This is a genomic window from Brevibacillus nigriterrae (assembly GCF_049846925.1).
GTDB lineage: Bacteria > Bacillota > Bacilli > Brevibacillales > Brevibacillaceae > Brevibacillus_H.
On sequence record NZ_JBNCMT010000019.1, the window covers coordinates 1 to 56,870 of the forward strand.

A 56,870-nucleotide genomic window follows, 5' to 3' on the forward strand; every position below is an offset into this window, starting at 1 on the left:
CGGTAACGCATGGAGCTGACGAATACTAATCGGTCGAGGACTTATCCACGTATATCTCTTAGCGAATTTACCTCTGCGTATCCAGTTTTGAAGGTGCAAGTCACCGAAAGAAAGTCTTGATATGTTACTCAGTCGAGTAGGATATCAAGGCTTTTTTTGTTACCCGCTCAATGAAAAATTACAAAAAGAGGAATTCACTTCGATAGAACATTCTCAGAACATATTGAGATACTAAAGGGAACAACTTCATCGGCAAAGGAGGAGGTTCTCTTTGAATAACAGAAATATAGGACATCTTCTAACATTATTGCTTCTTGTCATCATCGAGTGCATATTCAGTGAACAAAGTCAAAACCTGGTAATGACCACATCTGCACCCCAATTTGTAAACAAAGCCCCTACAGAGGATTGGAAAGAAGAAGAACACCTTGGTTCTCCAGAAAAAATAATGAGCATGAAGGTTCCGGTTAAGGCAAAGGGAATCTACGTGTCAGCAAGATCCGCAGGCGGTTCTCGATTTGCTGGTCTTTTGGATTTGATAAATAAAACTGAGTTGAATTCAATGGTCATTGATGTGAAGGAAGATGAAGGAAAAGTAACGTACCGATCGTTTATTCCTTTAGTGAACGAAGTAAAAGCAGACAACACCCAGTATATTTCCGATATTGATCAACTAATCCAAACACTGCACGATCATCATGTCTATCCGATTGCACGGATTGTATGCTTCAAAGATCCCTTTTTAGCGGGCAAAAAAGTACACTGGGCTATGCAAAAAAAGAGCGGAGGGATCTGGAGAGACAGTAAAGGAGTACTCTGGATCGATCCGTATCGCAAGGAAATATGGGATTACAATGTTCAATTAGCGAAAGAGGCAGCAAAAAAAGGTTTTAAAGAAATTCAGTTTGATTATGTAAGGTTTCCTTCGAGCGGAAAGAAGGTAGATCGGGAAGTAGCATTTTATAATCAAAACGGCAAGCCAAAGCAGCAAGTTATCGCAGACTTTTTGACATATGCCCGAAAAGAGCTGCAGCCATACCACGTTTATATCTCGGTGGATGTATTTGGTATGGTAACCTCTGTCAATGACGACATGGGCATCGGACAAAAGTGGGAGCTGGTCAGCACTCAAGTGGATTATATCTCACCCATGATGTACCCTTCCCATTACGGGAATGGACTGTATGGAATTCGAATTCCTGATACCAAACCATATGCGACAATTCGAGCAGGGTTACTTGACGCCAGGCAAAAAGATCAGCGAATCCGAAACCACAATTATCAAACGCCAGCCATCATTCGCCCATGGTATCAAGATTTCACTGCTAAATGGGTGAAAGGACATATTGTTTATGGTCCAAAACAAGTACTGGATCAAGTAAACGCAGGGAAGGACACCGGAATTGATCAGTATCTTCTCTGGGATGCAGGTAATTCCTACAGTGAAGCAGCGTGGAGAAAATAATAAGAGGTTGACTGCATACAGAGAATTTTTTCTGTAGGCTACATCTGCTCCATCAATGACCAAATACGTAAAGGAAATTCCTTTTCATGGGTACGCAGAAACTGTTCAATTAAAAACATCTCAGCATAGGAGTGAGACAAAACAAGGTCACCCCACCAGTTTGTATCGTAGCGGCAAACCATTCCCAGGAGATACAGCAACAGATAGTGGGTAGCCCACGCAGGAAGAGGAAAATCTTCCGATGAGTAATTCCAGAATAAAAATTGATTGGCATTTAGGGAAAAAAGCGGGTGATCTTCCAAAGATCGTGAAGAGTTTATCCGGTAATGAACTGATTTTTGCGGAATCTGTAATTCACTTGATAACTCAAACCGCAGCCCATCAGGTGATTGTCGATTCAGTATTTCAATAAAAGTATCGGGCGAAAAAAAGATGATACCTTCCTGTGCTTCAGGGAACCTTAATAATGTACCATCCGGATGATTACGGTCCACTTGAACTTCATACCAAAATCTCTGGTCAAGCGTACGGTGAAAATCACTACATAACTCTGGCAAATAGGAAAAAAGCTGATGAGCAGAATAACGATCATAGATAGGGGAAAGATTGAACTTCTCCGTGAGAACAGAGAACAACCCTTCTTTTTGTGGACGAACCTCATCTTCAAGAAAAACATAGGGGCTTTTCTTGATTTTACGAGTAGTGACACCATGCTGGAGCATTCGGCTGTTTTGTGGATAGTACGGGTCTTGTGCAATAAGCAGCGCCTTTAACAGGTTAATACAACCATAAAACAGCAACAGCGGTTTGATGAGTAAATCTGACCGAGAAGCGGCATGATAGTAGGCACGTGATTGCTTAAGTGTATATAAAAATCGGTTGCTCTGCTGAAATGCTTGTCTATCTGGATGATCAATGCCTCGTTGTGTGTATTTTGATGCTAAGTATTTTCGCGCAGTGGGTTCCGTTTCCAAGTAGCGCAAAGTCTCCCAACCGATATGCATGCAGGTACCACCCCGTGGACAGAATATTCGTAAAATATATTGATAACGCTTACTTTAAGTGGGAATTAACTTATTTTTCCCTGTATTTACGAACAATATAAGCATTCCTTGACAGTAAATTAAGTGATTTGCTAAACTGGATAAAACATTTTGGGGTCGAAAGGGGATAACAGAAGTGTGGCAGAATAAGTTTGTGAAGGAAGGACTGACGTTTGACGACGTCTTGCTAGTTCCGGCCAAGTCAGAAATTTTACCGCGAGATGTAGATGTAACCGTTCAACTAAGTGAGTCAGTAAAATTGAACATCCCATTAATCAGTGCGGGTATGGATACAGTAACGGAATCATCTTTGGCAATTGCAATGGCTCGTCAAGGTGGAATTGGAATTATTCATAAGAACATGACAATTGAGCAGCAAGCGAGCGAAGTTGATCGTGTGAAACGCTCTGAAAGCGGAGTAATTACCAATCCTTTTTCACTCTCTCCTGAACATAAAGTGGCTGACGCAGATGCACTCATGGGTAAATACAAAATTTCTGGGGTGCCGATTGTCGACCAACAAAACCATCTTATTGGAATCCTCACGAATCGTGACCTTCGTTTTGTTCATGATTTTTCTACTCCTATTTCCGATGTAATGACCAAAGAAAACCTGGTAACTGCAGCAGTAGGCACTACCTTGGAGCAAGCTGAATTAATCTTGCAGAAACATAAAATTGAAAAGCTTCCACTTGTAGACGAAAACAATGTCCTCAAAGGACTTATCACAATTAAAGATATTGAAAAAGCAATTCAGTACCCGAACGCTGCCAAAGATACACAGGGTCGTCTGTTGTGCGGAGCAGCAGTTGGGGTTTCAGCGGATACATTTGAACGTGCGGCAGCATTGGTTGAGTCAGGAATTGATTTGCTCGTAGTAGATACGGCACACGGACATTCCCGAGGGGTAATTGAAACCGTGAAAAAATTGCGCGGGCTTTATCCTACCCTCACAATCGTTGCTGGTAACGTCGCAACAGGTGAAGCAACACGTGATCTGATCGAAGCAGGTGCTTCCGTCATTAAAGTTGGTATTGGACCAGGTTCCATTTGTACTACTCGTGTAGTTGCAGGTATCGGGGTTCCGCAGATTACGGCTATTTATGATTGTGCTTCTGTAGCGAGAGAATACAATGTACCAATCATTGCAGACGGCGGTATCAAATACTCAGGAGATTTGCCAAAAGCAATCGGTTCCGGTGCATCCGTGATTATGATCGGAAGTCTGTTTGCTGGTACAGAAGAGAGCCCAGGTGAATTTGAGATTTTCCAAGGCAGACGCTTCAAGGTTTATCGTGGTATGGGTTCCATCGGTGCCATGAAAGCAGGCAGTAAAGATCGCTACTTCCAGGAAAACGAGCAAAAATTGGTTCCAGAAGGTATCGAAGGACGTGTTCCTTACAAAGGACCATTGGCAGATGTTGTTTATCAATTAATCGGTGGTTTACGTGCAGGTATGGGATACTGCGGTGCGAAGACAATCGCAGAATTGCAAAACAACTCTACCTTTGTTCGCATCACGGGTGCCGGATTGCGTGAGAGCCATCCACACGATGTTCAAATCACAAAAGAAGCTCCAAACTACTCAATCTCTTAATATACGAAAGCTCATCAAGCCCTTTTTCACGAGTTAAGTGAAAAGGGGCTTTTTATCTAGTAATTGGCATATTCAGTAACCGATTTCAGGACTCGAAAACCTCGGAAATCTAGCATCATTTATGGTAAACTAGTGATTGTGTTATTCACAATAAAAAGGGAGCGTGATTCAAGATGATGCAAAGATGGACAAAGCGACTTTCGATTCTTTTCTTTGCCGTCGCCATTCTTAGTTCATCGTTGCTAGGGGCGTCCGCAAAAGTAAGCGCAGCAGAGGTACAAGCTAATCTGAATTTAGCAGTCAAATCCGCGATTCTCCTAGAGGCTTCCACCGGGAAAATCCTTTATTCTAATAATCCTGACTTACCTCTACCAACAGCAAGTATGACTAAAATGATGACCGAGTATCTTGTGCAAGAAGCGATCAAACAGAAAAAAATCAGCTGGGATGAACAAGTACCAGTTAGCGAATATGCTTTTTATATCGCTAAAATCTCCGATACATCTGGTGTTTATCTGAATGCAGGCGAATCATTTACTGTCAGAGAACTATACAAGGCCATGGCAGTTGTCTCTGCAAACGATGCAACCGTTCTGTTGGCAGAGAAAGTGGCAGGTAGTGAGGCTAACTTTGTACAGTTGATGAATAAAAAGGCTGCTGAGTTGGGAATGAAAAACACCTCTTTCTTGACTTCCACCGGTTTGCCGGCAAATGAACTGGGACCATACTCTATCAAGGGTGAACAGGTTGAAAATCTGATGTCTGCCCGTGACTCGGCCATCCTTGCACGAGCATTGATACGTGATTTCCCAGAAGCGCTGGAAGTTTCCAAAATTCCACGTTTGAATTTCCGTGCCGGTACTCCAGAAGAGTTAAAAATGGCAAACAACAACTGGATGCTTACTGGCCTAAACAACTACTATCAAGGTGTTGACGGATTAAAAACGGGTTATACGCTGGCAGCAGGCTACTGCTTTACCGGTACGGCTACTAATGACAACATGAGATTGATCAGTGTTGTTATGGGTACAGAAAACAAATCAAAGCGCTTCGTCGAAACCAAAAAGTTGTTTGACTATGGATTTAGCACCTTCAAAATGGTTAAAAAGGACGCAAAAGGCGCACAACTAAAAGGCTACGAAACAGCAACAGTAAAAAAAGGTGTAGAATTGTCTGTGCCTGTTGAACTGGCAAGTGATTCTATGGTTCTTTCCAAAGTTGGGGAAGAAGGCAAATTCAAACCTACCGTGAAGCTTGATGAATTGACAGCACCGATTAAAAAAGGACAAGTAGTCGGCAAGGTTGTTTATGCTCTTGACGGCGCAACCGAGAATGATTACTTACAGCCAGAGGACTTCACAAAAGGCGGAATTGACCTGGTTGCTTCACAAGATGTAGAGGAAGCAAGCTGGATTCGTTTGTTCTTTAGAAGCATCATTCAATTTGTCAGCAATATTTTTAAAGGTGTTGTTGGATAATATCAAGAGATATATTTATTTTAAATACCGAGTGATTTGGTTGTCTTTTAGCCTTGGCTTGGTTTAAAATAGAAATGTTATAAACTTTGACACAATTCTAGAGTGAAGATGCGTAGGGGGCAATAATCATGGTAGAAGTTGGAACGTCTCGCGTTAAACGAGGAATGGCAGAAATGCAAAAAGGCGGCGTCATCATGGACGTTGTCAATGCAGAGCAAGCAAAAATCGCAGAAGCAGCAGGCGCTGTTGCGGTAATGGCACTTGAGCGTGTACCTTCTGATATTCGTGCGGCTGGCGGGGTAGCTCGTATGGCTGATCTCGGTATCGTTGAAGAAGTACTGAAAGCCGTTTCTATTCCTGTTATGGCAAAAGCTCGTATTGGTCACTTTGTAGAGGCGCGTGTTCTTGAGTCAATGGGTGTTGACTATCTGGACGAAAGCGAAGTTTTGACACCTGCAGATGACTTGTACCACATCAACAAAAAAGAGTTCACTGTTCCTTTCGTTTGTGGTGCTCGTGATTTGGGTGAAGCTCTTCGCCGTATTGGTGAAGGTGCATCCATGATCCGTACAAAAGGTGAACCTGGAACAGGAAATATCGTTGAGGCCGTTCGCCATATGCGTACCATGCAAGCACAAATTCGTCGCGTACAAAGCATGTCTTATGATGAATTGATGGCTGAGGCGAAAAACCTTGGTGCTCCATACGATTTAATGGAATACGTGCACAAAAACGGCAAACTCCCTGTTGTTAACTTTGCTGCTGGTGGCGTAGCAACTCCTTCTGATGCAGCTTTGATGATGCAATTGGGTTCTGACGGTGTATTTGTAGGATCTGGTATCTTCAAATCCGAAAATCCAGAGAAATTTGCTCGTGCCATCGTGGAAGCAACCACTCACTACACTGATTACGAATTGATTGCTCGTGTGTCCAAAGGTCTTGGTACTGCAATGCCAGGCATTGAGATTTCCAAGATTCGTGAACAAGATCGTATGCAAGAGCGTGGCTGGTAAGATGAACGAGGTAACGATTGGAGTATTAGGCTTGCAGGGTGCAGTTGCTGAACATGTTCATTTACTTGAGGCAGCAGGCGCTAAAGCTACTGTCGTTAAAAAACTGGAAGACCTCGAAGGAGTGGACGGGCTCGTCATTCCTGGGGGAGAAAGTACAACGATCAGTAAGCTCATGCACAAGTACGATTTCATGGATGCGATTCGCCGTTTCGCTGGAGAAGGCAAGCCAATCATGGGAACTTGTGCAGGTGCGATTCTCTTGGCAAATCGAATTAATGGACAAGACGATGCCCATCTGCAATTAATGGATATTAAAGTGGAGCGGAATGCATTCGGCAGACAAAAGGAGAGCTTTGAAGTAGCTATTCCGGTCGAGGGTGTTGGCTCCGATTACCCGGCTGTATTTATCCGAGCTCCTTACATTATGGAGGTTGGACCAAACGGACAAGTTCTGTCTGAATACGAAGGGAAAATCGTTGCTGCACGAGAAGGCCAGTTTGTCGCTTGCGCTTTCCATCCGGAACTAACGGATGATACACGTTTCCATCAATACTTTGTGAATATGGTAAAAGAGAGTAAAGATCGCTCATAACTATTTTTCACGTAAAAAGCACCCGTACTGGGTGCTTTTTGCTTTTTTCTTTACATGTGAATAGAATTTGTAGTAAATTTGAATAATAAAGGTATAAGATACCAAAGCGTTGATGAGAACAAGTACTCTGTATATGGCTGGACAAGAGAGTCGGTGGATGGTGCGAACCGAACCAGTAGACAGAAGAATCCATCTCGGAGCGGTGAGGGAAATAACTTCACCCGGTAGCACCCCGTTATGGTGCAGTCGAGTGGGCTTATGATGAATTGTTGATCATGGAGCCAATAAGGGTGGCAACGCGGATGATCAGACATTCGTCCCTTTTGGGGGATGAGTGTTTTTATTTTGCTTTTTTTCTGTTTTACGAGACAGGTTATGAAGTATTGGAGGATGAAAGGTTATGTTGGATGTTAAAGTTTTGCGCCAGGATCTTGAAGGAGTACGTCAAAAATTAGCACACCGCAACGAAGACATCTCTGCTCTCGATCAATTCGTGGAAGTCGATGAAAAACGTCGCCAAGTGATCCAAGAGGGAGATTCACTCAAAAATAAACGGAACACCGTATCCGAACAGGTAGCTGTTTTAAAACGAAATAAAGAAAATGCCGATCACCTCATTGCTGAAATGAAAGAAGTAAACGATCGGATCAAAGTTCTCGATGAAGAGCTTCGTCAATTGGATGAGCAATTGGATGAAATTTTGATGGGATTGCCTAACTTGCCACACGAATCTACACCTGTTGGAACGAGCGAGGACGACAATGTACTGGCAAGAACATGGGGCGAACCGAAGAAGTTCGAGTTTGAACCGAAGCCACACTGGGATCTTGCGCAAGAGTTAGGAATTATCGACTTCGAAACGGCTGCCAAAGTAACAGGAAGCCGCTTTGTATTCTATAAGGGGTTAGGTGCCCGTTTAGAGCGAGCGCTTATTAATTTCATGATGGATTTGCATGCAGACCAGCATGGCTATGAAGAAGTGTTGCCTCCATATATCGTAAATCGCGCGAGCATGACAGGGACGGGGCAATTGCCAAAATTCGAGGAGGATGCTTTCAAACTCGAAGGACCTGATTACTTCCTGATCCCTACCTCCGAGGTTCCCGTAACAAACATGCACCGTGACGAAATTCTCGATGGAGCAGCTTTGCCTCGCTATTATGCGGCGTTCAGTGCCTGTTTCCGTTCTGAAGCGGGTTCTGCCGGGCGAGATACCCGTGGTTTGATTCGTCAGCATCAGTTTAATAAAGTAGAACTGGTGAAATTCGTGAAGCCAGAAGATTCTTATCAGGAACTGGAGAGCTTGGTCGGAAATGCAGAGAAAGTCCTTCAGCTTCTAGGATTGCCTTACCGTGTGATGAGCATGTGTACAGGAGATCTTGGTTTCACGGCAGCGAAGAAATACGATATCGAAGTGTGGATTCCAAGCTATGAGACATATCGTGAAATTTCTTCTTGCTCCAACTTCGAGGATTTCCAGGCACGTCGAGCTAACATTCGTTTCCGTCGTGATACGAAGAGCAAGCCAGAGTTTGTACACACATTGAACGGCTCTGGATTGGCGATTGGCCGTACCGTTGCAGCCTTGCTTGAAAATTACCAGCAAGCGGATGGAACCATTGTGATCCCTGAGGTATTGCGACCATACATGGGTGGCTTGGAGACAATCGGGCCGAAGAAATAACAAAACAATTTAAGGGTAGCCTCTTCTTGTGAGAGGCTGCTTTTTATTATGTTTTGCCTCATTATCGACCATGTAGGGTTTGCTAAAATGGCATCATCTACATATAATAGATAAGGTAAGAAATGTTAAATAAACCATGTCCCCGTAGCTCAGCGGATAGAGCGACAGTTTCCTAAACTGTGCGTCGGAGGTTCAATTCCTCTCGGGGTCACCATACGTAAAAACACAAAAACGCAAGCCTCCCTTGAGAGAGCTTGCGTTTTTTCTTTCCCGATTTCTTTTTAACTAAGACTAGTCTTTACTCTACATTTTCTACAACAACTTTGACTGCCTGACCAATCGGTGGCAGGCTTTTGGTTGTCATTGGCCCGTAAAAACCGTAAATCTTTACGCCTTTTTTCAAAGCTTCTGCTGTTAATTCTGTTTGATCTTTGGCATCAATAATCGGAGTTTCCTTGTTGAGGTTCAGAACAATTTCCTCAAATGATTGATCGTTCAACTTTTCTCCTTTTATGTGAACCCTTGTGTTGCCGTCTTCGGATGTGGTAACTTCCATTACTTCACCCGCTGTACCTAACACGTCGGCGGTAAGATCCTTGTCGTTGATGACAATTTTCTTCGCACCGGTCATCGGAGGCATGCTCATCGTCATGATGTCATCATGTATAAATTCTACGGATGCCCCGAGTCGAAGATCGTTGATGGAAACTGGTTTGTTATCTTGATTTACCAAAACCGTATCGTCGCTGATATACAAGATCATCCCGTTTGCGTAACCATTGACCAGAACGGAACCCTTGATCTTATCTCCTTTGGCATCCAGGTTAATCTTTGCGATTGTCCCTTTTTTGGTCAGAGCATGCATGAGTTCATCGATCTTGATGATTCCATCTTTCTCGACGGTAACCTGAACTTTTAATACTTGTTCCGCAAAAGCCAAGGGAACGTAGGTGATTCCTTTGTGGTATTCAGGTGCTGTACCCAACGTAAGGGACATTTTCCCAAAGTTGTACTGATCCTTCCCGATCGTAACTGCTGTCCATTGTGCCCCTTTGGCGACTTCTATACTTTTCGTTTTTTGATTCCAAGTAACTTTGTAGTCCATTTTTTCTGCCATCGCTCGCAAAGGAACCATAGTAACACCTTGCTGATTTACATAGACAGGAGCTTCTTTTTCGGTAAGCCCTGTTCCGTTAATGACGAGTTGATGGGACAGGTTTGTATTTGTTTGGTGTACGGGACTGTTTTGAATATCAGAGACTGCAAAGGCAGAAACAGAACTTGTCATCACCATAGCCGCCATCAGAGCCGTACTAAGAATTCTTGTTGTTTTTTTCATTTTGCGTTCCTCCAATTTGTTTATGGTTTATATTTCTTTGACTGATGACAGGAAGGATTCGTTTCAGTAGAAGTGTAATTCTTATAATAGGTGGAAAATGTTTCTATAAAGGAGTTAAAAAACCATGAGTGAGTTTACATACGGAAATCTTATAGCTACAAAAAATCAGCACTTTATTCGTTCCTTCTATCCATCCGGAACAGCGATCTTGCCGTTAAGTGACAAGTGGACAGCCTTTTTTACAAATGATGACGGTGAAATGGACTCTCCAAAATATATAGAGAACATGTCAAATCAATGTCCCGTTTTATATTTTTTTCATCTTGAGGACCATGGTTGGGGTTATGAAATATGGAATGAGGGTCAAATGATTTCTTCGCTAGATTTTTCTTATGAAATGGAAAGCGTCCTTCTGTATAACATGGCATATGAGATAGACCCCGATATTGATAGATTTAGCGAAGAGGGCCGAGCCGTGTTTGAGGAACTCGAAAGCAAATTTCAAGATGATTTGTTTTTTGAACAGGCAGTAAGAAAGCATTTTGAAACGGTAAATGTGGATGCTTTTCAGTTGTTTGAACTGGATACGGGCGCAATAGATGGGTTAAGGGAAATCCTTCGTCCTGAAACATTCCTTAATAGAGAGGGGGATGCAGTAGAAAGGTTCAAGCAGTTGCTTGATATCGAGGATATGAGTTGGATTCGTTTTGATCGAACAGAAAATAGGGATGATATCGAGTTTATATAAAAATGTAACTGATTTATGGTGGGAGGGAACATCATGTTAGAAGTTATTCAAAAAGAAATAAAACAAATCGAGCAAGCACACAATGTCAAAATTTTGTTTGCTGTCGAGTCGGGCAGTCGAGCATGGGGATTTCCTTCGCAGGACAGTGACTACGATGTACGTTTTGTGTACATACAGCGCCCAGAATGGTACCTTTCTATCGATGATAAACGAGATGTAATTGAAGTACCGATTAATAATCTGCTAGATATCAACGGATGGGACATTCGGAAGGCGTTAAAGCTGTTTCGAAAATCGAATCCACCATTGCTGGAGTGGCTAATTTCAGACATCGTATACTATGAATCGTTTGGTTTCAAAGATGAATTATTAGAACTGAAACAACAAGTATTCTCTCCAAGAGCATCCGTACATCATTATCTGAGCATGGCGAAAGGAAACTACCGGGACTATTTGCAAGGGGAACAGGTGAAGATTAAAAAATATTTTTATGTTCTTCGCCCATTGCTTGCTTGTATGTGGATTGAAAAGTACAATGCAAATCCACCCATTCTTTTTCAAGAGTTAGTAAATGACTTAATTGTCGATTCCCATTTAAAGCGAGAAATTGAAGAGCTTCTTCGAAGAAAAATAGCAGGTGAAGAACTGCATCTAGAAAAACGCATCGATACGTTGAATCAGTTCATCGAAGAAAAATTTGCTCATCTTACGGAGTTTGCCGCTACCTGTCACAATGAGATGCAAGATCCTACCGATCAATTGGATGAATTGTATCGAAAGTATTTGAAAAAGGTATGGAATGAATAAGGAATAAATCAGTAACCTTGTTGAATGAACTGCAGGTGCCATTGGGTATCTGCTTTTTTTTATGTAATAAACACTCCTATTAGTCACTATTGCAGTAGTAACTATGATATCCTATATAAAAATTGTGACGATCAGTAACTGTGAGGAGTGGTTGGTATGCTTGAGGCAATGGTTGTTGTCTTCGGATTTATGGGACTTGGATATGTTACGCAGCGGAAGGAAGAACCAAATCAATCATTAGCGATTCTTTGCTTGTACTATCTGATTCCGATACTGATTTTTCAATCTTTCATCCATTCAGAAGTGTCGTTGCCTGCATTGGGGAGAATTATTGGTCATTTTATGTTAACCACGGGAATCGTTTACGTTTTGCTTACAGTCGTGATCGGCAAATTTCTCGGTTGGTCTACGCACGATCAGCAATTGAAGTGGAACAGTCTTGCAGCGACACTTGCGAATGTTGGGTATTTTGGATTAGCAGTGGTTCGTTATGTCCTGGGTGAGGAAGCGGTGCCGTATGCGGTTGCTGTGGCACTGTCCTTTAATGTCTATATGGCCTTGTTTGGGTTTGCCCAGGTTGGCAACGCATCGAACCTGAGATCCCGACTAAAGCGAACTGTATCCAATCCATATTTATTCTCGGTTGTCCTTGGCTTGCTGTGGAGAGAAACTGGTTTGCCTGTCCCGTATGCGATTGATCAACTGCTGGGATTGGCAGCAAGCGCAACATTACCGCTTACTTTATTGCTTACGGGAGCGGAATTGAAACGCAATTCTCTCTTGATTCGTCAAGTAAAAGAAGCGGCACTTGTCAGTATCCTCAAGTTAATTGTGCCTGTAGTCGTTGCCTATCCGCTTGCTGAATGGATTGCCGACAACCCGCTTGAGAAAACGGTCATGATTATTATGTTTGGCATGCCTACTTCGTTAAATCTGTTGCTCCTTGCCAAAGAACAGCAGCGTGATACGACTAATTTGGCTATGGTCGTTTTGTTGACAACTGTAGCTTGTCCCTTTACATTGGTCTTTTTATTTCATATCTTAGGAACTACATAGGGGGATGGGAGTATGAACGAGTGGTGGGAGTTGCTTCAAGGATTTGGCTTTACTCAATACGAGGCGAAAGCATATATTTCCCTGGTCGGTTTGGGAACGTCCAATGCCTATCAGATCAGCAAAGATTCGGGAATTCCGAGAGCAAGGGTGTATGATACCCTGATTTCCTTGGTTACCAGAGGGGCTGTGATGATTGAAGAGGAAGAAGACGGCTCCAAATTATATACTGCCGTTCCCGTAGATGCCTTTCTGGAAAAGGTAAAAAGAAAGTGGGAGACTAACTTTCAGACCATCGAACGGGAATTGAAGAAACTGGAGAATCATAACCCCAACAAGGAAACGTATGTAGCAACCATTCGTGGTGGAGATAATATTTTTTCCTTTTGCCGCATGCTGATTCGTCGGGCTACTACACAAATTACGCTGTCGATTTGGAATAACATGTACCAGGAGTTGTCGGAGGATCTTGCGAAACGGGAAAAGGAAGGTATTCGCATAAAAGGAATAACGTTTCAGGTAGAGAATCCTATTGAAGGGCTGTATCAGCATCGAATGAACGATTTTATGAGAGGGTTGGAAAAAGAAAACTGGTTCATTCTCTCAATTGATAGCAAGGAATTATTGTACGGACATTCAGCGGAACGGGATGGCAGTGCGTTTTATACGGATGATCCGGTTCACTTGTATTTACTGGAGGATTACATTTGGCATGATGTCCTTGTCAATCGGTTGGTTGCCGAAGGAGAACAAGAACAGCTCGATCAATGGATCATTCCAGAAATGAATGCGTTTTTCGGCAAAAACATGTAGTTAGATGAGGTGAGCATCCGTGAGTCCAACACATTTGCACTTTGACTCCGCATTGGGCAAACGCAAACCAGAGAGCATTCTTAATCGTGAAGCAGTGTGCCCTTTCTGTAATTTTGATGGACTGGAAGAGATCATCGACCAGCGGGACACGATGCTTCTGGTGAAAAATAAGTTTCAAGTGCTGCAGGGGTCATTTCAGACGGTGTTGATCGAAAGTGATCAATGTGACGCTGAACTCTCGACTTACGAGAAACCATATTTGCATCTGCTAATCAGTTTTGCTGTAGAAAAATGGCTGGAGATGGAGAAAAGCGGAGAATATCGTTCCGTCATGATGTTCAAAAACCACGGGCACTACTCCGGGGGGAGCATCCATCACCCGCATATGCAAATTATCGGGTTTCATGAGTTTAATTACCTTCAATACACGAGCAAAGAGCAGTTCGAGGGAGTGCTCATTGACCAAAGAGAAGGGGTAGAGTTGAATGTATCTACCAAGCCCCGAGCGGGATTTTTTGAATTTAACATTATCTTGCATGAAATCTTTCAATTGAATCAATTGGCCGATTATATTCAAGTGTTGGTTCATTACATATTGAATCATTTCAATCAAAGCTGTAAGAGCTACAATCTGTTTTTTTACAGGATGGACGAACAGATCTATGTGAAAGTGGTTCCACGTTTTGTCACTTCACCCCTGTTTATCGGGTATTCTATTCCGCAGGTTTCAACGAATTTGCACACGGTGATAGAAGACATTAAAAACAAATACTTTGCGATAAAAGTAGATAAAGACTAATAAAACCGACAGGACTACTCCATACAAACGGGGTAATGTACCTGTCGGTTTTTATTTTTTAGTCAGATGATTCGCTTTCATCCGATACTGGCTTTTGATTTACTGGTTGGTTGGATGGTAATCGGTTCGCTCGTCTTAACGCATCTCGCAAAATGTATTCAATGTGAGTGTTAACGCTTCGGAATTCATCAGAAGCCCAACGTTCAAGCTGGTCATAGAGCTTCGGATCGATTCGTAACAGAAACTTCTTTTTCTCTGACATGACAGTGGCCGCCTGCTAGTAAAGGCTTCCTGCATTGATAACCGGTTGAGAGGAACGTTCTGAAACGATGGCGACCATCAGGTTATTGATCATGGCAGCTTTCCGTTCTTCATCCAGTTTGACCGTGTTGTCTTGCTCGATACGTTCGATGGCAAGCTGAACCATTCCCACAGCGCCCTCTACGATAAGCTGACGAGCGGAGATGATGGCTGCTGCCTGTTGTCGTTGCAGCATGGCGCTTGCGATTTCAGTTGAATAGGCGAGATGAGTCAAGCGGGCTTCCATTACCTCAACCCCGGCAACAGCCAGGCGATCTTGCAATTCCTTGGCTAACTCATTGGCAATTTCCTCTGAGTTCGCACGCAGGGAATAGCCTGTTTGGTTAAATGAATCATAGGGATAGCGGCTTGCAACATGACGAAGCGCTGTTTCGCTTTGAATCTCAACGAATTGTTCATAATCATCCACATCAAACATGGCTTTCGCAGAGTCAATGACACGGAAAACAACTACAGCAGCAATCTCAATTGGATTCCCGTCAACATCGTTTACTTTCAGCGTCTTGCTGTTGAAGTTGCGTACACGCAAGGAAATTTTTTGACGCATGGAAAGCGGGATTGTCCACCAAAGCCCACTTTGTCGGATCGTGCCCATATATCTACCAAAAAAAGTTACTACTTGTGATTGATTTGGCTGGACGATCGTAATGCCGGTCAAAAAGATAAATCCAATTGCCAGCAAGAGAATGCCAATAGCCGATCCTTCCACCAGAAGACTAAACGCACCTGCTGCCAATAAGGCAAGAGAAACAATCAGCCCGACAAAACCATTCAGTGCCCATGCTTTCTTTTCGTTCATAGTCAAACCTCCTGTGGAGATAATTTAATATTATTTTGATATTAAAATGATATCACTTTTGTAAAATGATGTAAACCTGTACAATTTGCCAATAAAACAGTTCGCTGGCTATACTGAAAACAAGTGACTGTTACGAAAAGAAAGGACGAGCAGATTGACAGAGAGTATCCTTGATCATGAAATCTATATGAGAGAAGCCATTGAGGAAGCGAACAAAGCGTGGGCTTTGCGGGAAGTTCCGATTGGAGCGGTAATTGTAAAAGACGGAGTTATTGTCGGTCGGGGACATAACTTGCGAGAAACCAGGAAAGACCCCACCCTGCATGCAGAGATGATTGCGATCCGGGAAGCAAGTGAGCGGCTAGGGGGATGGCGGTTAATCGGCTGTACGTTATACGTCACATTAGAGCCCTGTCCGATGTGTGCTGGGGCTATTGTCCAAAGCAGAATCGAGCAAGTCGTCTATGGAGCACCTGATCCAAAAGCAGGGTGTGCAGGTACACTGATGAATCTTTTGGATGAGCAACGCTTTAACCATCAGGTTCCGGTTTTGCCCGGAGTGCTGGAAGAAGAATGCGGGAATTTGTTGCGGGATTTTTTCCGAAGTTTGCGTAAGAAGTGAAGTAACAATCGTCATAAAAAAGAAAAAGGATAGCCACCCGTGGGCTATCCTTTTGTTGCACCGTTACGCAAGCTTTCCAGCTCGTCTTCCGTTAATTCACGGTATTCGCCTAGTCCAAGTGATTCATCCAGATGAAGCGACCCCATACGAAGGCGTTTCAGATAGATTACTTCTAAATCATAGGCAGCAAACATGCGTTTTACCTGATGGAATTTGCCTTCCATGATGGTTACACGTATTTCCGAGATCGGGCCAGAAGAGAGAATCTCAAGGCGTGCTGGCAATGTCTTGTACTCATCATCCAAAACGACACCTTCAGCAAAATAACGAATGTGCTCTTCCGTCACAACCCCGTTAATCCGGGCGAAGTATTCTTTATCTACTTTTTTCTTGGGCGAAAGCAGACTGTGCGATAGCTGCCCATCGTTGGTGAGAAGGAGAAGACCTTCTGTATCGATATCGAGGCGCCCGACAGGATGTACTTTGATTGCCCATTCAGTCGGTAACAGATCGACAACTGTTTGATGTCTGGGATCTTCTGTTGCTGAGATGACACCAGGTGGTTTATTTAACATGACATAAACCCAGCGTTTGAAATTAAGTGGTTCACCATCGACAACAATGGTTTGTTCTTCAGGGATTACGTGCATTCCCGGGTCTGTTGCCACTTCACCGTCAACTTCAATAATTCGTAGTTTCACCAGTTGCTTTACTTCTTTACGAGTGCCCAGCCCCATACTGGCTAGGACTTTATCTAATCGTTCACGTTTCATTGATTCGATTTCCTCACTTTACCTGCATCATATGTTTAATATTGTCCTATTGGATGGTGAAATGCAAGGATGTGTTAGGAAGAAGCCTGATTTACTTTGCCTTGATTTTTCATTTTGCCCAATATCAGTACACCAGCTACAATGGCAATCGTTAATCCCCACTTGAGCAGAGGATTTTCTACGAAGAAACCTTTTAGGAACGGCTCGTCTACGATCATTTTGGTCGCTGTCCAAGCGAGAACGGCTGAACCAATATAGATAATCGAAGGGTAACGCTCCACCCATTTCAGGATTAACGTACTTCCCCAAACTACAATCGGCACACTGATTAAAAGTCCCAACACCACCAGCAAGAAGCTGCCATGTGCTGCGCCGGCAACAGCAAGCACATTATCCAATCCCATAACGGTGTCTGCAATAATAATCGTTTTAACGGCACCCCACAGATTTTGTCCCGCTTGCAAATTGCTGTGATCTTTTTCTTCAACGAGAAGCTTATAGGCAATCCAGATGAGCATCAAGCCTCCGAAGAGCAACAGACCGGGAATTTTCAATAACCATACGACGGCAAGAGTTAAAAGTGAACGAATGGCAATGGCTCCAAGAGTACCCCAAAAAATAACCTTTTTTTGCTGATCTTTCGGCAGGTTTCGTGCGGCTAGGCCGATTACGATGGCATTATCTCCAGCTAAAACCAGGTCAATGACAACGATAGCAAGCAATGCAGACCAGAAATCGGGTGTAAATAGGAAATCCATGAAGAACACTCCTTTGCTTTTCATATTCAATATTTGCGTAAAGCCCCTTCTTTATGAAAAAGAAGCTTTACAGTGGGTACATCAAGCAAAGGTCTTGCAAACAACCTGAGGTTGCCAATAAAACCGGGGAAGAATTCCCGTATTGACGGCTTTACTGTAGCTGCTACTCCCCTTTGTAAAAAAGAACGGAAGCGGATGGTTACGTCGTGATGAGTTGATACTTGTCTTTCAAGCTTTGTGGTGCTGTCTTAACGATTTGTTGCAGAATAAACGTGAGAACCATGACATCGTCCAGAATGCCAAAGAACATCAGGAAATCCGGGATGGCATCAAAGGGAAACAGGGCGTATCCGACAAGCAGCAAAACGGAAAACAGCTTCTTTGGCAAGGGTACCTCTCGAGATGAGAAGAAATCCAGCAGGAACGGAACAAATCGTCTAATGTTCAGAATGAATTTTACTCTTCGAAAAAATCGAACCATCCATGTCTCCTCCTTGCAATAAAAAATGACCCTTACCAGTGCGGTAAAGGTCATCATAAAAATAAATACCTCTACCAGTCTCTCGGTAAAGGTCTCGCTAACAACGTGTGTTGCCAACAAAGCCGAGGGGGACACCCTGGAATGACGACTTTGCTGTACAGCTACTCCCCTTTAGAAGGAAGATATTAAGATTTATTTATATGATAAGTGGGAATAATGCAGTTAGTCAATACCTAAATGTGTAAAAGAAAACTATAATTTTTCCTTCTTTGTATGCTATACTTGCCCTAATTGAAAAGCAACCTTCAGGGCAGGGTGAAATTCCTGACCGGCGGTGATGACGTAAGTCTAAGCCCGCGACTCACCACTCGGGATCAAAGTGTGGTGACTGACTTGGTGTGAATCCAAGGCCGACGGTATAGTCCGGATGGGAGAAGGTATTTGTAGCTGTTTTCCTTTTTTAAACGAAAAGGTGAAACAGCTTGTTCCCGTATGCCCTAATTCACATTAGGGCATTTTTCTTTTTCTGAAGAGAAGGTGCAATTCAATACAAGAACCACCATGTCATAAAGAAAGGAGGACGAATAGTTGAGAGATGCAGACTTTATGAGGACGGCAATCGAACTGGCGAAAAGCACAACGGGTCAAACTAGCCCCAATCCCATGGTAGGAGCAATTGTTGTAAAAGATGGCGCGATCGTTGGAGTGGGAGCTCATCTCAAAGCAGGAGAACCACATGCAGAAGTACACGCCTTACGTATGGCTGGAGAAAAGGCGCAAGGTGCTACGATTTATGTCACCCTTGAGCCATGCAGTCATCATGGGAGAACACCTCCATGCGTAGAAGCGATCATCCGTGCAGGGATATCCCAGGTGGTTGTGGCAACAGTTGATCCCAATCCGCAGGTGGCAGGACGGGGCGTAAAGATGCTGCAGGAGGCGGGTCTGGACGTGAGAGTAGGCGTGCTGGAGGCGGAGGCACACGAATTGAACGAGGTATTCTTTCACTACATCACGACGGGAAAGCCTTTCGTCACAGTGAAAACAGCGAGTACACTCGACGGGAAAATTGCAACGGGAAGCGGGAATAGCAAGTGGATTACCGGGGAACAGGCGAGAGAAGAAGTCCATCTCATGAGACACCGTCATGACGCCATTTTGGTCGGTGTAGGTACGGTGATTCAGGATAATCCTGCGCTTACAGCCAGAGTAAACGAGCAAGGAAGACAACCGGTTCGCGTCATCCTTGATACGCATCTGCGTATTCCGATGACAGCAAGGGTAATCACAAATAGTGAAGCTCCTACATGGATTATTACTTCAAAAAATGCTTCACCTGAACGAATCACGGCGCTAACTTCCGGGCACGTACATGTGATTGTACTGGACAGTGAGGCCGTAACGATTCAAGCGGTTCTACAAGTATTAGGGGAAAACGGCATTACTTCGCTTTTTGTAGAAGGTGGCAGTGCTGTAAATGGATCGTTTCTTCAAGAAAAGGCGATCAATAAAGTAATCAGCTATCTTTCCATGAAGCTAGTCGGTGGAGCACTTGCTCCTACAGCTTTTGGCGGGGAAGGCTATACAACGATGAATGAAGCGGTCAGGTTAAACAAGGTGACCGTTGAGCAGGTTAGTGAAATGGATTGGCGGGTTTCCGGGTACCCTGTTTGGGACAATGACGTGCTGTAATTGCGCAAGAGGAAGTGAAGGGTATGTTTACAGGAATTATCGAGGAAGTTGGCTGGATCGAAAGAGTCGAAGGAGGGTCACAGGCAGTCAAGCTTACCGTAAGGGGCAAGAAGGTGCTCGAAGGGGTTAGTCTCGGGGACAGTATTGCTGTTAACGGCGTTTGTTTGACTGTTACAAGGTTTACCGGGACATCGTTTGTTGTCGATGTAATGCCAGAGACACTTCGCAAAACCAGTTTGAGTCGGGTACGACCGGGAATACCTGTCAACCTGGAGCGGGCCATGGCTTTGGGAGATCGCTTTGGCGGGCATATCGTATCTGGGCACGTGGACGGAATTGGTACGATTTTTTCTCGCCAATCGTATGGCAATGCGATACTTTTCCGAATTACGGCTTTGCGAGAACAACTAAAATACATGGTCCCCAAAGGGTCGATCACAATTGATGGAATCAGCCTGACCATTATCGATGTAACAGAAGAAGATTTTACGATTTCCATTATCCCGCACACCCTTGAGCATACAAACTTACGGATTAAGCAGCCAGGGGATATTGTGAATCTTGAGAACGATATGTTAGCGAAATATGTTGAACGGTTACTCACGTGGCAGACGGATGACAGACAGCAGGCAGGGGACAAAGCGCATCTCGGCCTGGAATACCTAAAGGAACACGGGTTTGCCTAAAGGGTAGGAAGTTCAAAAAGGCCGGAGACTCCAGGAGGAAGCTGATGTTACATTCAATCGAAGAAGCACTAGCTGATTTGCGAAATGGGAAAGCAGTAATAGTTGTAGACGATGAAGATCGTGAAAATGAAGGGGATTTTGTCTGCATGGCAGAAGCGGCTACTCCCGAAATGATCAACTTCATGGTTACGCATGGGAGAGGTCTCGTGTGTGTGCCAATCTCAGAAGAGCGGGCAGAATCATTAGGGCTCAAACCAATGGTAGCCAATAACACGGATAAGCAAGGAACGGCATTTACCGAATCAATCGATGAAATATCTACACATACAGGTATCTCATCCTTTGAACGTTCACGCACGATTCTGGCGATGATTGACCTGGCGAAAGGAGCTTCTGACTTTCGAAGACCCGGTCACATTTTCCCGCTTGTTGCCAAAAAAGGCGGGGTATTGCGAAGAGCAGGTCACACGGAGGCAGCAGTTGACCTGGCACGATTGGCAGGAGGATTTCCGGCGGGAGTTATTTGTGAAATCTTGAATGAGGATGGGACGATGGCTCGATTGCCCCAGTTAGCTGAAATTGCCCAGCGCTTTGATCTCAAGCTGATTTCCATTGAGCAGTTAATCCAGTACCGAACCCAAAAAGAGAGTTTGGTTACAAGAGAAGTAGACGTCCAGTTGCCAACCGAGCATGGGGATTTCAGAATCGTCGCCTTCACCAATGAAGTGGACAACAAGGAACATGTTGCTCTGGTCAAGGGAGATATCACTACGGGTGAGCCTGTTCTGGTTCGGGTACATTCGGAATGTTTAACAGGAGATGTATTTGGATCATACCGTTGCGATTGTGGCCCGCAATTACATGCTGCGCTCAGGCAAATTGAGCAAGAGGGCAGAGGAATTCTGTTGTACATGCGCCAAGAGGGGCGTGGGATCGGGTTGATTAACAAGCTTCGGGCTTATCAATTGCAAGAACAAGGAATGGACACGGTCGAAGCCAATGAAAAACTGGGCTATCCGGCTGACTTGCGTGATTACGGGATAGGTGCGCAAATCCTTAAAAATTTGGGGGTAAGCCAAATCAGGCTAATGACGAACAATCCTCGCAAATTGAGAGGACTCAAAGGCTATGGATTAGAGGTAGTCGATCGAATTCCGATTGAAATAGCAGCACACCGTCACAATCAGCAATATTTACGCACGAAACACGAAAAACTGGGACATCTATTACAGATGATTAAGGAGTGAAGTATTCGATGAAAACATATGAGGGATATTTAGTCGGAACCGGATTGCGAATGGGGATTGTTGCTGGTCGATTCAATGAGTTCATTGTAAGCAAACTGGTAGGCGGGGCGACTGATGCGTTGAAACGGCACGGGGTTAACGAAGAAGATATCGAAATTGCCTGGGTACCGGGTGCATTCGAAATTCCGTTGATCGCACAAAAGATGGCAGAGTCAGGAAAATACGACGCTGTGATTACGCTTGGAGCGGTAATTCGAGGCTCTACTCCACATTTTGATTATGTCTGCAATGAGTGCGCAAAGGGTGTCGCATCGATTTCTTTGCGGACAGGCATCCCTACGATTTTCGGTGTTTTGACAACGGATAGCATCGAGCAGGCAATTGAACGGGCGGGAACCAAAGCTGGCAACAAAGGCTGGGAAGCGGCTACGGCGGCTATTGAAATGGCTTCTTTAAGTAAGCAATTCGCAAAGTAAGGATGTACCTCTAATCAGAACCATCTGGCAGGCAGTAAGCTTGTCAGGTGGTTTTGTCTATTTTGTGAACTTTATGAACTTAATTATGCTAATCGTCTTTATCCAACTTATGTTCGTAAACTATAAATTCTGAAAATTGGGTGATAAGATTCCTTCAAGAGAAAGTAAACGCTTTCAAAGGGGGAAGTTTCATGAAAAAGAATAAGTGGATTCTTGCATTAGCATCAGGTTTGTTAGCTGTAAGCTTGACTGCCTGTGGTGGCGGAGGAACGGCACCTGCAGGAGGGGGCAAAGATAGCGCTGCAAGTAAATATCCAGAGAAACCAATCATTGTAGTTGCACCATCTGGAGCAGGTGGCGGGTGGGATAAAACCGCACGTTCCTTTACCAAAGTTCTTTCAGAATCCAAAATTGTTGAGCAAACCATGACAGTCGAGAATAGACCGGGTGGCGGCGGAGCGGTATTCATGGCCGAATACGCAACACAGGACAAAAAGAATGATTACAAGCTTTTCGTAAGTTCTCCACCGATTCTGATCAATAATTTGAAGAAAGAAGGAAATAGCCCATACGGTTATCAAGATACGACTCCATTGGCACAGTTGACCAAAGATTACGGAGCAATCGTAGTAGCATCCGGTTCAAAATACGCTGATCTGAAGGCACTTATCGATGATTTGAAAGCTGATCCTACCAAAGTTACTTTTGCAGGTGGATCTGCACCGGGTTCCATGGACCATTTGGTTGCGGTACTGCCAGCATTTAAATCCGGAATCGACCCAAAATCCGTGAAGTATGTGTCTTATGATGGTGGTGGAGAGGCGATTGCTGCATTGCTCGGCGGCAACGCAGACGTAATCGCTACGGACGTATCCAGTGTGGGTGAATATCTGAAAGCAGGCAAAGTGAAAGTGCTGGCCGTTTCTGCAAAAGAAAGACTTCAAGGTAATTATAAAGACATTCCAACGATGAAAGAACAAGGGGTAGACGCTGACTTCACAATCTGGCGTGGTGTATTCGGTCCAAAGGAAATGTCAAAAGATGCAAATGCTTACTGGACAGAAAAAGTGAAAGCTCTCTCCGATAGTGATCAATGGGGTAAAGAGCTTCAAGCAAATGGTTGGGAGAAAGAATTCAAGAGCGGGGACGAATTCAAATCTTTCCTTGGCGAGCAAGAAAAATTGTTAAAAGAACTGCTGACCGCATTGAATATGGCGAAATAGTTATTTCGCTCCTGAGTAGGAGGGGAAGGGTCTGCTCTTCTCCTCTATTTACTCTCAGCAAAGGAGGTACAGAACGTGAGCAAGACATTTGATCGATTTGCAGCATTAGCTTTTTTGGCCATTGGTATAGCTTTTGCCATAGAAAGCCGAAATATTTCCGAAACTGCCTATGGCAGCAACGTTGGGCCCGATATTTTTCCGATGGGGCTTGGAGCTTTACTTGTCCTGTTAAGTATCAAACTTTTCACAGAAACATTGCGGTATAAAGATGCGAATAACAAAGGCAATGCCTTGGATTATAAAAGATTTGCCATCATTCTCGTCGCTGCTGTACTATATGGACTTTTTTTAGAGGATTTGGGCTATATCATCTCTACGTTCTTATTCTTGCTGGTTGGCTTTCAAACGATGGAAAAAGGAAAATGGATCTCAACCTTCATAATCTCGGGATTATTTGCAGGGGGAGTTTATTACGTATATGTTCACATTCTAGAAGGAACCTTACCCGGCTGGCCGGTCTGGCTAAGTTAAGGAGGAGGTCACAAGCATGAGTACAATGGGGTATTTACTTGATGGTTTCAGTGTTGCACTTCAATGGAATAATATACTATTCGCTTTTGTAGGTGTTTTGATCGGTACGGCTGTCGGGGTGCTCCCTGGGATTGGACCGATGAGTGGGGTAGCACTTTTGATTCCAGTTACAGCTTCATTTACAGGGGGATTACCTCCAGAAGCTGCGGCTACTAGTTCGATCATTTTACTTGCTGGTGTTTATTATGGAGCAATGTATGGAGGATCAACAACTTCGATTTTGCTCAATACGCCAGGAGAATCCTCTTCGGTGGCAACGGTATTGGATGGTTATCCTTTGGCAAAGCAAGGACGAGCTGGAGCTGCTTTATCGATTGCAGCCATCGGATCGTTTGTCGCAGGGATTGTTTCACTTGTAGGGTTAGTTTTTCTTGCGCGACCACTATCAGAAGTAGCTCTAAAACTTAGTCCTGCCGATGAATTTTCCTTGATGATTCTTGGGTTGTGTGCGCTTAGTGGATTGGCAGGGAAATCTACTACCAAGGCGTTGATCATGACTGTATTTGGCTTGCTGCTCGCCACGATTGGAATTGACGCTGTGTCTGGCGTTACACGTTTTACTTTTGAAATGCCACAATTGTATGGTGGACTGGAGTTCTTAACAGTAGCAGTCGGATTGTTTGCTCTTGGAGAAGTATTTAAAACGATTCTTGAAAAAGATACGAATAATGGTGAAATTGCCAAAATCAATAAATTGCTCCCTAGCAAGCAGGAGTTAAAAGACAGTGTTGGACCGATCATTCGTGGTTCACTGGTGGGATTTTTTAAAGGAATTGTGCCTGGTTCTGGAGCTACCTTAGCTTCTTTCCTTGCCTATCTATTGGAGAAAAAAATCAGTAAAAATCCGGAGAAGTTCGGAAAAGGAGCGATTGAAGGTGTTGCTGCTCCTGAATCAGCAAATAACGCTGCTTCGGGTGGAGCTATGATCCCCCTATTAACTTTGGGTATTCCCGGCACAGGGACTACAGCCGTATTGATGGGTGCTTTAATTATGTATAACGTTCAGCCAGGCCCGTTATTATTTGAAGAGCATCCATCCATTGCTTGGGGATTAATTGCAAGTATGTTTGTAGGAAATCTCATGCTGCTTATTCTCAATTTGCCTTTAGTGAAAATTTTTGCAAAATTGATTGAGACTCCAGCAAAATACCTGATTCCGATGATCATTGCCATTTCCTTCTTTGGAGTATATGCAGTACAAATGGCCACTTTTGATCTAATGCTTTTAATTGCTTGTGGTGTTGTCGGTTATTTCCTTGCGAAAAATGACTTCCCAATGGCTCCGCTTGTGTTAGGTCTTGTACTAGGTCCAATGATTGAAAATAATATGCGTCGGGCGCTTACCATTTCCAATGGTGATTTTATGGTCTTTATTGAAAAGCCAGTTTCCTTGATCTTTTTGATCATTGCTGTTTTGTGGATTACCGTACCTGTAATCATGAAGCTGAGAGGGAAAAAAGTGATTGTTAATGAGGAAGGCTAATCCAAATAGCTGATACGTAACGGCTTGTTTTAATTCCAATTGGGAGTTGAGCAAGCCGAATCGTGATTTACGGACTGTACACGTATGCAATGATTGATTACAGTTAGCTTACCCGTACTGGCGGCATTTTTGAAAAGGAGGTGGGACATCAATGAAGTTGCAATACAAGCTGATGCTGCTCATCTGTTCGTTGTTGTTTATCGTGATCGTCGCAATCGGTGCTATTTCTCAAATCATGCAGGCACGGGCGCTTAAAGAACAGATCGGATTGCGCGCATTGAATGTAGCTGTCACTGTGGCTTCCATTCCTGAAATCAAGAATGCTTTTAGCCAACGGGAGCCCTGGACTGTTATTCAGCCAATTGCGGAAAAGGTACGGCTGAGAACAGGTGCTGAATTCGTTGTAGTAGGAAACAGAGAAGGAATTCGATACTCCCATCCCATTTTTGAAAGAATCGGCAAGGAAATGGTTGGCGGAGATAATCATCCTGTTTTGGCAGGTCAATCGATCATTTCTGAGGCTGAGGGTTCCATGGGTCGCTCGTTGCGAGGAAAAGCACCAATCTTGGATGATGATGGGAATGTAATCGGAATCGTTTCGGTAGGTTTTCTTATCCGGAACATTGAAAATGAAGCCATCTATTCTCTGCATAGACTTATTTTGTTTGGCACAGCGATGCTTGTCTTGGGGATTAGTGGGGCCATTCTGATTGCCTACAACGTGAAACGATCAATTTTTGGTCTGGAACCGACGGAAATCAGCCGTTTGTACCAAGAGAAATTTGCCATTCTGGAATCGATTCGGGAAGGAATCATTGCCGTTAATACAAAGGGCACCATTACGTTGGCCAACCAAACGGCTGTCAAACTTTTGGGGCTAGCAGAAGGTACGGATATTACGGGGAAGTCCATCGCTGATTTCATTCCTACTTCACGTATGCTGGAAGTCACGCAATCGGGAAAAGCTGAATTTGATCAGGAGTTGGTGCTGGGAGACAATGTTGTCGTTGTGAACCGCCTGCCTATTTACGATCATAAATCTCGGATCATCGGAGCGGTGTCCAGTTTCCGAAGCAAATCCGAACTGTATCGCTTGACAGAAGAGGTCACACAAGTACGCAAATACGCAGAAGCCTTACGTGCACAGACCCATGAGTTCTCCAACAAGTTATACATGATATCTGGCTTGATTCAACTGGAATCCTATCAAGAAGCACTCGACGTTATTACACAGGAATCGAATGTTCAACAGAACTTGATTCAATTTATTATGAAGGAAATCCCTGATCCGATGATAGGCGGGCTGTTGATTGGCAAGTTTAATCGTGCCCAGGAGTTAAAGGTGAATCTAATTATCGATCGAGAGAGTTCCTTGCGGGATGTTCCCAAAGGGTTGGACCGTAATGCAATGGTTACGATTATTGGAAATCTGCTTGATAATGCCATGGATGCCGTCCTGGAAACCGATCATCTCGAAAAGGTCGTGACGATCTTTTTCACGGATTTAGGTGATGATCTGATTATTGAAGTAGGTGATAATGGGAAAGGGATTCGCGAGGAAGCAGCCGATAAAATATTTGAGTTGGGGTATTCAACTAAGAATGGCCTGGATCGAGGATTTGGACTGGCTCTGTTGAAAAAAGCAGTTTCACAATTACAGGGATATGTTACATTCTCCCGAAACACACTCGGTACGGGAACTCTTTTCACTGTCGTCATTCCTAAACATGCTGGTAAAGAAGGTGACCCGAAACATGCAGGGTGAGGCTGTTACAAGTAAAATATCGGTTTTGATTGTAGAAGATGATCACCGGATAGCTGAAATCAATCGTCGTTTTGTCGAGAAGGTAAGAGGTTTTGAGGTAGTAGGAATTGCAACCGATCAGACACAGGTAAAAGAGCAGTTGGAGATCCTCCAGCCTGATCTCGTCTTGCTGGATATTTACTTTCCCGATATGAACGGTCTGGAGTTGTTGCGATTCATACAGCAAGAGCATCGATCCTGTGATGTAATCATGATTACAGCCGGCAAAGAGGTAGAAAAGGTGACAGAAGCGATTCGTGGTGGAGCCTTTGACTATATCGTCAAACCTGTTATTTTTGCTCGATTTGAAGCCACTCTTGAGCGGTATCGGGATTTCTATTGGAGTATCAAGCGATTAAAGCAAGAGGGGCACCAAATCGATCAGGATGAAATTGATCAGCTTTTGCAAGTAAACAGCAGGAAGGGTGCAAAAGAATGCTACTTGCCGAAAGGAATCGATCCACTGACTCTTGATAAAGTAGAAGTAGTCCTGAAACAAGAGTCAACAGGAATTACTGTCGAGAAAATTTCCAAGGAAATGGGGATCAGCAGGTCAACAGCCAGAAGGTACCTGGAGTTTCTGGTAACGAAAGGGGAAGCAACCGCCGATATCTCTTATGGAGCCGTGGGAAGACCGGAGCGGGTTTATCTGTCAAAAGAGAAAATGTAAGATAGAATTTCTGAGAAAGACAAGCTTCCAAACAAAATACGGGGAGATGGAAGAACTTTGTTGGAGACAGCATTTTTTATTGGGCTTACTAAAATTATCCTTGTTAACTTGGTTTTAAGCGGTGACAATGCTGTTGTTATTGCGCTGGCTTGTAGAAATCTTCAACCACAACTTCAGAAAAAAGCGGTGTTCTGGGGAAGCTTCGGAGCAATCGGTCTGCGGGTGATCCTGACGTTTGTCGCCGTTTGGCTGCTGAAAATCTCGTTCGTACAACTGATCGGTGGAGTCCTCCTTCTCTGGATCGCTGTGAAATTATTGTCGGGTGAGGAGGAAAGTGATGATATTAACGGTGGTTCCAGCCTGAAGGAAGCCATCAAGACAATCATTATTGCCGATCTGGTTATGAGTCTCGATAATGTTGTGGCAGTAGCTGGAGCGGCTAATGGTGATATTGTGCTGATTATCATCGGTCTGGCTGTCAGCATTCCATTAATCATCTGGGGAAGCCAGTTATTAATGCGTTTAATGCAGCGTTTCCCAATTATTGTTACGCTGGGAGCTGCCCTCTTGGGTTACACAGCAGGGGAAATGATTATGGGTGACAAAATTGCAGGCGTATTTTTAGAAGAAGTATGGAGTGGTCTTCATTCTGTTCTCCCTCTTTCTCTGGCAGCACTGGTAGTAGGAATCGGCAAATTGATTTCCATGCGCCAAAGTAAGAGCAATGACGTTTCGGTTATAAATGAAGCGACTGAGGTATCTGAATAAAGGTAGAGAGACAAAGAAAGTGGCTTAAGGGGAGGGGTTTCGCGTATGATCATCAATGTGAACCAGATTTCCTGGGAGCGGGAACAAAGCATCCTGAAAGATGTGTCGTGGCAGGTAAAAGAAAATGAACACTGGTGTATGGTCGGCTTGAATGGCTCAGGTAAAACGACGCTATTGAACATGATTAACGGGTATCTTTGGCCAACCAGAGGGAGTATTCAAGTGCTGGGGCACACCTTTGGTGAGGTCGATTTGCGGGATTTACGCAAACAGATTGGTTGGGTAAGCTCTTCCCTGCAGCAAAAATTGTACGGAAACGAGACAGCTCTGGACATTGTATTGAGTGGAAAGTTTGCTTCGATTGGTCTTTATGATCGTACGGATGCTAAAGACCGGGAAGAGGTACAAGAGTTACTGGAGTTCCTTGGCTGCGGCAAATTGAGTTACCGCACATACAATACCATGTCACAGGGAGAGAGACAAAAAATTCTGATTGCCCGGGCACTGATCGCTTCTCCCAAGCTCCTGATCCTCGATGAGCCTTGTTCCGGGCTGGATATGTTCGCCCGAGAGCACTTGCTGCGTACCATAGAGACAATCGCTCACAAGCCAGATGCCCCTACCATGATCTTTGTCACGCATCATATTGAAGAAATCCTTCCTGTTTTCTCTCAAACGTTACTGATGAGGGAGGGATCGGTCTTCCACGCAGGGACTACGAAAGAGACAATTACTTCATCGGTATTGAGTGAGTTTTTTGGTGTGCCGATGGTCGTTCACTTTCAAAATAATCGATACTGGGCAAACATGGAGTTTTCGTAAATCCTGACAATCTGAGGTTTTTTCAGACGTTTTTCCCATATAACTAATATAAAGGGGGGAAGCAGATGAGTGAGGCCTCAGTGCGAAAAGAAGGATTTGACGTATTTAAAAGCCCTTCTAAAGGGTTGATGAACAAACAACAAGTATTCGAAGAGCTGGCACGTGCCATGACGAAGGCCCCCGGTAAATATGAAATTGTTGTGGGAGCAGACTCCCAGCTTAGAAGGAAGAATACATCATTTGTCATTGCCATTTGCTTTATTCATACAGGAAATGGTGGAACCTTTTACTATCAACAATTCCAGGAGCCGCGAATATCCTCTCTGCAACAGCGAATTTATACAGAAGCTACTTATGCGGTAAGTATGGCTTCGGAGCTGCGTGAGTTTTTTCATGAATGCCATATCACTGTCCCGATTCGAATCCACTACGATATTGGGGAGAATGGGCCGACGATGAAATTCGTCAAAAGATTAATCCACCTGGCCCAAATGAATAACTTCGAAGCATTCGTAAAGCCGGATTCCTATGGAGCTTCCGTCGTTGCGGATAAGTTTACAAAATAATCAATGCAAAAACGCTTAACCACTGGGGTTAGCGTTTTTTGTTGTATTGTGGCGACTGATAGCGAAACATTTTCTGGTATGTCAGCCTGTAATATGGCAGGGTCTCCCTCTCAACTGACGAATTACCTAATAATGGTTTTCGGGTGTCTCACGGAACGGAACGTCTTTTTACGTTGGGAGGGGAAGGACTGTGGATGCGACATTTTCCTTACAGTTCAATGGAACGTTCTGCAAGGTAACACAATTTATCCAACGGTTACAACATGCGGCCTTTCTTGTAGATAGAGCAGGAACCATTTTGGAAGTAAATGAGGTTTTACTTCATGTTACAGGTTTCTACAGACAAGAATTAGTTGGCAATTCCTTTCATCAGGTTGTTCCTTATCAGGGAACAATGGAGCAGTTTCACACAGATTTAACCTATTTGGAATCGCAACAAACGGAGCCCGCAGACATTGAATGGAGGACCCAACAAGGAGTTACAGGGAAGACCCCGGTGATGGTGTCAATTCAACAAGCCGAACAACCATTTTATCTGGTTCACATGTATCATTTGACTAAAGTGTTGGATGCTACCCTACAGCATCGATTTGTCAGTCAACTAACCACGGATATTAACCTTGGAGTAGTTGTTTTAGATGATGTAGGACGTATCGTTGAAATCAGCCAACTTGCTTGCAAACTCCTGGGAGTAGAACGGGTTCAAGTCATTAATCAGCATGTCGATCAGGCATTCGCCGGAATTCCAGAAGAATACCGTCTGATTCAGCGAGAAGTACTGGAAGGCGTGAAAGTGCAAAACAAACCTACCTCCTGGACGAATGACAATCAACGCTATGAACTGCTGGTAGATTCCAATACTCTGCAAGATGAATCAGGGCAAAAGGTTGGTGCCTACGTTATTTTCAAAGACGTGACAAACCTCCGATCCTTCGAGCAAAAGATTGAGCGCAGTGATCGACTTGCCATGATCGGGCAGATTGCTGCAGGCACAGCACACGAAATTCGGAATCCGTTGACGTCAATCAAAGGGTTTCTCCAAATGTTTCTCCAGTTGTTTACGGAGAAGGAGATGTCTCGTGAGCGCAGCTATACCGAGATCATGCTGACCGAGATTAACCGGATCAATTCGCTGGTCAGTGAGTTCCTCCTGCTCAGCAAGCAGCGAGATGTGCAGTATCAACTGGTCGATTTGAATGTGGTGTTTGATGAGATTCTGCCGATTGTAGAGAGTCAAGCTCTCCTTCACGGGATCGAAGTGAAATATAAACCAGGCGGACGCCTTCCGATGGTGGTTGGTGACACCGAGCTGTTGAAGCAAGTGTTCCTCAACATCAGCAAAAACGGAATTGAAGCGATGGGTAACGAGGGGAGACTCTCTATCTCCTATCACTATGAAAAGCAGGGTGACAAATTGAGCATCGACATACATGATACGGGCCCTGGTATACCACTGTATGTGATTGACAAGATTTTTGATCCGTTTTTTACGACAAAAGAAGAGGGAACGGGCCTTGGGTTATCTGTTTGCCAGAAGATCATACATGATATCGGCGGACAAATCCGGGTTTCCTCCAAAGGATACGGAACTACCTTTCACATTCTCTTGCCATATATGTAGGAAACAAGCGCTTCTCATGGTAGAGCGCTTTTCTTCTTCTCAGCCCGCTGCCCTCCTTTTTGAACAGGCTCTGATAGTGTATAATAAATAAGATTAGCTGGAGAATTCATAGAGCAAGCAGATAAATTAGGGAGTGGCAACTGATGGCTTATACTGCGCTTTACCGCGTATACAGACCGCAAACTTTCGGAGATATTGTCGGCCAGGCGCACGTAACTACTACGTTACGAAATGCGTTGCGAGAGGGACGACTTTCCCACGCCTATCTGTTTAATGGACCTCGGGGAACAGGTAAGACAAGTGCCGCCAAAATTATGTCGAAGGCAGTGAACTGTGAATCACCACAAGACGGCGAACCGTGTAATGAATGCCCATCGTGCAAAGCAATCACATCGGGCACAGTGACGGACGTCTTGGAAATCGACGCAGCTTCCAATCGCGGGGTTGAAGAAATCCGTGATATTCGAGATAAAGTAAAATTTGCGCCAAGTGATGTTTCGTACAAAGTGTACATCATCGACGAGGTGCATATGTTGACTACGGAGGCATTTAATGCACTGCTTAAAACTTTAGAGGAACCGCCTCCACATGTGCTGTTCATTCTAGCCACGACAGAGCCTCACAAGCTTCCGGCTACCATTATTTCGAGATGTCAGCGCTTTGATTTTCATCGGATTGCTCTCTCAGAAATGGTAAACAGGCTTCGTGACATCTGCGAAAAGCAGAATGTGCAAGTAGAGACGCAGGCCCTTCAACTTGTTGCCAAGATGGCTGAAGGCGGAATGCGGGATGCGCTCAGTTTGCTTGATCAGGCACTAAGCTTTAGTGGAGATCATGTAACAATACAGGATATTTTGCAAATTACCGGCTCTGTCTCCCAAACGTATTACTCGACGATGGCCAAACAAATTGCCGAGAAAGACATTGCTCTCGTCATGCAGGAACTGGAGCAGGTGATGGCGCAGGGAAAAGATCCTGAACATTTTTTACAGGACTTCATGTATTATTACCGGGATATGCTGTTGTTCAAGACGGCTCCTGGTCTGCAAGAGATCGTTGAGCGAACATTGGTCGACGATCAATTCTCAACGGTAGCCGAGCTTTATACTTTATCGAATCTATATGATATTATCGAATCATTAAATCAGTCACTTGCTCAATTGAAGTGGTCTACCTACCCTCGAATTCTGGTAGAGCTATCACTAGTGAAGCTGTGTCACCAAATGCAGGGTATAGACTCTTCCCCTAAACAGAGCTCTCCGACCAATGCAGCAGTTCCACAGCAAGAACTGGCGACGCTGGTCAATCGCATTCGGGCGCTGGAGGAGCGTGTCGCTCAGGCAGCTTCACGCAACCAGCTTACGGGACCTGCACAGGAGGAAGCAGCTCCGCAACAAGCAAGAAGACCTGTTGTTCCGGCTGGCTCAGGCAGTTCACGTACTCCGCTGAACAAGGTTCGTGATGTGATTCGCACCCGTGACGAAGCCCGCACACAGAAAATTCGCAGCCAGTGGGGGCAAATACTGACGGAAGTGAAAAAGGTTCGAATCCAGCATTATGCATGGTTGGTCAATGGTCAGCCGGCGGGAGTGAATCAGGATTCTGTCGTTGTGGTATTCAAAAGCCCGATTCATTGCGACAAAACGATGGAGCCTGAATTGAAGGGCATCGTGGAAAAAGCCCTTCAGGACGTAAGTGGTGCGCCCCTGCAGTTACTCTCTGTAATGGAGGATCAATGGCAAAGTTTGTTGGACCAAAGCGGCGTGGATACGGAAGAAAAGCAGGAAGACCCTTTTGTAGCGGAAGCGCTGAAGCTCGTCGGTGAACAACTGCTTGATATTAAAGATTAATCACAAAACAAAGCGGTCGAAGTACCAATCCTAAGGAGGAATACCCATGAAAAACATGCAACAGATGATGAAACAAGTGAAGAAAATGCAAGAAGATATGCAAAAAGCACAAGAGCAATTAAAAGATAAATTTGTAGAAGGCACTGCAGGCGGCGGAGCGGTTCTTGTAAAAGCGAACGGCCACAAGCAAGTAGTTGATATCGTTATCAAGCCTGAAGTAGTTGATCCAGAAGACGTGGAAATGCTGCAAGACCTCGTACTCACTGCCGTAAACGACGCATTGCGCAATGCAGATGAATTGGCAGGAAAAGAGCTTGGACGTTTCACAGGCGGCATGAACATTCCAGGACTTTTCTAGAACAAAACGGTCATGACCATTTTCCCCTCTCATCCCCTCTCGTCGGGGGACTGAAACGTCGGGGGACTGTAACGTGTTGACCGCAAGCGGTCATATCAACTTTTATGAAAAACGTCGAGACGTTTTTCACAAGGATAGCTAAGGTACAGAAGGAGTAGAGATCATGTTCTATCCAGAACCGGTATCCAAATTAATTGAAGGCTTTATGAAGTTGCCAGGCATTGGTCCCAAAACGGCGGGCCGCCTGGCGTTTTTTGTACTGAATATGAAGGAAGACGATGTGCTTGATTTGGCCAAAGCACTGGTTAATGCGAAGCGACAGCTACATTATTGCTCCGTCTGCAACAACATTACCGATTTGGACCCGTGTCATATCTGTCGGGACAAGCGTCGTGACGGTTCACTGATCTGTGTGGTTCAGGAGCCCAAAGATGTGGTAGCAATGGAAAAGACACGTGAATTTGAAGGCTACTATCATGTGTTGCACGGGGCGATTTCTCCGATGGACGGTATCGGTCCAGAGGATATTCGAATCCCCGATTTGTTGAAGCGATTGGCTGATGAACAGGTGAAGGAAGTCATCCTTGCGACGAATCCCAATATTGAAGGGGAAGCGACAGCCATGTACATCTCCCGTTTGATTAAGCCGTTCGGGATCAAGGTAACACGCATTGCCCATGGATTGCCAGTTGGCGGTGATCTGGAATATGCCGATGAAGTAACACTTACCAAAGCGCTCGAAGGAAGAAGAGAGTTATAATTATTTTAAAAGATGGACCGACTCAGATTGTGGAGAGCTCGGTCCGTATTTGTAATCGTCGGGAATTTCCGTTTGTTGTGATTTTTTTATAGGACGAGGCATAGAGTAAGGATAGGAGTGTGAACTGATGTATACAGGACTTCAACTGCGCCATGTTACTCCATGGTCTCATCGAACGAGACGTTGGGCACTATTGCTTTGTATTGGTTACGGACTGAATCTGTTGATGGAACTCCTGATGCTGCGTTTCTCGATTGGCGAAGATGGACAATGGGTGGTTTCAACACAGACTGATCTTGATACATGGATGGTCCTTTTCATCATGGCAGTTGGTGTATTTTGTTGGACAGGGCTGATCGGGTTTGTAATCAGTTACTTTCGAGAACAAAGAGAGACTCAATATTTTTGGTACGAAGATTGTGTAACAGGTACCGACTTCCTGTATACCATCGCATGGCTCCAGGTTTTCAGCACGATTCTTTTAACGGGTTATGCCTTCTTTTTCTCTTATCCTATCTTTTCGGAAGGGTCAGTAGCTGGAATCATCGAGACAGCCTCCATTCAGTTGTTCATTCTGATAGTGGCCATTCTGATGTTTCATGGAAGATGGCACGTAATAGGCTTCACTCGACCTAATCATTTGGGCCAGATGTTGTTAGGAATCCTGATTATCATGGGCTTTATCTTTTTTGCACTGGATGCGTATCTGACCAATCCAATTGCGGATTACTTCAATTTGTCATTGGAATCAGAACGAGAGCAAGGGATTCAGCAAGGAATTGTACAAGCCAAATCATCGAACTGGTTAAATGGAATCGTCTCGATTGCCGTCGTAGGAGTGTTTGTACCGATTGCTGAAGAAATCCTGTTTCGAGGGGTTATTCAAACATATCTGGTGCGCAAGTGGGGGGCTATCATCGGGATCGTGGCTACGAGCTTTTGGTTTGCCATCATGCATGTGGACATCGCTTTGTTTTTACCGCTGTTCGTGATTGGCTTGGGACTGGGATTTGTGAGACATCGCTACCAGTCGATATGGGGAGCGATACTTTTGCATAGCCTGAACAACCTGGCAAGTGCCATGCAGTATTTTACGTAAATAGTCGTTGGGGGGAAACGGGATGATGAAGTGGCTTGGCAAAAACAAGAATCGCAAAGTGATCAAACTGGACTGGCAAGCTTTGACGGATGCCATTGAGCAGGCACGAGGAGATTGGCAGCTTGCACAACAGTTGCTGGATGTCACTGAGGCAAGGGATGTAGACCATTCGATATACTACCTGCACGTGACAGAGAAAAGGTATATGTATCTGTTGGATCAGGCAAAAGCCTTGTATGAGAAGAAGCGGGCATTGGAGGCTTAAGTGATGGGGACTGAATGGATAGTTGCCTTTATCGTCATCGGTGTATTGTTATTGGTAGCAGCTAGCAAGTCCATGACCAAGCCGTTACGGTGGGTTGGGCTTCTGGCTCTCAATGTTGTCATTGGAGCGATCTTGCTGTTTTTTGCAAATCTGATTGGTGAAATGGCTGGCTATCACATCCCGATCAATCCCGTAACTGCCGTTCTCACAGGTTTTCTCCGCATTCCTGGAGTTTTGGCGTTGATCGGTATAAAAATGTTTATTATGTAATTCTTGTACCCTTGCTGAATGGTTTACGTTAACAGGAAGGATACACCTACTTTTATTTTTCTGATAGAGAGCGTAAAGCAGTCCTCTCAGACAAACTACTTGGATTAGCTTGCCAAGCCTCCCCCGATAAAAGCGATAGAGTAAATTGTTGTAAATGGTCTGTTCTCGGTGACAGGCCATTTTTTTTGTAGAAAGGGGCAACAAGCTGAAGTATAAGGTATATAAAAATTAACGAATAATTCATATTTTATAAATTGTTAAAATATATAAACAAATTGACAAATATTCCATATATTGTAAATAATAGGTGAGCAAAGATTACATATTTTTACAAAAAATGATATTCATAGAATGTTCTCTTTGTAATACCATAATCAGGAGGTAGAGAAAATGAAAGAAAAGGTTGTTAAGGTATTATCAACAGTAGCCATTCTAAGTTGTTTTTCAACTACTGTATTTGCTTCTGGGGAAGTGCTTGGATGGACGGAAGGAGAAGAAGTGAGTACGACAAAAGCATCGTCAAAAAATGTGATTTCACCAGCAGAAACAATCGAATATCCAGATTGGCATAATGGTTATACAGAAAGTAATCCAGAAGACTCTGATACGGAACGTGCGGTGGCTGAAACCGGATGGGAGGGTGAGTATCATTACTCCCGCGCACGGATGGTAATGTACTTAACAGGTGAAGTTCGTCTCGACAGTGGACGAGTTTGGGATTGGGATGAAACGACAGCAAAGACTGATTGGGGAGTAACAGAATTAGTAGCCAAGACTTATTGGGGTAATTAAAAGAAAATAAGTCCGTAAATTAATAGTGGTGAAATCGCCTTTTTAAGGTGGTTCCACCACTATTATGAAAGGTAAAGATAGGATGGGTAAAATCACATTTAAAAATATTCTAAGAGATGGAAGCCTCTGGGTTGCTATTTTATACGTTTTATTAAGTATCATTCTTGTTTCAGCGAGCTTTTTTCATGTAAAACAAATAGAATTAAGCACATTGACTAGAGGCCTGTATGGTGCAAACAGTTTATTTTTTAAGAAAGCTGAGGATAAAGGGCCACTAGATTGGAGACTACTTGATACTCAACAAAAGTACACAATCTTTAAAGAGCTTGAAACTACTGAAACTAATGTATTAGCAATATATTATAAAAAGGATACTTACAGTCCTGGGATGATATCCGGAAGATTCTTTCAAGAAAACGATTTTTATAATGGGAAAAACCTTGCAGTTGTTGGGCAAAAAATAGATATGGGCAACTTTATCCACAAGAACGGTAAAATGTACTACAAATTTCATGGTAAGGATTATGAAATTATTGGAATTATGGGGGCAATGTATCAATCCAAAATTGATACAACAATATTATTAAATTTAGACGCTGTTGATAATGGGGATTTTTCCCAAGATAATACTTATGTTATGAATATTGAAAAAGGAGAATCAATTAAGAAAAACAATATTTTGGTCTTTAAAGATAATATATTAAATATTCATGTTTTTGATCGAGGAGACAGTGGAGCACAGAGATATGTGAATATAGGATTATTTCAAGACTGGCTCCTTATCATCGTAATTTGCTTGCTAATAAGTTCCAGTATACTATTTACTGCTTATTGGATGAGGAAGAAATATTCGGAAATATGGATTCTCTGGTTAGTTGGAATCACAGTTCGAAAAACTTGTCGAAAAATTGTTGTTACTTATCTGGCAATAACGCTGATGAGTTACTTTCTCGTGTGTTTTATGAGCTACCTAATAGTAGTACCGTATATGTCAAATCAAGATATGGTGATAACTTATTCTGAAAATCTCTTAAAAGGATATGGAATAATCCTTTTATCTTCATTAATCTCTGTTAGAGTATCTGTAAAAAACATAGTAAAACAGATGACAGTGAAAGGATATATATATAAATGAAGATGATTTTTGATGAAGTTATTGAAAGTATGAAGAGAAAAAAGGTAACTGCCTTCCTCATTTCCATTACTACTCTCGTATTATTTTTTGCCATAACTGTATTGTACATAAATTTTATTCACGTCGAATCAAAATCAGAAAAAGTTGGATCATTAAAAAATCTAGTTAGTTACCAACTTTCAGACACCTTACTTGATCCCAAGGAATTGAAGAAAACCATGAATGATCCAAAGTTTTTGCCAAGATTAAAGAATTTTTATAAAAATCTTGAATCTAACTTGGGAGATAAATATATTTACTTATTTAATCAACCCATTGCTCTGCTAGGGAATAAAAGCAATAGTGAAAAATTTAATACTGGATATGAAGATGGACGAAAGGCTAAAGCATTTTTTATAAATAAGAAAGGCCCCTACCACTCGGTAAAGGCCATTCAAATGAATCAGCAAGCAATAGACAGTTTTTCAGTTCAGGTATCAGAAGGTGAAAATTTCACACAGGATGACTTCAAGAATCTTGGTTCCAATCTGGTTCCAGTGTTATTAGGTGCGGAGTATAAAAAGATATATGGGAAAGGTGATATCCTGGAAGGGAATTACTTGAAAAAAGATATCAAGTTATTTGTAAAAGGTTTTATTCAACCAAATACACTCGTTTATAACTCCAATAACCCGGAATTATATCTGGATAGGTATATTCTCATGCCAGCTCAAGATTTTATTGGCTCTTTTTCAAATGAAGATGAGATTGCTTTTCAACAGAAACACTATCTTCAGCTCATAAATGGAAGCATTTATAGCACAGGAAATGAGTTTTCGGTCAGAAAAAAACTGGAGAAAGTAAAAATTTTATCTGATTTTTCGGATACAGTAATAATTGGAGCCAACAGTCTCCCGTTGAATCTAATATTTTCGGCAATTCAGGAGAACATATATTTGTTAAGTATTATGATTTTAACTGTTTTAGTAGTGTGTATTATCGGTATTTCCATACTATTAGTGACAAAATTAAATGAAAATCTAAAGAATATATGCATTCATCTTATCTCAGGAGCTACGGTATATCAAATTATTACATATATGATGGTCGAAATATTGGTAATGGTTGGTGTTCCTGGGGTATTCATTATTACTTTATATATTTTGTTTATTAATATAAACACCTGGGTTTATATATTGATCATTCTAGCTTGTATTTTGATCATTCTGCTCATGTCAATAATATCGATCATGATTCAATTTAATAGATTTCAAATTAGTATGTTTCTTCGGCGAACGGAGTGATAAAGTGATTAACATTAACGGCCTCAAAAAGTCTTATTTAGTTGGCACCAAGCCGTTTGAAGTGCTAAGAGGGATTGATTTAGAGGTTAAATCAGGTGACATGATTGCCATTATGGGCAGAAGTGGTTCTGGTAAATCTACTCTATTGAATATTATTGCGGGATTAGATAAATGTGAAAATGGAACTTATTTGTATAATGATCAAAATGTAAGTAATATGAACCATTCTGAATTAGCTAATTTCAGAAAAAAAAACATTGGATTTATTTTGCAAAATTATGCGTTGATTGACAGTAAGAATGTTTTTCAGAATGTGGCACTGCCTCTTTACTACAGTAAGAAATCCAAAAAAGAAATTCAGGAAAAGGTTGAGCATACTCTTTTGTTATTAGGGATAGAAGAGTTAATGTATAAGTCAATTGAGATGTTATCAGGTGGAGAAATGCAGCGGGTTGCCATAGCTAGAGCACTAATTCAAGACGCTGAACTGATTTTGGCAGATGAGCCGACGGGATCGCTTGATGAACAGACCGAAAAAGAGATTTTGTCGATTTTTAAAGATCTAAACAAACAAGGCAAAACAATTATTATCGTTACACATGATCAACAAGTAGCAGATATATGTCACAAAACTTATCTAATAAAAGAAGGAAGATGTTTAGCCGTTACGATGGGTCGGACTTCTGGCACTTAATGTCGTCATTGGAGCGATCTTGCTGTTTTTTGCGAATCTGATTGGTGAAATGGCAGGCTTGTGTCTAGCAGAATAGACTACGTTAACAGGAAGGATACACTTCTGCTTTCGTATTTCACACGACAATGCTTGGGATGGCGCAAGGAATGAACCAGACCAACCAAACGAGGAAGTAAACAAATGATGCCGCCAATGACGAAATCAATTCCGAAAGAGAGCGGCAACCAGTTGAACAAAGCGGCAGGGATAGATAGACTGCCAATACAAACGGTACACTCCGCGGCACGGTAAAATCCTTGTGAAGCAGGGTAAGCCGTTCCCGCCCCCCACCAAGGAGAAAAGAGCATATCTGGTGACAGCTTGGGCTTTGTCGATACTGAATAAGCGTACAGCCTGAACAGAAAAATTTGCAACACCGGTACAACGGCAAGAATTGACAAGGATAACAACAACTCTTTTATCTGGACAGGAAAGAGTAGGGTAGCTCCGTAAAGAAGACCTCCCAGACAAACTACCTGAAATAGATAGCCAAGCAGTCCCCAACGAAAACGATAGAGCAATTGATAGTTGTAAATGGTCTGTTCTCGCATGACAGGCCTCCTTTTTATTTTCATCATACCACCCTGTTCAATAGCAGGGTGATTTTTTTGTGATTGCAATTGAACGCATGTAATTTCAAAAGCGGTTATGTCATCTATCAGTCCGGGTCACAATAGGTGAGAATAAAGACGAAAGGGACACACACATGAAGAATGACATGCAAACGCTTTTATACTGTACCCCGAACAGTGAAGTTCCACCTGATCTTCTGGCGAACTGGCGACGAAGAGGGATTTCTTTGCAAACAAAGCAGCAGCTTGCAGAAAATGAAGCATTCATTCACGGTCTATTTATCGATAAAAGAATGGAACTGGCCGAGGTAAGAAAATGGATTGCTACGACAGAGGCGCTGGCAAAAGTAGAGCCGATGTCTATATTGCTTGAAGGAAAAGAGATTTTGTACGGGTTGGCAGATCAGTTGCAAAGGAAACTGACAGCCGATCAGTTCGAGGTTCTCCGCCTGTTTATCTTTCCTGACGGTCAACGAGCTGTTCTCGGAGGCAACGGGGTTAGCAAGCAGGTCAACTTGCTTACAAGAAGATTAATCGACGAGGAAATCATTACACTGGTCTGTAAGCGGATCGAAGTGGATGAGGTCGTGGCTGCCCTCCCGCTTTACCTTGATTGGAAGTCCCGATTTTTTACCTATTTGGGTGGGAAATGTGACGGCTCAGGTGCGAGACTTGAAGTCGTTTCATTGGCACTTGGAATGGACAAGCGAGTGGGACAAGGATGGTTTCCCGCAGAGTCTGTTGATGAGATAGTCGAGCCAGAGGACAAGATCAGGTGGCTTCAGAGAGAAGTGAGCCAGCTATTGGAAAATACGAATATCGATACAATTGCTGTATGGACTGGTTCTGATTCGTTGTGCGGGGTTGCTCCTTTATTTGCTCCTTTTTCTACGGTTCAGTTGTATCCCGTGAGCAGTTTTCAAAAACCGAACGATATACCCTCGCCCTGGAAATTTTACACCAAACCGCAAAGTGCGTTGGAACTGGCGGATCTACTGGTCATTCTGGACAAGGACGACAAGATCAAAGAGATAAGCTTTGAGGTGTTTGGTCAAAAGATGAGACAACCCCGTATTCTCGATGCTTGTTCCTGCTATCCGTTGCAAGAAATGGAGACCTATGGGTTGGCCTATCGAACATTTGGGCAAAAGACGAACGTTTGGAATGAAACTGCTTATAATAGGGTATAATGGTTGGTATATCGTGGAAAAAGGTGGCGTGAACGATGGAAAGGCCTGTTCAGAATTGTATCGTCTGCGGGGAAACACATATCGCCGGAATAGCCATCTGCGATCAGTTCATTTGTCATTCCTGTGAACAAGAAATGGTCAAGACAGATGTCCAGGACGAAAAGTATCCCTTCTTTATTAAGCAAATGAGGCAAATCTGGCTACGCAAAAATGCGTAATCCCAGTTGCTTTGGTAAAGGTAGGTAACCAATCACATACGTACAAAGAGGCATTTGCTGCAAAAAGCAAATGCCCTTTTGCTTGTATAAAGTTTATCCTGATCGAAAGGCTTGGCTGATGCTGATTTTTCTACTACTATCAATAATATAAGCATATGACAGATCGTGATTTATCGGGGAGAGGAAGTGCCAAAAATGGTTGAGAGAGAAGAGAGGAATCCGGAGAGGCAACTGCAAGCTCCGCTGTTTGAAGCATTGACTCAGCATGCCAGGTTCCACCCGCATCCTTTTCATGTACCTGGTCATAAAATGGGTAACAGTTTTGATCGTGCGGGTAAAGATATATATCAATCCATTCTTTCCATTGATTTGACAGAGATTTCAGGTACAGATGACCTGCATCAACCAGAAGGAGTGATTGCCCAAGCCCAGCAGCTTGCTGCCGAAGCATACGGAGCAGAAGAAACCAGATTTCTTATCGGTGGCAGTACGGTAGGAAACATTGCTTTGGTCATGACAGTCTGTCAACCGGGTAATAAAATCATCGTCCAGCGAAATTGCCACAAATCGGTGTTCAATGCGCTCATCCTGGCAAGGGCAGAGCCAATCTTCATTGTACCAGCAGTGGATGTGATAACAGGGATTGCCACAGGCTTGCGAAGAGAAGACGTAGAACGTACGCTCCTACAGCATCCAGATGCCAAAGCCGTGTTTCTCACCAATCCGAACTATTACGGGATGGGAATTGATTTGGCCAAAATGGCTGCAACTGTACATAAATTCGGGATTCCTCTTTTGGTGGACGAGGCTCATGGGGCACACTTTGGGTTTCATCCTGCCCTCCCTCCTTCCGCCATGCAATGCGGTGCTGATGCATCTGTACAATCAACGCATAAAATGGGGACTTCGATGACAATGTCTTCGATGCTGCATATTCAAGGTTCACGAATCAATCGGGATCGGCTCTCCCAAGTGCTCGGCATGATTCAATCTTCCAGTCCGTCTTATCCATTGATGGCTTCACTTGATTTGGCAAGACGGCATATGGTGATAGAGGGAGCGAAGGAAATAGATCGGGTGCTCCCTCGCCTCGAATGGTTAAAAGATGCGTTAGGCACGCTCCCCTGGCTTAGACTATCCGTTTTACAAGAGGGAAAAGCCTATACTACACTTGATCCATTCAAGCTCCTGCTTTTCCTGAACACAAGGGAGATGGCAGGATATGAGCTGCAGTCTTATTTGGAGAAAGAACGAATTTTTCCTGAATTAATTGACCGGAACCACGTACTTCTGGCTGCATCAACAGGAACTTCACAAGCGGATGTCGAAAGTGTATGGCAAGTGTGTAGAGGACTACATCCCATACCGCTCACAGAAGCAGATACCATATTCGAACCCGGCTTACTCGCATCTACGTTTTTGCGAGAACAGCTTATCCCTATCTATGAAGCAAACAATTTGCCGAAGACGTCAATACCACTAGTGCATGCTGAAGGAAGGATTGCTGCAGAAATGGTGATCCCTTATCCTCCTGGAATTCCCTTGCTTGTACCTGGTGAAAGGATCGATGGTCACGTCATTTCATTGCTTCAGGAAATGGCGACTGGTAGGGTACGTTTTCAAGGTGCAAGTGACCCAGGGCTACGAACGATCCAAGTTATCCGATAAACATCGGGACGTTTCACAGAAATGGAGGATACAATCACATGCAGGGATTTTTTATTACCGTTGAAGGACCAGATGGAGCAGGGAAAACAACTCAGGTCAAAGCAATCGTGGAAGCATTGCAGAACAAAGGGTATGACGTACTAGTTACCAGAGAGCCAGGTGGCACACCGATTAGTGACAAGGTCAGAGAGATCATTCTCAGCCCAGCTCATCGTGAAATGGCGGATGCAACGGAAGTGCTGCTTTATGCCGCCGCTCGTGCCCAGCATGTTCATGAGGTGATTAAACCGGCGTTGGAGAACGGCAAAATCGTCATTTGTGATCGTTACGTAGATGCCAGCGTCGCATATCAGGGCTATGGTTTGGGCGTACCGACACAAAAGGTATCTCACATCAACCGTTTTGCAACAGGAGGATTAACTCCTGACCGCACGTACTTGCTTGATGTGCCGGTACAGGAAGGCAAGAATCGCTTGCAGGCTAGAAATGAACTGGATCGGATCGAGCAAAAGGGCGAAGCTTACCATGAGCGTGTTCGTGCAGGGTTCCTGGAATTGGCCGAACAAAGCCCTGAACGTTTCCGAGTAGTGAATGCAGCACGCAGCGTTGAGGAAGTCACGCAAGAAATATTGGCAGATTTTTATGATTGGCACGGTGCCAAAAAATGATCTAAGCTGAGCAGAAAGGGTGGAAAGCGATGAAAATGGTGATCGCCGTTGTACAAGACAAGGATAGTGGACGCTTGTCCCAAATGCTTGTGAAAAAAGGATTCCGTGCTACCAAACTGGCAAGTACGGGCAGCTTTTTACGTGCAGGTAATACGACTTTTCTTGTTGGCACGGAAGATGAACGTGTCCCAGAGGTGATCGATCTAATTCAGCACAGTTGCAAATCGCGCAAACAAATGGTTACACCCGTTTCTCCGCTCGGAAGTGCAGTTGACACGTTTATGCCCTATCCACTGGAAGTTCAGGTGGGGGGAGCAGCCGTATTTGTCCTGGATGTTGAACAGTTCCATTCCTATTAGAGGATGTACGTACTACATTAAGTCACGCAGGGGGTGAGCCGATGAAAATTGGAGACGGAATGCGACCAAACTTCGATCCATTGCGAAATACAGATTTACGCAAAAATGTACAGCTCGACAAAATCAGCTTTGGCGATTTGGTCAAAGGAGAAGGAGACCGCCTTACTCATGATCGTCTCAATCAATTATTGAGCGATATCGAGAGACAGGGGCAGGTTCTGGCACGCTCTCGATCCGTGCGTGACTTCTATCAATATAAAAGTCTGGTCAAGCGGTTCATGGAGGAAGCCGTCAAGTTTGGCGTTGCTCTCGAAGATCGGAGAGGTACGAATCGCCGGGGCAGAAGCCGCTTGTACAAGATTATTAAGGAAGTAGACGGACAACTTTTGCAGTTGGCAGAAGAATTGCTGTCAGAACAAGCACCAACCATTGACCTCTTGGCTCGAATTGGCGAAATTCGAGGGCTATTGATTAATCTCTACTTTTAGGTGTGAACGCATATGACGTGGAGTACTTTTACAGAGCAAGTTCGCGTGGCAGAAATATTGTCAGGAAGCCTGCGCAATAACCGCCTTGCCCATGCCTACCTGTTTGTTGGTCCAAGAGGCTGTGGCAAGAAACAAATAGCGATACACCTTGCCCAGTCTCTTTTCTGTTTACATCAAGAACATGATGCATGCGGCGAGTGCCTGAATTGCCATCGAATTGAAACAGGTAATCATCCGGACGTGATCCCTTTGTCTCCAGACGGAGCATCTCTGAAAATCGATCAGATTCGTGCGCTGCAAAAAGAGATGACGATGCGTTCGTTGGAATCGAAACACAAGGTTTATATTATCGAACACGTTGATAAAATGACGACTCAGGCAGCAAACAGTTTGCTTAAATTTCTGGAGGAGCCGCCAGCAGGAGTGATTGCACTTTTGCTAACGGAAAACAATCATACGATTCTTCCCACAATTCTTTCTAGGTGCCAAACCATCTCGTTTTCGCCATTATCTCCTGAATTTATTGCTAATCAGCTTATTCAACTAGGGGTATCACCCGGCCTTGCGCAAGCGGCATCCCAAATAACGGTACAATTGGATGATGCAAGGGAATTAAGCCAATCAGAATGGTTTGCACAGCTTCGAAATATAGTGATACAATTAGTGAAGGAAATAAAACAGCGGAGTTCGCTTGCGCTGTTTACGATACAAGATTTGTTTACCAAGAATGATAGAGTGAAAGAGGAGCTGCCTCTGTTTCTGGATTTGTTCATCCTTTGGCTGCGTGATCTCCTTTATATCCAAGTAGGGCGACAGGCTCGAATCATTAACAGCGACCAAAAGGATGTGCTAGAAGGACAGGCTTACTTATGGACACAAGCCGAGCTTATGCAAGGAATTGCGTTCGCCATGGAGACGCGAAATCGGATAGAGCGAAATGCCAATGCGCAATTAACATTGGAGCGGCTGGTTCTTCAACTCCAGGAGGGATAAAGTTTGTACGAGGTAGTTGGTGTCCGATTTAAAAAAGCGGGCAAAATATATTATTTCGATCCCGACCAGTTACCAGTCGATCAAGATCGTTTTGTGATTGTAGAGACGGCTCGAGGGGTTGAATACGGCAAGGTTGTTATCGGCAAAAAAATAGTGAGTGAGAATGACGTAGTTCTTCCACTCAAAAAAGTGATTCGAATTGCTGATGATAATGATGCTACACAGGTGGACGAGAATAAATCCGCAGCAAAGAATGCGTTTAAAATATGTCAGACCAAAATTCAGGAACACCAACTGGATATGAAGCTGGTAGATGTAGAGTACACTTTTGATCGCAACAAAATTATCTTCTACTTTACGGCAGATGGTCGAGTTGATTTTCGTGAGTTGGTAAAAGATCTCGCTTCCGTATTCCGGACAAGAATTGAATTAAGACAGATTGGTGTTCGTGACGAAGCAAAAATGCTAGGTGGCATTGGTCCATGTGGCCGCATGCTGTGTTGTTCCACTTTTCTGGGGGATTTTGAGCCAGTATCGATCAAAATGGCAAAAGACCAGAGCCTGTCTTTGAACCCAGCCAAAATTTCTGGCTTGTGTGGCCGTTTGATGTGCTGCTTGAAATACGAAAACGATCATTATGAAAGTGCCAAGGATGAGTTGCCGGATATCGGTACCAAAGTGGTGACACCCATGGGTGCGGGCAAGGTTGTTAATCTGAACATTCTTGATCGTTCCGTTCAGGTTGATTTGGCTGAAGTGGAACGAGTAATGGAATTTAGTCTTGATGAGATAGTAGCCGAACAGTAATCGTTGCATAATACAATGGTTTGGTAGCGGAGATGGGGTGGTCTGGTGGAAAAGCGTGATATCTTCGTAAAGATGGCAAGCATTGAGGAGAGAATTGGAGAGCTCTATCAAGAAATTGGCGAGTTAAAAAATGTAATCGTCACTTTGATTGAAGAGAACGGCCAATTGCTTGTCGAAAATGAGCATCTGAGGAATCGACTGGAACCGAAGAAAGAAGCCCCCCCGAAAAAAGAGAAAGCGGAAAACAAACCTTCGAACAAAAAGAACAACAAAGTCGTTGGTGAAGGGTACGACAATCTCGCCCGTCTATATGCAGAGGGTTTCCATATTTGCAATATTCACTACGGCAGCTTGCGTACGGAGGGAGATTGCCTCTTCTGCCTCTCTTTTTTAACAGGCACAAACAATAAGTAAATTCGAAGCGACTTGTATCCTAGTGGGAGCAGGTCGCTTTTCCCTACTATCAGTGTTTTTGAGAGGAAGTTCAAAAAGTCCGGGAAACATAGCGTCTAGGAGAAAGGATTTTGGTTCGATGAAGGAATTCGCGGATGTTCCTGTTTATGAATCGGAACGTATTGATGATTTACTTACACACGATTTGAAGATCATTCAAAGTCATGAAGTATTCTGTTTTTCGATGGATGCCGTGTTGCTTGGGCGCTTTGCTTCGGTTCCCAAACGGGGGAAGGTGATCGACCTGTGCACAGGGAACGGGGCAATTCCACTGATTATGAGTACGAGATCACCGTTTGTTACCTTTGACGGAGTGGAGATTCAACCGCGCCTTCACCACATGGCAGAGCGAAACGTGCAGTTGAATCATCTGGAATCAAGAATTACGATGCATCTGGGAGATGTAAAGGATGCACCACTGAAGTTTGGATATGGACAGTACGATCTGGTCACCTGCAACCCTCCGTATATGCCTGCAACAAGCGGGGAACAAAATGAAAATGAGCATCTTGCGATTGCCAGACACGAGATTTTGCTCAATTTGGAAGACGTCATCCGTGTTAGCAGTCAGTTGCTAAAGAACGGGGGAAAGGTGGCATTGGTTCATCGGGCAACCCGTCTGATTGATATTGTTACCCTTATGCGTCAGTATGGGATAGAGCCTAAACGGATGCGGCTGGTTCACCCGAGACAGGATGCTGAACCGAACATGGTTCTTGTCGAGGGCTCTCGGGGAGGAAAACCGGAACTGCGAATCCAGCCACCGCTCATTGTGTACAAGCAGGGAGAAGAATATTGTGATGAATTGTACGAAATATACTACGGCAAACGGGATGCCCTCTCATGACAGCCACTTCGTGTACATTCTTCGCTGCACAGACGGAACACTATACACGGGTTACACGACAAATGTAGCACGACGCCTTCAGCAGCATAATGAAGGAAAGGCGGCCAAGTATACCCGTGGTCGCGTACCAGCGGAGGTTGTCTACGTGGAAGAGGGAGAAACGAGATCTTGGGGATTGCGAAGAGAAGAAGCGATCAAAAAACTTGCACGTGTGAAAAAAGAAATGTTGATTTGCAGCGGTGTCGAAAGAAGGGATGACAATGAATAGCCAGCAAAGTTTCTCTACAGCACAGGAAGGGGCTCTGTATCTGGTTGCAACGCCTATCGGAAATCTGGATGATATAACTGTCCGTTCACTGCAAACACTGCGTGAAGTGGACGTGATTGCCTGTGAAGATACCAGGCAAACCAGGAAGCTTTTAAACCACTTCCAAATCGAAAAACGAACAGTTAGCTACCATGAGCATAACAAGGAAGCAAGTGGACAGGGGCTCTTGGACTGGCTTGCTGAAGGAAAGAAGATCGCACTAGTCAGCGACGCAGGACTTCCGGCGATTTCAGACCCTGGTGCTGAACTTGTCAGGGATGCTGTTGCCCAGGGCTATCCTGTGATCCCGATTCCGGGAGCGAATGCTGCGCTGACTGCCTTGATCGCATCAGGCTTGCCTACAGAGAAATTTGTGTTTTGCGGGTTTTTGCCGAGGGATAAGAAAGATCGTCGAGTTGAATTGGAACGGGTGAAAAAATATCAGGAGACGCTGATTTTTTATGAAGCACCGCATCGGATCAGCAAAACACTGGAAGGAATGCAAGAGGTTCTGGGAGATCGCCAAGCGGTTCTCGCTCGTGAATTGACCAAACGATATGAGGAATTCATCAGAGGGTCTTTATCTGAACTGATCGAATGGCTGGAGTCTGGTGAAGCACGGGGAGAATTTTGTATCGTCGTTGAAGGCTATCTAGCGAAGGATGGAGAAGATGAGGTCGAAGCGGATTGGTGGCAAACTCTTTCTGTGATTGAGCATGTCGAACGCTACATAGAGCAAGGGGAGGGGCAGAAGGACGCCATCAAAAAAGTGGCGCAGGACCGCAATCTTCCCAAACGTGAAATATATAATGAATATCATAGATAAACCCCCGTTCACACGGGGGTTTTTGCATCTAGCTTATTCAACAATGGACTTGTCGATCATGTTCATTAATTCTTTTACTGCATCTTTGCTAACCATTTTACCTTTGTAGTATACGAGGTTGTCAGCATTTCCAGTGAAGATACAAGCTGGTTCGTATTTTTTCAAGATGATGCGCTCACCGTCAACATAGATTTCCAACGCATCTTTCTCAGCGATTCCAAGTGTACGGCGAAGTTCGATAGGAATAACTACACGACCAAGTTCGTCTACTTTTCTTACAATACCAGTTGATTTCATTACCATTTTCCCCTCTCAGTTTGTAAGTATTTTGAAGCTGTATGACTGACGAATAATCGCTTTATCGTCATTATTCGACAATTTATTATGTTCCCATCATACCAGTGATTCCAAATGGTGTCAATAATTCCTTTTACATTTTATTGAATTAGTGGATGTGTTTATCACTAAAACTGCAATTTAATCTGCTATAATTAAAAAAACGTGAAAAAATAGTAGTGAATATGACAATTAAAGGGGATAATTTACAAAAAAAGGCTATTTAAACTGGAAAATAACCAGAAAATTTAAACGACAATTACCAGTTTATTTTGTCGAAAACTTTATACGATTCGACAAAATATTTTTAATTGCGCACGTTGTCCTTTTTTGTACCTGTTTTTCTTACTCTTGACAGTAAGTTTATAAATGAATAACGTAGTACATAATAGCAAGTGTGAAAAGATGCAAACGATGATGGGAAGAGTAGACTCACCAGCTTATTGCAGAGAGCCGGAATTGGTGGAATCCGGTATAATGCGGTAGTCGAAGATGGCCCCGGAGTTTTTGTGTGTGAGCTGAACCAAGTGCCTGCTTGTCAGTAAACATATGACGTATCCTGCGTTAAAGGAAAAGTCGACAAGACTTGCCAAGTCCATTCCTTGTGAAAGGGTGGAGAATTTGGGTGGTACCACGGGTATACAGACTCGTCCCAATCAGGGGCTGAGTCTTTTTTTATTTTTAAAGGAGGTTCAAAAAGTCCGGGAAACATAGCGTTCGAATTTCTGCGTTGCGTTGCCCCTCCGCTGCTCTTGATGCTCTGCTGCGCCCCACAGGACGTGGTAGTGCCGACGTTCCAACAGGACGTTGGTGCATCTAGTCGGCCTCGGGTCTTCCGCGCCTTGAACTTCGAGGCTCTGTTTGTCCTCCTTTTTGAACTTGATTTAACTAACCAACACAAGGAGGATCGGAACATGAGCGACAAAAACAACAAAACCTATTACATAACTACCCCTATTTATTATCCAAGCAATAAGCTGCATATCGGTAACGCATACACTACCATTGCTGCTGATGCCATGGCTCGTTACAAACGATTGAGAGGTTACGATGTTTACTACTTAACAGGGACGGATGAACACGGTCAAAAGTTGCAAGAGCGTGCTGCCCAGGAAGGCAAGCAACCGTTGGAGTTTATCGATCCGATTGTTGATTGGATTCGTGACTTATGGGACAAACTTGATATTTCCTATGATGATTTCATTCGCACGACACAAGATCGTCATAAGGAAGTGGTACAGAAGATTTTCCAACGTCTGTTAGATCAAGGAGACATCTATCTAGGGGAATACGAAGGATATTACTGTGTACCAGACGAGGCTTTCTGGACGGAGACACAAGCGAAGACAGATAAAGGGTTCTTCTGTCCGGATTGTGGCCGCCCGGTTTCGAAAGTAAAGGAGAAAAACTACTTTTTCCGCATGTCCAATTATCAGGATCGACTGCTTCAATATATTGAGGAACATCCGAATTTCATTCAGCCGGAATCTCGCAAAAATGAAATGATTAACAACTTCCTGAAGCCGGGGCTGCAAGACTTAAGTGTGTCTCGCAGTACGTTTGACTGGGGAATCAAGGTTCCCAGTGATCCGGAGCATGTCATTTATGTATGGATCGATGCGTTAACCAACTATATTTCCGCATTAGGATACCTGTCTGAAGATGACAGCAAGTATCAGCGCTATTGGCCAGCAGTTCATCTCGTGGGCAAAGATATCTTGCGCTTCCATACCATCTATTGGCCGATTCTCTTGATGGCAATTGGCGCTCCGCTGCCGACTCAAGTATTCGGTCATGGTTGGTTGCTAATGCCGGATGGAAAAATGTCCAAATCCAAAGGCAACGTGATCGATCCGAAGTTCCTGATTGATCGTTATGGCTCTGATGGGGTTCGTTACTTCTTGCTACGTGAAATTGCTTTTGGGCAAGATGGTGTATTTACTCCAGAGAGCTTCGTGCAACGACTCAATTTTGATTTGGCGAATGATCTGGGCAACCTGGTAAGCCGTACGGTCGCTATGATCGAGAAGTACTTCGAAGGCAATCTTCCAGCACCAATTCAACCAGGTGAATTTGACGATGAATTAATTGCGCTGGCTACAAAAACGGCTTCTTTAGTAGAAGATCATCTGGAAGAAATGCGCTTTAGCAATGCACTCACTCACATCTGGGAACTAATCGGACGGACGAATAAATATATCGATGAGACACAGCCGTGGGCTTTGGCGAAATCAGAAGAAAATCAGGCGCGACTAGGTACTGTTATGTACAACCTGGCAGAGAGCATTCGCATTATCTCTATCCTCATCCAGCCGTTCATGACGAAAACTCCGGCAAAAATCTGGGAGCAACTAGGCATTGCAGGGCAATCCGATGCGCAAGGTTGGGACACAAGCAAAACATGGGGAGTTCTGCATGCTGGAACCCAAGTTGCTCGTGGAGAGGTGCTCTACCCTCGTTTGGAAGTAGAAAAAGAGCTGGAATATATCGATGCTTCTACTGCAGAAGCTCGTAAGCAAGCAGAAGAAAACAAGAAGAAACAAGAGGCAACGAAGGGAGAGGCAAACGTGAACGACAGCCAAGCCGCACAACCAACGACAGAGCAACCAGCAGAGGCAAACAACAAACCGGCAGATGCCAAGGAAGAAATCTCGATTGATGATTTCGCCAAAGTAGAGCTTCGGGTTGGGCAAGTAACGGCTTGCGAGAAGCATCCGAATGCAGACAAATTGCTTGTCCTGCAACTCGATATGGGATATGAACAACGTCAAGTCGTTTCGGGCATTGCGAAATTCTATCAACCGGAAGAAATGGTAGGCAAAAAAGTGATTGTTGTTGCTAACCTAAAACCGGTTAAGCTTCGTGGGCTAATGTCTCAAGGCATGATCCTTGCCGCATCCCATGGGGAAGAACTTACACTTGCCACTGTTGATCCGAGCATGCCTAACGGAGCGATTGTGAAGTAAGGAAAGGAGGGAATCCATTTGTTAATTGATACGCACGCACACTTGAATGCCAAAGAATTTGACGAAGATCGTGATGAAGTTATTGAGCGTGCTCGTGAGAATGGGGTTTCCACCATTGTAAATATCGGTTTTAACCGTGAAACCATTCCTACTTGCCTTGAGCTCGCAGAGAAGTATGACTTCATTTACGCTGTTGTAGGATGGCACCCACAAGATGCGAAAGATATGACTGACGCTGATCTCGAATGGATTGAAGAATTGAGTCGTCATCCGAAAGTAGTTGGACTCGGGGAAATGGGTCTCGATTATTATTGGGATACTTCGCCCAAGGATGTTCAGGCAGAAGTATTTCGCAAGCAAATCCGTCTCGCTCGCAAACTGAATATGCCGATCATCATTCATAATCGTGATGCACATCAGGATATTATTCAGATTTTGCGTGAAGAAAAGGCCGCAGAAGTAGGTGGAATCATGCACTGCTTCTCAGGAAGTTGGGAGACAGCAAAGCTTGCTCTGAATATGAATTTCTATATCTCCTTTGGCGGGCCGTTGACTTTCAAAAATGCCAAGACACCCAAAGAGGTCGCCAGCAAAGTTCCATTAGATCGGTTGCTGATCGAGACGGATTGTCCATATCTGACACCGCATCCCTTCAGGGGGAAACGCAATGAAACGGGTTACGTACGATATGTTGCCGAGGAAATGGCCAATCTTCACGATCTCAGTTATGAGGAAATGGCCCAAATTACTACAGAAAATGCCAAACGCTTATTCAAGTTGCCATAGCAATTCAAAGATCTTGCGCCCCCGCATCCAGTTGTGGGGGCGTTTTATTTATACATTTCAAGTTATTTATCACAATTTTGTGAAATCAGTAATACCTCATATGTGCATTGCATACCATGAAAAGGTGCAGCTTTTCCAAATGAATTGTCTTTATGTCTCTTTTGTCGAACGAAAAAGAACATAAACGACATGCATATCGACAAGAAGAACCTATCATTTTACAAAGCAGATCTGTTAGTTTAATAGCTAACCTGTCTGCAATTTAGCACAATTTGTACCTTGACTTTTGAGGAGGGAATTTGACAAAAGGACAAAAGTAGCATAAAATCGAGACGGCTTTGTTAAAGGAGTGTGGAAAATGGAGATTGGCAAGATATGGGTGACGCGCAAGGCGTTAATCCTCACTGTGGGGATTGCCTTACTCACGTTATCTGTTGCAAGCTTCTTCTTTATCCTAGCTAACCAGCCAAAGCACATAACGCTAACGGTTGATGGCGTTACCAAGACATATGAGACGCAAGCGGAAACGGTCGAGGATTTCCTTGATGAGCAGAAAATTACTGTGCTCACCAACGATATCTTAACACCTCAAGCTACGACAACTCTTGAAGAATCTATGACTATCCAATTGCAAACGAGCTGGGCTGTGCCTGTCCATTTTGATGGACAGACAAAAATGGTACATACAATAAAACGAGACGTAGCTAGTGTACTAGCAGATGCTGGGATTACCCTCAGGAAACAAGACAAGGTTCAACCTGCTTTAACATCGACGATTTCGAAGGATACAAAAATTACGATTAGTCGCTTAGACGAAAAAGTCGTACAAGTGCAAGAAGATGTTCCTTTTCAGGAAATTCGCAAAGCCGACGCATCTCTGACAAAAGGTCAGACGCGTATCCTGCGAAAAGGGCAACCAGGGAAAGTGTTAGTGCATTACAAGGTGTCATTGGAAAATGGCAAGGAAGTAACACGTGAACTGGTGAAGCGGGAAGTTGTCAACCCGAAACAGGATCAGGTACTTCTGGTCGGGACAGGTCAAAAACAATCTGTTGCTGCTGCTTCTATCTCTCGTGGTGGTAAAGTTGTCCGTGCCAAACAGGTGCTGAAGAATGTGAGCCTAACAGCGTATTCTCCAGCAGTAGGAACGAGAACCGCCTCAGGAACAAAAGCATCAGCAGGAAGAACGATTGCCGTTGATCCGAACGTGATTCCAATGGGTTGGTGGGTATACATCGACGGAATTGGATATCGTCGTGCGGAGGATACGGGGGGAGCTGTGAAAGGAAACAAAATCGATGTTTTCTTTGGCAGTGAATCGGAAGCAATTCAGTTTGGCCGCAAACGTGGAAGGACCGTTTATATTATCGGGCCGAATAAACCATAAGAACCCAAACTGGTAAAAGGCAGGAGGAAACCCTCCTGTCTTTTGCTTTGCCTGAAGATATGGTAAGCTGATGGATAATTTCACCTCAAAGATAAATACCCCAAAAGGATGAACGATAGGAATGAAAGATCAGTCTCTGAAAAAAATAAAAGAGGTTATTGTTGTTGAAGGTAGAGATGATACAGCCGCAATCAAACGTGCTGTTCGAGCAGATACAATTGAAACTGGTGGATCAGCTATTAACGAATATACGATTCGCAAAATTCGCCTTGCCCAGGAAAAACGGGGGGTCATCATTTTTACTGATCCCGATTATCCGGGAGAGCGCATCCGCAAAATTATCAGCAAGGCTGTACCTGGATGCAAGCATGCCTTTATCACGCAGGAAGATGGCTTGAAAAAAGGAGATGTAGGGGTAGAGAACGCTACGCCAGAAGTAATCATCCGTGCGCTGTCAGAAGTGAGGACAGAGATGCTGGAACAGGAAGATGAGATATCATTTCACGACGTTGTAGAGGCAGGGTTGACTGCTCATCCACAAGCAAAGGAACGCAGAATGAAACTGGGAGAAATCCTCGGCATCGGGTATGCGAATGCACAACAAATGCACAGAAGGCTGAACCAGTTCCAGATCTCTCGCAAAGAGTTCCTTGATGCCATTAGCAAACTGGAGAAGGGAGGGCTTTAGTGTGACGTTCATCGAACAAAAAGATATTGCCACACCGACCCGAACGAAACAGATTCTAGAGAAGTATGGATTCTCGTTCAAGAAGAGTTTGGGACAGAACTTTCTGGTAGATACCAATATCCTGCATAATATTGTAGGAGCGGCGGAACTAACCAAAGAGAAAGCTGTTATTGAAATTGGCCCGGGGATCGGTGCGTTAACGGAGCAACTGTGCCGAGCAGCAGGGAAAGTAATGGCGATTGAAATTGACCAGCGACTGTTGCCGATTCTTCAGGACACGCTTTCCCCGTATGACAATGTAGAAGTCGTCCATGGAGATGTACTCAAATTACATTTAAGTGAGTTAATCAAAGAGAAATTGGACGGGTATCAACAAATTAGTGTTGTGGCCAATCTGCCGTACTACGTGACAAGTCCAATTCTGATGAAACTGTTAGAGGAACAGCTCCCCTTGCAGCATATTGTTGTTATGATCCAGAAAGAAGTTGCGGATCGGATTGCTGCCAAACCGGGTACGAAAGATTATGGCTCGCTAAGTGTCGCTGCACAATTTTATGCCCATGCGGAAATAGCGATGATTGTTCCAGCCAGTGTTTTTGTGCCGAAGCCAAATGTTGATTCTGCTGTATTGAAGTTGTCGATTCGTGAACAGCCCGCTGTTCATGTGGAAAATGAAGAATTGTTTTTCCGTGTGGTACGAGCAAGTTTCGGACAACGCAGGAAAACTCTATTGAATAATCTCACAAGTAATCTGGTAAGCAAGGATCAGAAGGATATTGTTTTGAAGGCGCTGGAGGCTACTGGAATCGATCCTTCAAGACGAGGAGAAACATTATCTATAGAAGAGTTTGCTAAACTGTCAAATTCTTTTGCTGCTTTACTAGGAAAATAAGAAAAACACACCTTTTACGTACATAATCCCTGTGTTGCGT

At 43.8% G+C, this 56,870-nt stretch carries 62 protein-coding genes, 1 tRNA gene, 1 riboswitch and 2 other annotated features; of the genes, 54 read left to right on the forward strand and 9 right to left on the reverse strand.

Annotated features, from left to right (window positions below; all coding sequences use genetic code 11):
• Positions 1–271 precede the first annotated feature (271 nt).
• Positions 272–1,465, forward strand: coding sequence for a putative glycoside hydrolase (locus tag ACPW7N_RS14785; protein WP_425651872.1), 1,194 nt, complete (start codon positions 272–274; stop codon positions 1,463–1,465).
• Positions 1,466–1,503: 38 nt separating this feature from the next.
• Here ACPW7N_RS14785 and ACPW7N_RS14790 read toward each other — a convergent pair whose 3' ends face one another.
• Complete coding sequence (locus tag ACPW7N_RS14790) at positions 1,504–2,469, reverse strand: YaaC family protein (RefSeq protein ID WP_425651873.1); 966 nt, start codon at positions 2,467–2,469, stop codon at positions 1,504–1,506.
• 175 nt (positions 2,470–2,644) lie between these two features.
• Between ACPW7N_RS14790 and guaB the strand changes: the two genes are divergently transcribed.
• The 6 genes from guaB (at position 2,645) to ACPW7N_RS14820 (ending at position 9,086) form a co-directional block, all read left to right on the forward strand.
• Positions 2,645–4,105 carry an IMP dehydrogenase gene (gene guaB / locus ACPW7N_RS14795; RefSeq protein ID WP_425651874.1) on the forward strand — a complete coding sequence of 487 codons (1,461 nt, stop codon included), beginning with the start codon at positions 2,645–2,647 and terminating at the stop codon, positions 4,103–4,105.
• A 173-nt stretch (positions 4,106–4,278) separates the two neighbouring features.
• Positions 4,279–5,583, forward strand: a complete 1,305-nt coding sequence (locus tag ACPW7N_RS14800) for a D-alanyl-D-alanine carboxypeptidase family protein (protein ID WP_425651875.1) — start codon at positions 4,279–4,281, stop codon at positions 5,581–5,583.
• Between the two features lie 128 nt (positions 5,584–5,711).
• Positions 5,712–6,596, forward strand: coding sequence for a pyridoxal 5'-phosphate synthase lyase subunit PdxS (gene pdxS, locus ACPW7N_RS14805; protein WP_425651876.1), 885 nt, complete (start codon positions 5,712–5,714; stop codon positions 6,594–6,596).
• A gap of 1 nt (position 6,597) precedes the next feature.
• The gene (gene pdxT, locus ACPW7N_RS14810; protein ID WP_425651877.1) at positions 6,598–7,188 is read left to right on the forward strand and encodes a pyridoxal 5'-phosphate synthase glutaminase subunit PdxT; all 591 of its coding nucleotides are present in this window, start codon (positions 6,598–6,600) and stop codon (positions 7,186–7,188) included.
• Between the two features lie 100 nt (positions 7,189–7,288).
• Positions 7,289–7,513: a binding site (T-box leader), on the forward strand.
• A gap of 75 nt (positions 7,514–7,588) precedes the next feature.
• A complete protein-coding gene (gene serS / locus ACPW7N_RS14815) occupies positions 7,589–8,872 on the forward strand; it encodes a serine--tRNA ligase (protein ID WP_425651878.1) in 1,284 nt (427 codons plus the stop codon).
• A 138-nt stretch (positions 8,873–9,010) separates the two neighbouring features.
• A tRNA-Arg gene (locus ACPW7N_RS14820) sits at positions 9,011–9,086 on the forward strand.
• An 84-nt stretch (positions 9,087–9,170) separates the two neighbouring features.
• On the opposite strand, the gene ACPW7N_RS14825 is transcribed toward ACPW7N_RS14820, so the two are convergent.
• Positions 9,171–10,211: a copper amine oxidase N-terminal domain-containing protein gene (locus ACPW7N_RS14825; protein ID WP_425651879.1), complete on the reverse strand. Its 1,041-nt coding sequence runs from the start codon at positions 10,209–10,211 to the stop codon at positions 9,171–9,173.
• A gap of 124 nt (positions 10,212–10,335) precedes the next feature.
• Here ACPW7N_RS14825 and ACPW7N_RS14830 point away from each other — a divergent pair, with 124 nt between their 5' ends.
• The 5 genes from ACPW7N_RS14830 (at position 10,336) to ACPW7N_RS14850 (ending at position 14,431) form a co-directional block, all read left to right on the forward strand.
• Positions 10,336–10,959: a hypothetical protein gene (locus tag ACPW7N_RS14830; RefSeq protein WP_425651880.1), complete on the forward strand. Its 624-nt coding sequence runs from the start codon at positions 10,336–10,338 to the stop codon at positions 10,957–10,959.
• 33 nt (positions 10,960–10,992) lie between these two features.
• Positions 10,993–11,766 carry a nucleotidyltransferase domain-containing protein gene (locus ACPW7N_RS14835; RefSeq protein ID WP_425651881.1) on the forward strand — a complete coding sequence of 258 codons (774 nt, stop codon included), beginning with the start codon at positions 10,993–10,995 and terminating at the stop codon, positions 11,764–11,766.
• 156 nt (positions 11,767–11,922) lie between these two features.
• Positions 11,923–12,822 (forward strand): AEC family transporter, encoded by a 900-nt coding sequence (locus ACPW7N_RS14840; protein WP_425651882.1) that lies wholly within the window; start codon positions 11,923–11,925, stop codon positions 12,820–12,822.
• 12 nt (positions 12,823–12,834) lie between these two features.
• Positions 12,835–13,632 (forward strand): TrmB family transcriptional regulator, encoded by a 798-nt coding sequence (locus ACPW7N_RS14845; RefSeq protein WP_425651883.1) that lies wholly within the window; start codon positions 12,835–12,837, stop codon positions 13,630–13,632.
• Between the two features lie 19 nt (positions 13,633–13,651).
• Entirely contained in the window at positions 13,652–14,431 is a 780-nt protein-coding gene (locus ACPW7N_RS14850) for a DUF4931 domain-containing protein (RefSeq protein WP_425651884.1), read from the forward strand.
• Between the two features lie 58 nt (positions 14,432–14,489).
• Here the strand turns inward: ACPW7N_RS14850 and ACPW7N_RS14855 are convergent, their stop codons facing one another.
• Together ACPW7N_RS14855 and ACPW7N_RS14860 are read right to left on the reverse strand one after the other, a co-directional pair.
• Positions 14,490–14,693 carry a type II toxin-antitoxin system antitoxin gene (locus ACPW7N_RS14855; protein WP_425651885.1) on the reverse strand — a complete coding sequence of 68 codons (204 nt, stop codon included), beginning with the start codon at positions 14,691–14,693 and terminating at the stop codon, positions 14,490–14,492.
• A gap of 15 nt (positions 14,694–14,708) precedes the next feature.
• Entirely contained in the window at positions 14,709–15,551 is an 843-nt protein-coding gene (locus ACPW7N_RS14860; protein WP_425651886.1) for an SPFH domain-containing protein, read from the reverse strand.
• 154 nt (positions 15,552–15,705) lie between these two features.
• Between ACPW7N_RS14860 and tadA the strand changes: the two genes are divergently transcribed.
• Entirely contained in the window at positions 15,706–16,173 is a 468-nt protein-coding gene (tadA, locus tag ACPW7N_RS14865; RefSeq protein ID WP_425651887.1) for a tRNA adenosine(34) deaminase TadA, read from the forward strand.
• A gap of 44 nt (positions 16,174–16,217) precedes the next feature.
• Here the strand turns inward: tadA and ACPW7N_RS14870 are convergent, their stop codons facing one another.
• From ACPW7N_RS14870 to ACPW7N_RS14880, 3 genes are all read right to left on the reverse strand, one after another.
• The gene (locus tag ACPW7N_RS14870) at positions 16,218–16,946 is read right to left on the reverse strand and encodes a pseudouridine synthase (protein WP_425651888.1); all 729 of its coding nucleotides are present in this window, start codon (positions 16,944–16,946) and stop codon (positions 16,218–16,220) included.
• Between the two features lie 74 nt (positions 16,947–17,020).
• A complete protein-coding gene (locus ACPW7N_RS14875) occupies positions 17,021–17,704 on the reverse strand; it encodes a TerC family protein (protein WP_425651889.1) in 684 nt (227 codons plus the stop codon).
• A 199-nt stretch (positions 17,705–17,903) separates the two neighbouring features.
• On the reverse strand, positions 17,904–18,185 hold the full coding sequence (locus ACPW7N_RS14880; protein ID WP_425651890.1) for a YkvA family protein: 282 nt from the start codon (positions 18,183–18,185) through the stop codon (positions 17,904–17,906).
• A 297-nt stretch (positions 18,186–18,482) separates the two neighbouring features.
• Positions 18,483–18,628: riboswitch (FMN riboswitch) on the forward strand.
• 145 nt (positions 18,629–18,773) lie between these two features.
• On the opposite strand from ACPW7N_RS14880, the gene ribD reads away from it, so the two are divergent.
• The 24 genes from ribD to ACPW7N_RS15000 all read left to right on the forward strand — a co-directional run bounded on the left by ribD (position 18,774) and on the right by ACPW7N_RS15000 (position 40,416).
• Positions 18,774–19,877 carry a bifunctional diaminohydroxyphosphoribosylaminopyrimidine deaminase/5-amino-6-(5-phosphoribosylamino)uracil reductase RibD gene (gene ribD, locus ACPW7N_RS14885; RefSeq protein WP_425651891.1) on the forward strand — a complete coding sequence of 368 codons (1,104 nt, stop codon included), beginning with the start codon at positions 18,774–18,776 and terminating at the stop codon, positions 19,875–19,877.
• Positions 19,878–19,900: 23 nt separating this feature from the next.
• On the forward strand, positions 19,901–20,563 hold the full coding sequence (locus ACPW7N_RS14890) for a riboflavin synthase (protein WP_425651892.1): 663 nt from the start codon (positions 19,901–19,903) through the stop codon (positions 20,561–20,563).
• Between the two features lie 44 nt (positions 20,564–20,607).
• Positions 20,608–21,810 (forward strand): bifunctional 3,4-dihydroxy-2-butanone-4-phosphate synthase/GTP cyclohydrolase II, encoded by a 1,203-nt coding sequence (locus ACPW7N_RS14895; protein ID WP_425651893.1) that lies wholly within the window; start codon positions 20,608–20,610, stop codon positions 21,808–21,810.
• A gap of 8 nt (positions 21,811–21,818) precedes the next feature.
• The gene (gene ribH, locus ACPW7N_RS14900) at positions 21,819–22,286 is read left to right on the forward strand and encodes a 6,7-dimethyl-8-ribityllumazine synthase (RefSeq protein ID WP_425651894.1); all 468 of its coding nucleotides are present in this window, start codon (positions 21,819–21,821) and stop codon (positions 22,284–22,286) included.
• A gap of 191 nt (positions 22,287–22,477) precedes the next feature.
• Positions 22,478–23,509, forward strand: coding sequence for a Bug family tripartite tricarboxylate transporter substrate binding protein (locus tag ACPW7N_RS14905; protein WP_425651895.1), 1,032 nt, complete (start codon positions 22,478–22,480; stop codon positions 23,507–23,509).
• Positions 23,510–23,584: 75 nt separating this feature from the next.
• Positions 23,585–24,040: a tripartite tricarboxylate transporter TctB family protein gene (locus ACPW7N_RS14910; protein ID WP_425651896.1), complete on the forward strand. Its 456-nt coding sequence runs from the start codon at positions 23,585–23,587 to the stop codon at positions 24,038–24,040.
• A gap of 16 nt (positions 24,041–24,056) precedes the next feature.
• Positions 24,057–25,583: a tripartite tricarboxylate transporter permease gene (locus ACPW7N_RS14915; protein ID WP_425651897.1), complete on the forward strand. Its 1,527-nt coding sequence runs from the start codon at positions 24,057–24,059 to the stop codon at positions 25,581–25,583.
• A 151-nt stretch (positions 25,584–25,734) separates the two neighbouring features.
• On the forward strand, positions 25,735–27,348 hold the full coding sequence (locus ACPW7N_RS14920; protein WP_425651898.1) for an ATP-binding protein: 1,614 nt from the start codon (positions 25,735–25,737) through the stop codon (positions 27,346–27,348).
• Positions 27,338–28,057, forward strand: a complete 720-nt coding sequence (locus tag ACPW7N_RS14925) for a response regulator (RefSeq protein WP_425651899.1) — start codon at positions 27,338–27,340, stop codon at positions 28,055–28,057. Before ACPW7N_RS14920 ends, ACPW7N_RS14925 begins: the two co-directional genes overlap by 11 nt.
• Before the next feature lie 60 nt (positions 28,058–28,117).
• A complete protein-coding gene (locus ACPW7N_RS14930; protein WP_425651900.1) occupies positions 28,118–28,825 on the forward strand; it encodes a TerC family protein in 708 nt (235 codons plus the stop codon).
• A gap of 45 nt (positions 28,826–28,870) precedes the next feature.
• The gene (locus tag ACPW7N_RS14935) at positions 28,871–29,647 is read left to right on the forward strand and encodes an ABC transporter ATP-binding protein (RefSeq protein ID WP_425651901.1); all 777 of its coding nucleotides are present in this window, start codon (positions 28,871–28,873) and stop codon (positions 29,645–29,647) included.
• Positions 29,648–29,712: 65 nt separating this feature from the next.
• Entirely contained in the window at positions 29,713–30,213 is a 501-nt protein-coding gene (locus ACPW7N_RS14940) for a ribonuclease H-like YkuK family protein (protein WP_425651902.1), read from the forward strand.
• A 190-nt stretch (positions 30,214–30,403) separates the two neighbouring features.
• Positions 30,404–31,834 (forward strand): ATP-binding protein, encoded by a 1,431-nt coding sequence (locus ACPW7N_RS14945; protein ID WP_425651903.1) that lies wholly within the window; start codon positions 30,404–30,406, stop codon positions 31,832–31,834.
• Positions 31,835–31,977: 143 nt separating this feature from the next.
• Positions 31,978–33,684: a DNA polymerase III subunit gamma/tau gene (gene dnaX / locus ACPW7N_RS14950; RefSeq protein WP_425651904.1), complete on the forward strand. Its 1,707-nt coding sequence runs from the start codon at positions 31,978–31,980 to the stop codon at positions 33,682–33,684.
• A gap of 46 nt (positions 33,685–33,730) precedes the next feature.
• Positions 33,731–34,042, forward strand: a complete 312-nt coding sequence (locus ACPW7N_RS14955; protein WP_425651905.1) for a YbaB/EbfC family nucleoid-associated protein — start codon at positions 33,731–33,733, stop codon at positions 34,040–34,042.
• 163 nt (positions 34,043–34,205) lie between these two features.
• Entirely contained in the window at positions 34,206–34,802 is a 597-nt protein-coding gene (gene recR / locus ACPW7N_RS14960) for a recombination mediator RecR (protein WP_425651906.1), read from the forward strand.
• Between the two features lie 127 nt (positions 34,803–34,929).
• On the forward strand, positions 34,930–35,901 hold the full coding sequence (locus tag ACPW7N_RS14965; protein WP_425651907.1) for a CPBP family intramembrane glutamic endopeptidase: 972 nt from the start codon (positions 34,930–34,932) through the stop codon (positions 35,899–35,901).
• A gap of 22 nt (positions 35,902–35,923) precedes the next feature.
• A complete protein-coding gene (locus ACPW7N_RS14970; protein WP_425651908.1) occupies positions 35,924–36,166 on the forward strand; it encodes a DUF2508 family protein in 243 nt (80 codons plus the stop codon).
• Positions 36,167–36,169: 3 nt separating this feature from the next.
• Positions 36,170–36,436, forward strand: coding sequence for a pro-sigmaK processing inhibitor BofA family protein (locus tag ACPW7N_RS14975; RefSeq protein WP_425651909.1), 267 nt, complete (start codon positions 36,170–36,172; stop codon positions 36,434–36,436).
• Positions 36,437–36,826: 390 nt separating this feature from the next.
• Positions 36,827–37,228, forward strand: coding sequence for a hypothetical protein (locus tag ACPW7N_RS14980; RefSeq protein WP_425651910.1), 402 nt, complete (start codon positions 36,827–36,829; stop codon positions 37,226–37,228).
• Between the two features lie 64 nt (positions 37,229–37,292).
• Positions 37,293–38,363, forward strand: coding sequence for an ABC transporter permease (locus tag ACPW7N_RS14985; protein ID WP_425651911.1), 1,071 nt, complete (start codon positions 37,293–37,295; stop codon positions 38,361–38,363).
• Positions 38,360–39,646, forward strand: coding sequence for an ABC transporter permease family protein (locus ACPW7N_RS14990; RefSeq protein ID WP_425651912.1), 1,287 nt, complete (start codon positions 38,360–38,362; stop codon positions 39,644–39,646). The genes ACPW7N_RS14985 and ACPW7N_RS14990 overlap by 4 nt, the downstream gene beginning before the upstream one ends.
• A gap of 4 nt (positions 39,647–39,650) precedes the next feature.
• The gene (locus ACPW7N_RS14995; RefSeq protein ID WP_425651913.1) at positions 39,651–40,340 is read left to right on the forward strand and encodes an ABC transporter ATP-binding protein; all 690 of its coding nucleotides are present in this window, start codon (positions 39,651–39,653) and stop codon (positions 40,338–40,340) included.
• Positions 40,341–40,347: 7 nt separating this feature from the next.
• Entirely contained in the window at positions 40,348–40,416 is a 69-nt protein-coding gene (locus ACPW7N_RS15000; RefSeq protein WP_425651976.1) for a hypothetical protein, read from the forward strand.
• 1 nt (position 40,417) lies between these two features.
• Here the strand turns inward: ACPW7N_RS15000 and ACPW7N_RS15005 are convergent, their stop codons facing one another.
• Entirely contained in the window at positions 40,418–40,930 is a 513-nt protein-coding gene (locus tag ACPW7N_RS15005; protein WP_425651914.1) for a hypothetical protein, read from the reverse strand.
• Positions 40,931–41,085: 155 nt separating this feature from the next.
• On the opposite strand from ACPW7N_RS15005, the gene ACPW7N_RS15010 reads away from it, so the two are divergent.
• From ACPW7N_RS15010 to rsmI, 12 genes are all read left to right on the forward strand, one after another.
• Positions 41,086–42,141: a hypothetical protein gene (locus ACPW7N_RS15010; RefSeq protein ID WP_425651915.1), complete on the forward strand. Its 1,056-nt coding sequence runs from the start codon at positions 41,086–41,088 to the stop codon at positions 42,139–42,141.
• Between the two features lie 35 nt (positions 42,142–42,176).
• On the forward strand, positions 42,177–42,359 hold the full coding sequence (locus ACPW7N_RS15015; RefSeq protein WP_425651916.1) for a sigma factor G inhibitor Gin: 183 nt from the start codon (positions 42,177–42,179) through the stop codon (positions 42,357–42,359).
• A gap of 195 nt (positions 42,360–42,554) precedes the next feature.
• On the forward strand, positions 42,555–44,027 hold the full coding sequence (locus ACPW7N_RS15020) for an aminotransferase class I/II-fold pyridoxal phosphate-dependent enzyme (RefSeq protein WP_425651977.1): 1,473 nt from the start codon (positions 42,555–42,557) through the stop codon (positions 44,025–44,027).
• Positions 44,028–44,065: 38 nt separating this feature from the next.
• Positions 44,066–44,695 (forward strand): dTMP kinase, encoded by a 630-nt coding sequence (gene tmk, locus ACPW7N_RS15025; protein ID WP_425651917.1) that lies wholly within the window; start codon positions 44,066–44,068, stop codon positions 44,693–44,695.
• 29 nt (positions 44,696–44,724) lie between these two features.
• Positions 44,725–45,054: a cyclic-di-AMP receptor gene (locus ACPW7N_RS15030; protein WP_425651918.1), complete on the forward strand. Its 330-nt coding sequence runs from the start codon at positions 44,725–44,727 to the stop codon at positions 45,052–45,054.
• A 41-nt stretch (positions 45,055–45,095) separates the two neighbouring features.
• Entirely contained in the window at positions 45,096–45,542 is a 447-nt protein-coding gene (locus ACPW7N_RS15035) for a YaaR family protein (RefSeq protein WP_425651919.1), read from the forward strand.
• Positions 45,543–45,554: 12 nt separating this feature from the next.
• Entirely contained in the window at positions 45,555–46,535 is a 981-nt protein-coding gene (holB, locus tag ACPW7N_RS15040) for a DNA polymerase III subunit delta' (RefSeq protein WP_425651920.1), read from the forward strand.
• 3 nt (positions 46,536–46,538) lie between these two features.
• On the forward strand, positions 46,539–47,342 hold the full coding sequence (locus tag ACPW7N_RS15045) for a PSP1 domain-containing protein (protein WP_425651921.1): 804 nt from the start codon (positions 46,539–46,541) through the stop codon (positions 47,340–47,342).
• 45 nt (positions 47,343–47,387) lie between these two features.
• Complete coding sequence (yabA, locus tag ACPW7N_RS15050) at positions 47,388–47,756, forward strand: DNA replication initiation control protein YabA (RefSeq protein WP_425651922.1); 369 nt, start codon at positions 47,388–47,390, stop codon at positions 47,754–47,756.
• Positions 47,757–47,874: 118 nt separating this feature from the next.
• The gene (locus ACPW7N_RS15055; protein WP_425651923.1) at positions 47,875–48,642 is read left to right on the forward strand and encodes a tRNA1(Val) (adenine(37)-N6)-methyltransferase; all 768 of its coding nucleotides are present in this window, start codon (positions 47,875–47,877) and stop codon (positions 48,640–48,642) included.
• Positions 48,596–48,910 (forward strand): GIY-YIG nuclease family protein, encoded by a 315-nt coding sequence (locus tag ACPW7N_RS15060; RefSeq protein ID WP_425651924.1) that lies wholly within the window; start codon positions 48,596–48,598, stop codon positions 48,908–48,910. Before ACPW7N_RS15055 ends, ACPW7N_RS15060 begins: the two co-directional genes overlap by 47 nt.
• Positions 48,903–49,775, forward strand: coding sequence for a 16S rRNA (cytidine(1402)-2'-O)-methyltransferase (gene rsmI / locus ACPW7N_RS15065; protein ID WP_425651925.1), 873 nt, complete (start codon positions 48,903–48,905; stop codon positions 49,773–49,775). The genes ACPW7N_RS15060 and rsmI overlap by 8 nt, the downstream gene beginning before the upstream one ends.
• A 33-nt stretch (positions 49,776–49,808) precedes the next feature.
• Here the strand turns inward: rsmI and ACPW7N_RS15070 are convergent, their stop codons facing one another.
• Positions 49,809–50,072 (reverse strand): AbrB/MazE/SpoVT family DNA-binding domain-containing protein, encoded by a 264-nt coding sequence (locus ACPW7N_RS15070; RefSeq protein WP_425651926.1) that lies wholly within the window; start codon positions 50,070–50,072, stop codon positions 49,809–49,811.
• A 444-nt stretch (positions 50,073–50,516) separates the two neighbouring features.
• Positions 50,517–50,769: a binding site (T-box leader), on the forward strand.
• A gap of 256 nt (positions 50,770–51,025) precedes the next feature.
• Here ACPW7N_RS15070 and metG point away from each other — a divergent pair.
• The 5 genes from metG to rsmA all read left to right on the forward strand — a co-directional run bounded on the left by metG (position 51,026) and on the right by rsmA (position 56,830).
• Entirely contained in the window at positions 51,026–53,077 is a 2,052-nt protein-coding gene (gene metG, locus ACPW7N_RS15075) for a methionine--tRNA ligase (protein ID WP_425651927.1), read from the forward strand.
• An 18-nt stretch (positions 53,078–53,095) separates the two neighbouring features.
• Complete coding sequence (locus tag ACPW7N_RS15080; protein WP_425651928.1) at positions 53,096–53,863, forward strand: TatD family hydrolase; 768 nt, start codon at positions 53,096–53,098, stop codon at positions 53,861–53,863.
• Positions 53,864–54,221: 358 nt separating this feature from the next.
• Positions 54,222–55,250: a ubiquitin-like domain-containing protein gene (locus ACPW7N_RS15085; protein WP_425651929.1), complete on the forward strand. Its 1,029-nt coding sequence runs from the start codon at positions 54,222–54,224 to the stop codon at positions 55,248–55,250.
• 121 nt (positions 55,251–55,371) lie between these two features.
• On the forward strand, positions 55,372–55,938 hold the full coding sequence (gene rnmV / locus ACPW7N_RS15090) for a ribonuclease M5 (RefSeq protein WP_425651930.1): 567 nt from the start codon (positions 55,372–55,374) through the stop codon (positions 55,936–55,938).
• Between the two features lies 1 nt (position 55,939).
• Positions 55,940–56,830, forward strand: coding sequence for a 16S rRNA (adenine(1518)-N(6)/adenine(1519)-N(6))-dimethyltransferase RsmA (rsmA, locus tag ACPW7N_RS15095; RefSeq protein ID WP_425651931.1), 891 nt, complete (start codon positions 55,940–55,942; stop codon positions 56,828–56,830).
• The last annotated feature ends 40 nt before the right edge of the window (positions 56,831–56,870 follow it).

Coding starts and splice junctions, on each gene's coding strand:
- ACPW7N_RS14880 (WP_425651890.1), bottom strand. CDS start 18,185: ATGGTTCGATTTTTTCGAAGAGTAAAATTCATTCTGAACATTAGACGA.
- ACPW7N_RS14890 (WP_425651892.1), top strand. CDS start 19,901: ATGTTTACAGGAATTATCGAGGAAGTTGGCTGGATCGAAAGAGTCGAA.
- ACPW7N_RS14965 (WP_425651907.1), top strand. CDS start 34,930: ATGTATACAGGACTTCAACTGCGCCATGTTACTCCATGGTCTCATCGA.
- serS (WP_425651878.1), top strand. CDS start 7,589: ATGTTGGATGTTAAAGTTTTGCGCCAGGATCTTGAAGGAGTACGTCAA.
- ACPW7N_RS14855 (WP_425651885.1), bottom strand. CDS start 14,693: ATGTCAGAGAAAAAGAAGTTTCTGTTACGAATCGATCCGAAGCTCTAT.
- ACPW7N_RS14990 (WP_425651912.1), top strand. CDS start 38,360: ATGAAGATGATTTTTGATGAAGTTATTGAAAGTATGAAGAGAAAAAAG.
- ribH (WP_425651894.1), top strand. CDS start 21,819: ATGAAAACATATGAGGGATATTTAGTCGGAACCGGATTGCGAATGGGG.
- ACPW7N_RS14970 (WP_425651908.1), top strand. CDS start 35,924: ATGATGAAGTGGCTTGGCAAAAACAAGAATCGCAAAGTGATCAAACTG.
- ACPW7N_RS14830 (WP_425651880.1), top strand. CDS start 10,336: ATGAGTGAGTTTACATACGGAAATCTTATAGCTACAAAAAATCAGCAC.
- ACPW7N_RS14925 (WP_425651899.1), top strand. CDS start 27,338: ATGCAGGGTGAGGCTGTTACAAGTAAAATATCGGTTTTGATTGTAGAA.
- rsmI (WP_425651925.1), top strand. CDS start 48,903: ATGAATAGCCAGCAAAGTTTCTCTACAGCACAGGAAGGGGCTCTGTAT.
- ACPW7N_RS14985 (WP_425651911.1), top strand. CDS start 37,293: ATGAAAGGTAAAGATAGGATGGGTAAAATCACATTTAAAAATATTCTA.
- ACPW7N_RS15085 (WP_425651929.1), top strand. CDS start 54,222: ATGGAGATTGGCAAGATATGGGTGACGCGCAAGGCGTTAATCCTCACT.
- ACPW7N_RS15070 (WP_425651926.1), bottom strand. CDS start 50,072: ATGAAATCAACTGGTATTGTAAGAAAAGTAGACGAACTTGGTCGTGTA.
- ACPW7N_RS15010 (WP_425651915.1), top strand. CDS start 41,086: ATGAAGAATGACATGCAAACGCTTTTATACTGTACCCCGAACAGTGAA.
- ACPW7N_RS14790 (WP_425651873.1), bottom strand. CDS start 2,469: ATGCATATCGGTTGGGAGACTTTGCGCTACTTGGAAACGGAACCCACT.
- pdxT (WP_425651877.1), top strand. CDS start 6,598: ATGAACGAGGTAACGATTGGAGTATTAGGCTTGCAGGGTGCAGTTGCT.
- ACPW7N_RS15055 (WP_425651923.1), top strand. CDS start 47,875: ATGAAGGAATTCGCGGATGTTCCTGTTTATGAATCGGAACGTATTGAT.
- ACPW7N_RS14860 (WP_425651886.1), bottom strand. CDS start 15,551: ATGAACGAAAAGAAAGCATGGGCACTGAATGGTTTTGTCGGGCTGATT.
- ACPW7N_RS15005 (WP_425651914.1), bottom strand. CDS start 40,930: ATGCGAGAACAGACCATTTACAACTATCAATTGCTCTATCGTTTTCGT.
- tmk (WP_425651917.1), top strand. CDS start 44,066: ATGCAGGGATTTTTTATTACCGTTGAAGGACCAGATGGAGCAGGGAAA.
- ACPW7N_RS14875 (WP_425651889.1), bottom strand. CDS start 17,704: ATGGATTTCCTATTTACACCCGATTTCTGGTCTGCATTGCTTGCTATC.
- dnaX (WP_425651904.1), top strand. CDS start 31,978: ATGGCTTATACTGCGCTTTACCGCGTATACAGACCGCAAACTTTCGGA.
- ACPW7N_RS14840 (WP_425651882.1), top strand. CDS start 11,923: ATGCTTGAGGCAATGGTTGTTGTCTTCGGATTTATGGGACTTGGATAT.
- rnmV (WP_425651930.1), top strand. CDS start 55,372: ATGAAAGATCAGTCTCTGAAAAAAATAAAAGAGGTTATTGTTGTTGAA.
- ACPW7N_RS14835 (WP_425651881.1), top strand. CDS start 10,993: ATGTTAGAAGTTATTCAAAAAGAAATAAAACAAATCGAGCAAGCACAC.
- ACPW7N_RS14955 (WP_425651905.1), top strand. CDS start 33,731: ATGAAAAACATGCAACAGATGATGAAACAAGTGAAGAAAATGCAAGAA.
- ACPW7N_RS14870 (WP_425651888.1), bottom strand. CDS start 16,946: ATGAAACGTGAACGATTAGATAAAGTCCTAGCCAGTATGGGGCTGGGC.
- ACPW7N_RS14940 (WP_425651902.1), top strand. CDS start 29,713: ATGAGTGAGGCCTCAGTGCGAAAAGAAGGATTTGACGTATTTAAAAGC.
- ACPW7N_RS14935 (WP_425651901.1), top strand. CDS start 28,871: ATGATCATCAATGTGAACCAGATTTCCTGGGAGCGGGAACAAAGCATC.
- ACPW7N_RS14800 (WP_425651875.1), top strand. CDS start 4,279: ATGATGCAAAGATGGACAAAGCGACTTTCGATTCTTTTCTTTGCCGTC.
- ACPW7N_RS14905 (WP_425651895.1), top strand. CDS start 22,478: ATGAAAAAGAATAAGTGGATTCTTGCATTAGCATCAGGTTTGTTAGCT.
- ACPW7N_RS14845 (WP_425651883.1), top strand. CDS start 12,835: ATGAACGAGTGGTGGGAGTTGCTTCAAGGATTTGGCTTTACTCAATAC.
- ACPW7N_RS15020 (WP_425651977.1), top strand. CDS start 42,555: ATGGTTGAGAGAGAAGAGAGGAATCCGGAGAGGCAACTGCAAGCTCCG.
- ACPW7N_RS15030 (WP_425651918.1), top strand. CDS start 44,725: ATGAAAATGGTGATCGCCGTTGTACAAGACAAGGATAGTGGACGCTTG.
- ACPW7N_RS14825 (WP_425651879.1), bottom strand. CDS start 10,211: ATGAAAAAAACAACAAGAATTCTTAGTACGGCTCTGATGGCGGCTATG.
- metG (WP_425651927.1), top strand. CDS start 51,026: ATGAGCGACAAAAACAACAAAACCTATTACATAACTACCCCTATTTAT.
- holB (WP_425651920.1), top strand. CDS start 45,555: ATGACGTGGAGTACTTTTACAGAGCAAGTTCGCGTGGCAGAAATATTG.
- ACPW7N_RS15035 (WP_425651919.1), top strand. CDS start 45,096: ATGAAAATTGGAGACGGAATGCGACCAAACTTCGATCCATTGCGAAAT.
- ACPW7N_RS14915 (WP_425651897.1), top strand. CDS start 24,057: ATGAGTACAATGGGGTATTTACTTGATGGTTTCAGTGTTGCACTTCAA.
- ACPW7N_RS14920 (WP_425651898.1), top strand. CDS start 25,735: ATGAAGTTGCAATACAAGCTGATGCTGCTCATCTGTTCGTTGTTGTTT.
- recR (WP_425651906.1), top strand. CDS start 34,206: ATGTTCTATCCAGAACCGGTATCCAAATTAATTGAAGGCTTTATGAAG.
- ACPW7N_RS14975 (WP_425651909.1), top strand. CDS start 36,170: ATGGGGACTGAATGGATAGTTGCCTTTATCGTCATCGGTGTATTGTTA.
- ACPW7N_RS14980 (WP_425651910.1), top strand. CDS start 36,827: ATGAAAGAAAAGGTTGTTAAGGTATTATCAACAGTAGCCATTCTAAGT.
- pdxS (WP_425651876.1), top strand. CDS start 5,712: ATGGTAGAAGTTGGAACGTCTCGCGTTAAACGAGGAATGGCAGAAATG.
- ACPW7N_RS15060 (WP_425651924.1), top strand. CDS start 48,596: ATGAATTGTACGAAATATACTACGGCAAACGGGATGCCCTCTCATGAC.
- ACPW7N_RS14895 (WP_425651893.1), top strand. CDS start 20,608: ATGTTACATTCAATCGAAGAAGCACTAGCTGATTTGCGAAATGGGAAA.
- ACPW7N_RS15015 (WP_425651916.1), top strand. CDS start 42,177: ATGGAAAGGCCTGTTCAGAATTGTATCGTCTGCGGGGAAACACATATC.